The following is a 57,671-nucleotide window of genomic DNA, read 5'->3' on the forward strand; positions in this document are numbered from 1 at the left end:
CCCAAGCGTCACATGGACGTGCTTGAGCGTGTTTCGGAAGTCCCACCCACGGCCCGGTTCCCACTCCCAACTATCAGGCCTGACCGTTCCCAGCCCCCAGAAACAGCTGGTAAGCTTCGTTATCGGTCATGTCCTCGTAACGGAAGCCGACTTTGTCCAGCATTTCCTCGAAGGCCGCCAGATCCTCATCGTCCACCTGGGCACCCAGCAGTACACGACTGTAGGCCGCGCCGTGGTTGCGGTAGTGGAACAGCGAGATGTTCCAGCGCGTGCCCAGTGACATCAGGAACTTCAGCAGCGCGCCCGGGCGCTCCGGGAACTCGAACTGGTAGACCTTCTCATTGGTCACCGACGGTGCGTGCCCGCCGACCATGTGGCGAATGTGCTGCTTGGCGAATTCGCTGTCGGTCAGGTCCACTACGGAATAGCCCGACTCCCTCAGGTCCTGCACCAGTTCATCGCGGCCGAGGCCGCCGGCCTGGATCTGGATACCCACGAAAATGGTGGCCTTCTTGCTGTCAGCGTAGCGGTAGTTGAACTCCGTGATGCTGCGCTTGTGCAGGGCTTTAATGAAGGTCTTGAAGGCACCCGGCTTCTCGGGAATGGTGACCGCCAGGATCGCTTCACGCTTTTCGCCGATTTCCGTGCGCTCGGAGACATAGCGCAAGCGGTCGAAGTTCATATTGGCGCCACTCAGGGTGGCCGCCAGATTTTCCCCTTCGATCTTCTCGCGCTCGATGTACTTCTTAACGCCAGCCACGCCGAGGGCGCCAGCCGGTTCGGCGATAGAGCGGGTGTCTTCGAAGATATCCTTGATGGCCGCACAGATCTCGTCGGTGGAGACGGTGATCACCTCGTCGACGTAATCCTTGCAGATTTCCCACGGATGCTCGCCGATCTGTTTGACCGCGACCCCGTCGGCAAAGATGCCCACTTCATCCAGCACCACCCGTTCACCGGCCTTCAAGGCCGCCTGCAGGCAGTTGGAATCCTCCGGCTCCACACCGATCACCTTGATCTCCGGGCGCAGGTACTTGATGTACGCCGCCATACCGGCAATCAGGCCACCGCCGCCGACGCAGATAAAGACCGCATGCAGGGGTTTGGTGAACTGCCACATCAGCTCCATGGCCACCGTGCCCTGGCCGGCAATGACGTCCGGATCGTCAAAGGGAGGGATATAGGTGTAACCATGCTTTTTGATCAGTTCCTGGGCATGGGCGGCGGCTTCGTCAAAGGCATCGCCCTTGAGCACGACCTTTGCGCCATGGTCCCGCACCGAGCGTACCTTGATGTCCGGGGTGGTCTGGGGCATGACAATGACCGCCTTGATGCCCAGATTCTTCGCCGCCAGCGCCACACCCTGGGCGTGGTTGCCGGCGGAGGCACAGATCACCCCTTTTGCTTTCTGCTCCTCCGAGAGCTGGGCAATCCGGTTATACGCGCCGCGAATCTTGAAGGAAAACACCGGCTGGAGATCTTCACGCTTGAGATAAATATGATTATTCAAACGCTTGGAGAGACTGCGTGCCTCCGTCAGCGGTGTCTCGATGGCCACATCGTACACCCGGGCATCGAGGATTTTCTTGATATAGCGTTGCGGCATGGGTCCGTCCGGAAGTTAAGGAGATTCGTGGGAAAAACGCACAGTGTAGAAACTTTGGCCGCCCTCCGTCTATAAGCGGTGACGCCAGAAAGGCTATAATAGCGCCAAACCTGTTCACTTCCCCAACCGGAGTTCCCCCATGAACCAGGACGAACTGAAAAAAGCCGTTGCCAAGGCTGCACTGGATTACATTGCGCCCCGCCTGGAGCGCAACAGCATTATTGGCGTGGGCACAGGCAGCACCGCCAACTTCTTTATCGACCTGCTGGCGGACATCCGCAATGAATTCGACGGTGCCGTGGCCAGCTCCGACGCCACCGCTGAGCGGCTGAAAAGCCACGGTATTCCCGTGTATGACCTGAACAGCGTCGGTGAACTGGAGTTCTATGTGGACGGCGCCGACGAGACCAACGAGCGCCTTGAACTGATCAAGGGTGGCGGTGGCGCGCTGACCCGGGAAAAGATCGTTGCAGCGGTCGCCAAAACCTTCATCTGCATTGCCGATGAGTCCAAACAGGTCGGCATTCTCGGGGATTTCCCCCTGCCGGTGGAAGTCATCCCCATGGCCCGCAGCCATGTCGGCCGCGAAATTGTCCGGCTCGGCGGTGATCCCGTCTACCGGGACGGTTTCACCACCGATAACGGCAACATCATCCTGGATATCCATCACATGGACATTTCCCGCCCTATCCAGGTAGAGGAAAAGCTCAACCAGATTGTCGGTGTCGTCACCAACGGGCTGTTTGCCCGCCGCCCGGCGGATCTGCTGTTGCTGGGCACCAGCGAAGGCGTGAAAAGTATTCCCCGCCAGGGCGCCTGAAACCGCCGCACCGGGGCTTTCTGGCATTTCAGGCCAGCCAGCCCCGACCCTGACCAAGCGCTTGCTTGGTCTCTGCAATTGAGCGACACTGCCTCCCATGGTTTCCGATCACTGGGAGATTTGCCGTGTCCGATTACTTTAACGATATCCACGAACAGGCCCGCCTGAGCGCCCGCAATTTTGTTGCCACCCACGTCCTTCCCCACATTGACGACTGGGAAGAAGCTGGTGAATTTCCCCGCGATCTCTACAGGAAGGCCGGCGACGCCGGGTTGCTCGGCATTGGATTTCCCGAAGCTCTCGGGGGCACCGGAGAGGGCGATGTATTCCTGAAAGTTGCCGTCTCCGAGGAGCTGATGCGCTCCACCTCTGGCGGCCTGGTAGCCAGCCTCGGCTCGCTGGACATTGGCCTGCCACCAGTCGCCAGGTGGGCGAAGCCCGAGGTGCGCGAGCAGATTGTGCCGCCGGTACTGCGCGGCGAAAAAATTGCCGCCCTCGCCGTCACCGAGCCCGGCGGTGGCTCCGACGTCGCCAACCTCAAGACCCGAGCCGTCCGTGATGGTGACCATTACGTCGTCAATGGCAGCAAGACCTTCATCACCAGCGGCATGCGCGCGGATCACTACACCGTTGCCGTTCGCACCGGGGGCGAAGGCCATGGCGGCATCAGCCTGCTACTGATCGACCGCGATATGCCGGGCTTCTCTACCGGCAAGAAGCTCCGGAAAATGGGCTGGTGGGCCAGCGACACAGCAGAACTGTTCTTCGAGGATTGCCGGGTTCCCGCCAACCGCTTGATCGGCGCCGAGAATGCCGGTTTTATCGCAATCATGAGCAACTTCCTGGCCGAACGCCTGATGCTGTCCATCATGGCTTACACCACGGCCGAGATTGCTCTGGAAGCGTCGATGGCCTACGCCAGACAGCGCCAGGCCTTTGGCCGCGCCATTGGCGGCTTCCAGGTAACCCGCCACAAGCTGGTGGACATGGCCACCCAGGTGGATATCGCCAAGGAGTACACCTACCGTTGTGCCGCCCTGATGCAGGCTGGCAAGAATCCCGTCAAACAGGTCGCCATGGCGAAAAACTTTGCAGTGGAGGTGTGTGAAAAAGTCACCCGGGAAGCCGTCCAGATTCATGGCGGCATGGGTTATATGCGGGAGTCGGTGGTTGAGCGTCTGTACCGGGATGCCAAGATCCTGTCCATTGGTGGCGGTACCGACGAGATCATGAAGGAACTGATCGCCAAGCAGATGCAACTCTGAAGAGAGACCAACGTTTAGTTTCGATCCACAACAGAGTCCCGTATAATTGCGCCCACTTTTTAAGCGCAGTTAAACGTACCTCAGGAAGGATTGCTCATGAACTTTGACAACATCCCGGCAGGCAAGAACCCGCCAGAAGACATCTACGTCGCCATTGAAATCCCGTCAAACAGCTCGCCGGTCAAATACGAGCTGGACAAGGACATGGGCGCGCTGCTGGTTGACCGGTTCATGGCCACCCCCATGTTTTACCCGGCCAACTATGGCTTCATTCCCCACACCCTGGCCGACGACGGCGACCCCATTGATGTACTGGTTGTCACCCCGTACCCGGTGCAGGCAGGTTCTGTTATCCGCTGCCGTCCGGTTGGCGTATTGAACATGGAAGACGAGGCCGGCGGTGATGCCAAGCTGGTTGCGGTTCCCCACGACAAACTGACCACCTCCTACAAGAACGTGCAGGACGTCGAAGACCTGCCCCAGTTGCTGCGGGACCAGATCCAGCACTTCTTCGAGAACTACAAAACCCTGGAGCCGGGCAAGTGGGTCAAGGTGCAGGGCTGGGGCAATGCCGAGGAAGCCAGGAAGGCCATCGTCGAGTCGGTGAATGCCTACAAGGGCTGAGCACCACACTCCCATAAAAAAACCGGGCCATGACAGCCCGGTTTTTTTATGTCCGGATCACCGACGACTGCCGGTGATTCTGGCATCAGCCACGGGACAGCAAATCGCGCATATCACTGATCGCCGCACTTGCCCGGGACAGGTAGGCCGCCATGGTCAGCGAATGGTTCGCCAATACGCCAAAGCCACTGCCATTCAGGATCACCGGGCTCCACATGGCGCCCTGGGCGCCTTCCAGCTCGATGATGATCTGCTTCACGCTGGCCATGGCATTCTTGTCGGTCAACACTTTGCGGAAGTCGACCTCGACAGCCTTGAAGATGTGCAGCAGGGCCCAGGAGCTGCCGCGAGCTTCATAGAACACGTCGTCTATCTGGGTCCAGGAGGTCTTGACCTCTTCCCCCGTGGCCTCCTCCGCCAGTGGATCATCGGGATTGATGGTGGCAACCGCTTCGGACACGGATGCCTTGCCCACACTCTCACCCAGGGTACGGGAAAGGCTGCCGAGGCGGGTTTCGAGATCCGCCAGCCAGTTATTCAGGTTGTCCGCGCGGGCAAAAAACTGCGCTGACGGCTGATCCGGACGCGACAGCCTGTCCAGGTAGCGATACAACGCCTCGATCCCGCGACGATATTCCGCTTCCGTGGACGGTATGGCCCAGCTGCCGCTGTCAAAGTGAAACTGGGGTTCCGCCACGATCAGGTCGGGGTCTTCCGCCGACTGACTCTGGGAACGGCTGATGTCCTTGCGCATTGCCCGGGACAGGTCGCGTAACTGCACCAGCACGCCATACTCCCAACTGGGCATATTGTCCATCCACAGCCCGGGCGGGAAAATGTCATTGGAAATGTAGCCGCCAGGCTTGTCCAGCAGCGTTTCGGCGACTCGGATCATGGTCACGGTGGTGGCAAACCCTGCAACCGGTTCCCGGTCCATTTCAGACGCAACGGTACGGGTATGCTCCCGCACCGAGTAGGTGTCCGGCTCACTGCTCCAGAACATGCCCAGTATCACCGCTACCAGCAGATACACACCCAGTACAATGAGGATGAATTTACCAATCACGCCACTGCCACCGGCGTAATCCTGCACATCGTCCTTACGATCCCTGAAATATTGTCTGATCCTGCCTGGCATCGGTTAATTAACCCCCGGTCATTTATCGTTATCTGCCTCAAACGGTCGGCCCAAATGGTATCCCATCGCACCGTCCACTCCCAACTTGTGCAACACCTCGTATTCTGCGGCGGTTTCCACCCCGGTCGCGAACACCTTGACCCCCCGACTATGGGCAATGGCCACCACGGACTCCAGGTAGAACCGGTTTTCTTCATGGCTGTCGATACCATGGATAAAGCTGTTATCAATACGAAGCCCCTGAAACCTCAGATTTCTGAGGTAACTGAAAGGCACACCGCCGACCCCGAAGCGATCTACCAGCACCGCCACATTGAGCCGGTTCAGCGCCCGCACCAGCAAGCCGACCGCCGTCCGGTGATGGTGCACGGTTTGTTCTGAAATACCAACCCAGAGCCGTTGCCGCCGGTCCCCGGCAGCCTCCAGTTGTTCCAGCAGATCCTCCCGGAAAGACTCACTGGCCACCGAGGACGTGCCCAATGTCAGCGCCAGACAGTCCTGTGGCTTCCGCCCGAGCATGGCCAGAGCCTCGCGGACCACCAGCCGGTCGATGTCCTCAATCATGCCGAAGCGTTCCGCTATGGGCACAAATACGCCTGCCTTGAGCTCTTCCCCGCCACTGCGGATTCGCGAGAACACCTGATGGTAGACCAGTTGGCCATCACCGTTAAAAACCATCGGCTGCAACCAGAGCGACAGTTGCTTCTGATCAATCGCCGTACGGATAATGGCGCGCCAGGTTTCCAGGGTATGGTGGCCTTCGCGCTCGGGGTCCGCCGCCTGACAATCGGTCTGGGGACTGGTCTGGGCCTGCCTCAGCGCCTCATCTGCGGCTGCCATCAGCGCTTTCGCGTTACGATCCTCCTGGGCCTGGGCAACGCCGGCATGAACCATCACATCCACCGGAGCCGCCAGGTCGGCGTACACGCCATCCATCTCTTCAATCAGTTGATGACACCAGACAATGCCGTCGGCCTGGGTAATGCCCGGCAGAAATATCGCAAACTCGGCGCCGCTACGGCGTCCGGCAAACGCGCCAGTATGGGACCTGACAAACCGGTTGATGACATCGGCAATCCTCAACAGCAACCGGTCGGCCTCGCCACGACCGTAGGTCTGGTTGTACAGCGCAAAACTAGCCAGCTGGATAAGGAACAGTACGCCCGGAGCCGCCCGCTCTTCCGACTCCACCTCCACCTTCAGACGCTGATCGAACGCACTGCGACTGGCCAGTCCGGTCACGGTATCCTCATTACTGACCCGCCGCAGGTGCTGGATCAGCTTCGCCTGACCCTCGAACAGTGACCCCAGGTCGTCCGCCATCTGGTTCATTGCCCGGGTCACCTGGTTCAGGTCGCGGGTGGAATTGATGTCAACACGCTTGCGAAAATCCCGCTGGCCCAGTGCTTCCGCCTGTTTCTCCAGGGCCTTGAGTGGTTTGAGTATTCTTCGAACTATCCAGAACAACAGAAACAGGCCAACACCACCGACCACCATCGTGCCGCCAATCATGCCGATGGTCACATGCCACAGATCGCGGTATGCACGGCCGGGATGACTCACGACTTCCACATGCCCCAGGCGGGACCACCCCCGAACCACTTCCGCCCTTCCCACGGGCAACGGCAAATCCGCCAGGGCCACAAACCAGGACGGCACACCAGCGCCTGACAGCGTTGCCTGCCGCCCCGCCACCCAGTCGCCCTCGTGGTCCATGTACACCACCGACAGGTAGCGGCCGCTGTCGAACACCGAATCAATCAATGATGCCGCGGCCACCGGGTCACGGCCATCAATGGCGTTCGAGAGCGACAACCCCACTGCGGTTGCGCCGTCGCGGGCATGGCCTTCGAGCTGGTCCGATACATAATCCCTGAAACGATCAACACTGAAGGCCAGACTGGCAAGCAGGATCAGCAACAACAGGCTGCCGGTATAGAGCAACACCAGGGAGCGAAGGGAAATCAGCCCCCTCTGGTGACTCGGCAAAGTTAGAGACTGCATCCGTGCCATCACTGGCTGCCTCCGGAGCCTTTCCGGCCCTGAAAAATGTGGCCCTGCCGGGGGTGCTGATGTGACCTGCCCCGCAGAGTTGACAAACATTTACAATGCATGACCTACGCCGACAACATTAAACACTATAGACTCTGAACAGGACCAGTGTCCCGGAGACGGACCCCCGATAACGAGAAAAAGACAGGCCGGAGTACAATGAACGACGAAAGCCAGAAAGAGAAACTCAGACAGCACTTTGCCCGCCGTGTGACGACACAGGCCAGGGTTGTGCTCGACACCTGGCAGAAAATTCATGGCACAAACCAGCAATCCGCGCCGTTTCGCGACGATTTCGCCATCGCCACGGACAAGCTGGTTCGCTATGCCCAGCGTTTTGAAATGACCGGCCATGCCGATGCCGGCAACAAGGTACTGGCACTCCTTGCGGACTGGCCCGCTGGCGAGAACCTCCCGGAAGCTCTGGAGCGACAACTGCAGGATGCCATCGAATTGCTGTCCCGCAACACGCTCCGCCGGACCGACCAGAACACTCCGGACGCTCCCCAGCAATTCCGCCGGACCCCGGTATACATTGCCCTTGCCAATGACGAAATAGCCAGTCGCCTGATCCGCCAGCTGGAATTTTTCGGCTTTCGCGCTTCGGCCTTCAGCAGCGCCGACCAATTGATTGAAGCCTGCGCCCTGCACAAACCCGAAACCATCCTCATGGACGTCAACTTCGGCCATGAAACCAACGCCGGGATAGCCACCATTGAGCGTCTGCAGGACCGGCACGACACCCCCATTCCCATCATCTTCATGAGTCATGAGGATGGCACGATTGAAACCCGCCTGCGGGCGTCCCGTTGCGGGGGTGAGGAATTCTTCTACCCGGCCGTTGATCCGGGCCAGCTGATCGAGAAGATCGAAAGCTACACCCATGGCAACACGGTGGAGCCCTACCGGGTGCTGGTGCTGGATGATTCCCGCGCTCAGGCCAAGTTCATGGAAACCGTCCTGAAAAAGGCGGGAATGATCGCCCACATCATTACCGATCCGATGCAGATCATTCACGCCCTGGAAGAATTCTCTCCAGAAATCATCATTCTCGACATGTACATGCCTGGATGCACCGGCATGGAAATCGCCCGGGTGATCCGCCAGCAGGACAAACTGCACAGCGTCCCCATTATCTACCTGTCGGCCGAGGAGGATGTCTCCAAGCAGCTGCATGCCATGAGTCTGGGGGGCGACGACTTCCTCACCAAGCCCATTGATCCCAAGCATCTGATCGCCACCATCCACAACCGGGGCCGGCGCGCCCGCTCATTGCTGGCACTGATGATTCGCGACAGCCTGACCGGTCTCTACAACCACACCCACACCCTGCACCTGCTGGACCAGGAGATCGTGCGGGCAAAACAGAAGGACCAGCCTCTGTGCTTTGCCATGCTCGACATTGACTACTTCAAGAAGGTGAACGATACCTTTGGCCACCCCATCGGTGATCGTGTTCTACGGAGCCTGTCCATGTTCCTGAAACAGCGGCTGCGAAAAACCGATCACATCGGCCGCTATGGGGGTGAGGAGTTCGCGATCATCCTGCCCGATACCCGTGAAAGCGACGCCCGCAACGTCCTGAACGAGATCCGCGAACGCTTCTCCGAACTGGTCCAGCCCGCAGGCGGCCAGGAGTTCAATGTCACCTTCAGCTGCGGCATCGCTGCCTGGAAGGGCGAAACCTCCCAGGCACTGTGTGAGCGCGCTGACCGGGCGCTGTATCGATCCAAGGAGCTTGGCAGGAACTGCGTGACGGCGGCAACGGACTGACGCCTGGTCAGTCCCGCTCCAGCGTCAGGTACACCGCCGTCTGATTCAGCGGCTCAACAGCATCTCACCGGACCCCACCACTTCAGTCGTATACCGAACCTGTTAGACGATGGTCTAAAAGGACTGCCAAACCGTTGGAAATGAAACAAACGTCTTATGGACGTCTGGCCGGCACCCTCCGACAATGATTCGCAATGTGAGACTTCCCGCTATCACATCCGGAACGTCGAAATGTATTGATCCGAAAGCCATGAGAACGCACCATGATTGGAAAATGACGCCATTTTCGGCGATCCTGTGGAAAATAATGGAAACAAGGCACGTATCATCATGTCGACTATACTCGTACTCCATGGCCCTAACCTGAATATGCTGGGTACTCGGGAACCGGAGCTATATGGCCGTGAAACCCTGTCGGATATTGACGACCGGCTTCACGAACAGGCAGCAGAACAGGGTCATCACCTGCTCCACCTGCAGTCCAACGCGGAGTACGAACTGATTGAACGAATCCATGATGCACGCAATGAAGGTGTCGATTTCATCATTATTAACCCGGCGGCGTTTACCCACACCAGTGTGGCCCTGAGGGACGCCTTGCTGGCATCGGGAATTCCCTTCATCGAGGTGCATCTTTCCAATGTGCATGCGCGGGAAGCGTTCCGCCATCACTCCTATTTTTCCGATATCGCCGAAGGCGTTATCTGCGGGCTGGGCAGCCAGGGGTACGACCTCGCGCTTCAGGCGGCCCTGCAGCGAATTCACTGACAGACCACAGACAATACGGGACCTAACTGACTATGGACATTCGTAAGATCAAGAAGCTGATTGAGCTCCTGGAGGAATCCGACGTCGAGGAGCTGGAGATTCACGAAGGTGATGACTCCGTTCGCATCTCCCGTCGCGGTGAGCATGCTGCCACCACACAGTACATGACCCACTACCCGGCGCCAGCACCTGCACCGCAGCCGGCTCCGGCAGCGGAAAACCCAGCGCCTGCCGCCAGCGAGAGCGCGGCTCCGGCAGCGCCGTCCGGTCATGCTGTCAAGTCGCCCATGGTTGGCACCTTCTACCGCTCACCGTCACCGACGGCCAAGGCTTTCGTGGAAGTGGGCCAGCAGGTCAAAGCCGGTGAAGTGGTCTGCATCGTAGAGGCCATGAAGATGATGAACCAGATCGAATCAGACAAGAGCGGCACCGTCACTGAAATCCTGGTGGAGAATGGTCAGCCGGTAGAGTTCGACCAGCCTCTGGTCGTCATTTCCTGAACTCGGTGATTGCATATCATGGCTATGTTAGAAAAAGTTCTGATCGCAAACCGGGGAGAGATCGCGCTCCGCATCCTGCGCGCCTGTAAAGAGTTGGGCATCAAGACCGTCGCCATCCACTCACAGGTCGACCGTGACCTGATGCACGTGCGCCTTGCGGATGAATCCGTATGTATCGGCCCGAACAGCGCAGCGGACAGCTATCTGAACATCCCCACTATCATCAGTGCGGCGGAAGTGACGGATTCCGTGGGCATTCATCCCGGCTATGGTTTTCTTGCCGAGAATGCTGATTTCGCCGAGCAGGTGGAAAAAAGCGGCTTCCGCTTCATCGGCCCGAGAGCGGAAACCATTCGCCTCATGGGTAACAAGGTTTCAGCCATCAATGCCATGATCCGGGCGGGCGTTCCCACCGTTCCCGGCTCCGATGGTCCGCTGACTGACGACGATGAGCGAACCTTGCGCATTGCCCGTGAGATCGGCTACCCGGTAATGATCAAGGCGGCATCCGGTGGCGGTGGCCGTGGCATGCAGGTGGTTCATTCGGAAGCGGCACTGCTCAAGGGCGTCCAGATTACCCAGAGCGAAGCCCGCAATGCCTTTGGCGACCCGACGGTCTACCTGGAAAAATTCCTGGAGCATCCACGGCATGTCGAAGTTCAGGTGCTGGCTGACATGCACGGCAACTGCATCCACCTGGGTGACCGCGACTGCTCGATGCAACGCCGCAACCAGAAGGTGATTGAAGAGGCGCCGGCTCCGAACATCAATCCGGAAGCCCGCGAGCGCACCCTCAAGGCCTGCGTCGACGCCTGTAAGGAAATCGGCTATGTGGGTGCCGGTACGTTCGAGTTCCTGTACCAGGACGGCGAGTTCTATTTCATCGAGATGAACACGCGGGTACAGGTGGAGCATCCAGTGTCCGAAATGGTCACCGGCGTGGACATTGTGCGCGAACAGCTCCGCGTGGCAAGTGGCTTGCCCCTGCAATATACCCAGGACGATATCCGCATTTCCGGCCACGCCCTGGAATGCCGGATCAACGCCGAAGATCCCAAGACGTTCGTACCCAGCCCGGGCAAGGTCAAACACTTCCATGCCCCTGGCGGTAACGGTATCCGGGTCGACTCGCATCTGTACAGCGGCTATACGGTACCCCCGTACTACGACTCCCTGGTGGCCAAGCTGATCACCTGGGGCGATGACCGCGAGATCGCGCGCCGGCGCATGAAGAACGCTCTGGACGAACTGGTTGTCGAAGGCATCAAGACCAATCAACCCCTGCATCGAAAACTGGTACGCGATGGTGGCTTTAAACAGGTAGACTTCACCATCCATTACCTGGAAAAACTGATGCGGGATTGAAGCAAATATGCCCTGGATACAACTACAGATCCCGGCTGATCCGGACAACGCGGATCAGCTGGAAGATCTGCTCATGGAGATGGGTGCTGAAGCCGTCTCCATGGAAGATGCGGCCGACCAACCGCTATACGAGCCCGACCCCGGCACCACCCCACTTTGGCACCAGACCAGCGTCACCGGCCTATTCGATTCCGAACGGGACATCGACCAGCTGTGCGCCGCTGTCAGCGATGCCTGGCACCAACAGACCCAACAATCCCTGCCGGAGATTGCGGTAACGCTGGTGGAAGACAAGGACTGGGAACGGGCGTGGATGGATGACTTCCAGCCTTTGCAGTTCGGCGAACGGCTGTGGATTGTCCCCAGCTGGCATGACGCCCCCGATCCCGACGCCGCCAACCTGATGCTTGACCCCGGTCTGGCCTTTGGTACCGGCACCCACCCCACCACCGCGCTGTGCCTGCAGTGGCTGGACGGCCAGGACGTGCAGGGCAAACAGGTGATCGATTACGGTTGCGGCTCCGGCATTCTCGGCCTGGCAGCGTTGCTGCTGGGCGCCGATCACGTCATCGGGGTGGACACCGACCCACAGGCGCTGGAAGCCAGCCGCGACAACGCCCAGCGCAACGGCGTCGAAAACAGCCATCTGGACCTGTATCTGCCCGAGCATGAACCCGATACCAAAGCGGATATCATGCTGGCCAACATCCTGGCCCAGCCCCTGATCGGGCTTGCCCCGCATCTGGCCGCCCTGGTCAAGCCCGGCGGCGACCTGGTGCTGTCCGGCATTCTGTCCAACCAGGCCCGCGAGGTCATGGCGGCGTATGAACCCTGGTTTGTGATGGATGAACCGGAACAACAGGAAGAGTGGATACGGCTCACAGGACGACGCATCGACAGGTGACGAATCCACTGCGAACAACTAAACTCCGTGACTCGTAGCGAAGTCGCTTACAGGAACGAAGCATGACCCAAAGCAGCCTGCAGACACGATGCCCCAATTGCGATACCCGGTTCCGGGTAACGGATGAGCAACTCAGTATTGCCAAAGGCAAAGTGCGCTGCGGGAACTGCATGGAAGTCTTCAATGCCGTGGATCACCAGGTCGGACCCTCAGCTTCCGCCGGGTCGTCACACCCCTCCCCTGCACAACCTCCCTCTCCGTCCCCTGAATCGGATGAACCCGCCAGCGGTTTCTCGGCTGACGATGATTTCGTATTCGCCGACAACCCCGAGGAAGATGCAGCCGAGGGTCGGTATGCGGGCTCCCGGATGACCTTTTCCGAGGAGGAGCTGAGTGACAGCTTCCGGTCTATTGACGAAGAATCCGGATCGGAATTCGACGACCGGGACGAAGACGACAGCAAGGACATTGATGAAAGCTGGGCCGAGGCAATGCTGGCTGATGACGACATTGGCAACGACCACAGCGGCCTGTCAGCCACCCGTGAATCCACACCTCCGAATGAGCCTGAGCCCGAGCCACGCCCGGCCATCGAACCATCGGTCAAGCCGGAAGCGGTGATCCCGCCCCGGGACGACGAGGGAACGTCCGACAAGGTTTCGGCCGCCACGGACAGCCCGTTAGGGCTTGAGCCTACCGATGATCATGTTCAACCGGCGCCTCGCAATCTGCCCGAGGAAGACGAGACGGCTCGTGACGAGCCCATGACCGCTTACCTGCCCTACAGCGACCTGCGGCGGGAACCGGTATCGGTGCGCGGCGGCTCGGGAGGGCGAGTGCGAACCGTAATCTGGAGCCTGGTTGTACTGGCACTGATTGGCGTACTGGTTGCCCAGGTCACCTGGTTCCAGTTTGACCGGCTGTCATCCATTCCGGAATTACGGCCGTTTTACGAGCAAGGCTGCGAACTGGCCGGTTGCGAACTCAAGCCGCTGATCGATGTGGACTCCATCCAGAGCCGCAAACTGGTGGTGCGGACCGATCCGGACAACCGCAGCCAGTTGCTGGTGGAGGCGGTGATCATCAACCGGGCAACGTTTGCCCAGCCTTTCCCCGCGATCGCCCTGACCTTCTCCAACCTGAACGGTGATGTAGTTGCCCAGAGCGTCTTCACCCCCGACGAATACATTGCCGGCGAAGGCCGTGAGTTATCAGCCATGCCAACGGACACACCGGTGCGTATCGCTATCAGCATCCGTGACCCGGGCCGGGACGCGGTGAACTACAACATCGCCTTTCAGGCATACAGCCCGTAAGCGAGTCTTTACTTGCCAAAGACAGCCGAACGCCACCGAACAGACTAAAAGTCAACCAGAAAGAACGAAAAATAATCAATTTTTTCACTGCTTTGCCCCTTCAATCGCTGGCGTCCCGGCGGTATCATTACCGCCCTTCGGATCAGGATCGGTTACTTATTGAGCAACCGTTCTACTCCGAGCCTTGCTAAATCCGCTGTGACACGGACTCAGATCATGCTGCCAACGGCAAAAATCGGGCCGTACACGTTGCCCAACCCGCTGATTGTCGCACCCATGGCAGGTGTGACGGATCGCCCGTTCCGCCTGCTGTGCCGGAACATGGGAGCCGGGCTGGCCGTATCGGAAATGGTCATAGCGGACAGCAAGCTCTGGCACACGCGTAAATCCAGGACCCGCATGGACCATGCGGGCGAACCGGAACCAAGATCGGTCCAGATTGCCGGCGGCGATCCCGAGATGTTGGCCCACGCCGCGAAACTGAATGCCGAGTACGGCGCCCAGATCATCGATATCAACATGGGTTGCCCGGCCAAGAAAGTCTGTAACAAGGCCGCCGGTTCCGCGCTGATGAAGGACGAAAGTCTGGTCAGGGAGATACTGGAGGCCGTCGTTGCCGCAGTGGATATCCCGGTCACCCTGAAAATGAGGACCGGCTGGGACCGGGAACACCGCAACGCGCCTTTGATCGCACGCATGGCAGAAGATGCAGGCATTCAGGCGCTGGCGGTTCACGGCCGCACCCGGAAGGATGCCTACAAGGGCGACGCCGAGTACGACACCATTGCGGACGTAAAATCCCGCGTCAGCATACCGGTGTTTGCCAACGGTGATGTCACCTCCCCGGAGAAGGCGAAACAGGTACTCCAGCACACCGGCGCCGACGGTCTGTTGATTGGCCGGGCAGCTCAGGGCCGGCCCTGGATCTTCCGGGAAATCCTGCATTTCCTGGAGACCGGAAAACACCTGCAGGCCCCTCCGCTGGCTGAGGTGGAACAGATCCTGACGCAGCACCTGGATGCCCTGCACCAGTTTTACGGTGAGTTCATGGGCGTGCGCATTGCCAGAAAACACGTGGGCTGGTATCTGCAGTCCCACGACGAGAGTAAACAGTTCCGCAAACGCTTCAACGCCCTGGACGAGGCGGGGGAGCAAAGAGACAGTATTCAACAGTACTTTGCAGGCTTACGAAATGGAGAGGTATTCGCAGCATGACCGCTGAGACTTTGGCAAACGACAACCTGAGCACATCGGCCAACGATGACATTCATCAGTTGCAGACGGTGAACAGCAGCGGCAACAGCGTCACCCTGCGTGACAGCGTCGAAGTTGCCCTGAAGAACTACTTCGCCCAGCTGGACGGAGCACCGGTCACGGAAGTGTACCAACTGGTGCTGTCCGAAGTGGAGGCGCCCCTGTTGGAGCAGGTGATGAAATACACCCGCAACAACCAGACCAAGGCGTCTACCATGCTTGGCCTGAACCGCGGCACCCTGCGCAAGAAGCTGAAGCAATACGGTCTGCTATAATCCAGACACCCGATTGAAACGAGGGCCTCCCGGACACCATTCGCGAGGCCCTCATTCGTTCATCTCCAGCAAAGAATGTGACCGACCCATGGCAAACAAGGCTAACACCCCCGTCCGTCGTGCGCTGATCAGCGTCAGTGACAAATCCGGCATCGTCGATTTCGGCCGTGCCCTGACCGAGCGCGGTATCGAACTGCTCTCCACCGGAGGCACGTTTCGCCTTCTGAAGGAAAACAACATCCCGGTCACTGAGGTGTCCGATTACACCGGCTTCCCGGAAATGATGGACGGCCGGGTGAAAACCCTGCATCCGAAAATCCATGGCGGCATCCTGGGCCGGCGCGGCACCGATGACAGCGTGATGGGAGAGCACAACATCAACCCCATCGACATGGTGGTGGTTAACCTCTACCCCTTCGAAGACACTGTCGCCAACCCCGACTGCGACCTGCCCACCGCCATCGAGAACATCGACATCGGTGGTCCGACCATGGTGCGCGCCGCCGCCAAGAACCACAACGATGTCGCCATCGTGGTGAATGCCTCCGATTACAGCCGGGTGCTGGAGGAACTGGAAGAGAACGACGGCCAGTTGACCTACAACACGCGTTTTGATCTGGCGGTCAAAGCCTTCGAGCACACCGCCGGCTACGACGGCGCCATCGCCAACTATCTGGGCGGCCGCACCCCGGACAACGACAGTGCCGATTTCCCCCGCACCTTCAACGCGCAGTTCGTCAAGGTCCAGGATATGCGTTATGGGGAAAACCCCCACCAGCGCGCCGCCTTCTACGCCGAGCGCAACCCGAGGGAAGCCTGCGTCGCCACCGCCAAACAGCTGCAGGGCAAGGAACTGTCTTACAACAACGTGGCGGATACCGATGCCGCGCTTGAGTGCGTGAAACCCTTCGCTGACCCGGCCTGCGTTATCGTCAAACACGCCAACCCCTGTGGCGTGGCCATTGGCGCCGACATTCGCCAGGCCTATGACCTGGCGTTTGCCACCGATCCGACATCCGCATTTGGCGGCATTATCGCGTTCAACCGTGAACTGGATGCGGATACCGCCAGGGCCATCATTGACCGCCAGTTCGTGGAAGTCATCATTGCCCCGACCATTGCCGCAGAGGCGGTGGAACTGGTCGCTGCGAAGAAAAACGTGCGCCTTCTGGCCTGTGGTGAAATTACTGGTGAACGCGCCAGATCGCTGGACTACAAGCGCGTTACCGGAGGCCTGCTGGTGCAGGACCGTGACCTGGGCATGGTGGCCATGGAAGACGTCAAGGTGGTCACCGAGCGCCAGCCGTCCGAGCAGGAACTGAATGACCTGTTGTTCGCCTGGGAGGTGGCCAAGTACGTGAAATCCAACGCCATCGTTTACGCCAAGGCCGGACGCACCATCGGCGTCGGCGCCGGCCAGATGAGCCGGGTTTACAGCGCGAAAATTGCCGGCATCAAGGCCGCTGATGAAAACCTGGAAGTGAAGGGTTCGGTTATGGCTTCCGATGCCTTCTTCCCGTTCCGGGATGGCATCGACGCCGCCGCACAAGCTGGCATCACCGCCGTGATCCAACCGGGTGGTTCCATGCGCGACCAGGAAGTGATCGACGCCGCCAACGAACACGGCATTGCCATGGTGTTCACCGGCATGCGTCATTTCCGGCATTGATGAGAAACCGAGTCGTGTCGGATTACGCCTTTGGCTAATCCGACCTACATTGAGCCTCAGATTTGAACCGTCGGTCGGATTAGCCGCAGGCGTAATCCGACAAACAGGAAGCAGCTATGAATATTCTCGTTATAGGCTCCGGCGGCCGGGAACACGCCCTGGCCTGGAAAGCCGCCCAGTCTCCGGATGCTGACCGGGTCTTCGTGGCCCCCGGCAACGCCGGCACCGCCCGTGAAGCGGGGCTGGAAAACATCAACATCGACGTCATGGACCTGGACGGGCTGGCGGATTTTGCTGCCGCCAATAACGTCGGCCTGACCATCGTCGGTCCCGAGGCGCCACTGGTTGCCGGTATCGTCGACAGGTTTGACGAGCGCGGCCTGCGGGTTTTTGGCCCCAGCGCAGGCGCCGCGCAACTGGAAGGCTCCAAGGCCTTTTCCAAAGATTTCCTGGCCCGCCAGAACATCCCCACCGCCGCATACGCCAATTTTACCGAGGTGGATGATGCCCTCGCCTATGTGCGCAAACAGGGCGCGCCCATCGTAGTCAAGGCCGATGGCCTGGCCGCAGGCAAGGGCGTGATCGTGGCGATGACACTGGAAGAGGCCGAGGACGCCATCCGCGATATGTTGGCCGGTAACGCCTTTGGTGACGCCGGCAGCCGGGTGGTCATCGAGGAATTCCTCGATGGCGAGGAAGCCAGTTTTATCGTCATGGTGGACGGCGAACACGTCCTGCCCATGGCCACCTCCCAGGATCACAAGCGGGTCGGCGACGGCGACACCGGTCCCAATACGGGCGGCATGGGAGCCTACTCACCAGCCCCGGTGGTGACAGCCGATATCCACCAGCGCATCATGGATGAGGTGATCTACCCGACCGTGCGTGGCATGGCGGCCGAAGGCTATCCGTACAAGGGCTTCCTGTACGCCGGCCTGATGATCGACAGTGCCGGCGCCCCCAAGGTCATTGAATTCAACTGCCGCTTCGGCGACCCGGAAACCCAGCCGATCATGTTGCGCATGAAGTCCGATCTGGTGGAACTGTGTGGCGCCGCCATTGACGGCAAACTGGACCAGTGCGATTCCAGATGGGATGACCGGGCTTCAGTAGGCATAGTGCTGGCCGCCGGCGGCTATCCGGGCAGCTACAACAAGGGAGACGCCATTTCCGGGCTACCCGAGTCTGAAACCGCAGGAGAAAAAGTGTTCCATGCGGGCACCCGACTCAATGGCGAGCAGGTTGTTACCAATGGTGGTCGCGTACTGTGCGCCACTGCGCTCGGCCAGACCGTTACCGAAGCCCAGCAGCGAGCCTATGAGGTAGCTGCAAGGATCCAGTGGGACGGTGTGTTCTACCGCAAGGACATCGCCTATCGGGCAATTGCGCGGGAGAACTCGGGGAATACCTGACTCCAGAATCGCATCAAGAAAGCCCGGTAACACCGGGCTTTCTTGTCTGGCGACCACTGTACTCAGGCCCGAATCAGGAAACCAGGATGCGCTCAAGCGCCGCACGAATCCTTTCCGGGATAGCAACAGCGCATTCCTGTTCACGATCAACGAACACATGGACAACCTGACCACACGCAACCGGCTCCAAATCGCCTTTCTTGAACAGGCCCAGCTCGTATGTCACTGAGCTGTTTCCAATCTTGACTACCCTCAGCCCGGCGTCCAGTACGTCCGGATACGCCACCGGTTTTCTGAACTGACAGCTGGAGCTGACGACGTATCCAACCACCGGCGAATTATGTATATCCAGTCCGCCAACCTCAATCAGGTACTGGTTGATGGTCGTGTCAAAGTAGGAGTAGTAGGTCACGTTGTTCACGTGACCATAGACATCGTTATCCATCCACCGGGTGGTGATTGGGTACAGGACGTCAAACTGGTTTCGTTCCACCGATCTCTCCGCTTGCCATTGTTGAATACTCTCTCCCGTATAAGCTGCGGTTGCGTCAGTTGTTCAGAACCTAATCAAACAACACGACCTGACGAACAGCCTTACCGGCAGCAAGCCTCTCAAACCCTTCATTGATGTCATCCAGCGTCAGGGTATCGCTGAGCAACTTGTCCACCGGCAGCTTGCCCTGACGGAACAGGGTGACATAACGGGCAACGTCGCGAACCGGCACACAGCTACCGACATAACTCCCCTTGAGAGTGCGCTCCTCTGCCACCAGACTGACTTGCTGGATAGCCACTTTCTTTTCCGGGTGGGCCAGACCACCGGTAACCGTGGTTCCACCACGACGAGTGATCTGGTAGGCAAATTCCAGGGCTTTTTCGGAGCCGGCCATTTCAATGGCACAGTCAACGCCTCCATTGGTTAGTGCCTTGATCCGGTCGGCGCAATCTTCTTCCCGTGAGTTAAAGGCATGGGTTGCCCCCAGCTCGCTGGCCAGCGCCAGCTTGCTGTCATCCAGATCAATGGCAATCACCTCACCGGCGCCAGCTACCAGCGCTCCCAGCACGCTGTTCAGGCCCACACCACCAAGTCCGATCACCGCGACGCTCTGGCCCGCCCTGATGCCTGCAGAGTTGATCGCTGCACCCACGCCCGTCAACACGGCGCAACCAAACAATGCGGCATGGTGCAGTGGCAAGTCCGGATCAATCTTGACCAGTGAATCCCGGGAAACAACAGCGTGGTCCGCAAAGGCGGAAACCCCCAGGTGATGGTTAACCGGCGTGCCATCGGCCCGGTGTAACCGGTGCTCACCACAAACCAGAGTGCCGGCGTTGTTGGTTTTTGCCGCCGGCTCACACAAGGCCGGGCGCCCCTCCGCACAAGGCGCACAGTGCCCACAGCTGGGCACGAACACAGCAACCACATGATCACCCACTTTCAGGTCACGGACGCCATTGCCAACCGACTTTACGATGCCAGCGGCTTCGTGGCCAAGAGCCATGGGCACAGGACGCGGACGATTTCCATCGATAACGGAAAGGTCGGAATGGCACAGACCAGCGGCCTTGACCTGAACCAGCACTTCGTTGTCACCGGGTGGATCCAGTTCCAGCTCCTCAATCACCAGAGGCCTGCTGTCCTGGTATGGGCGTTCCACCCCGATGGCTTGCAAAACGGCTGCGCGAATTTTCATGGCGTGTTTCCTCAATCGGTTATTGTTCTGTGGTCAGGCTAACGACTCAGACGGATCCTTTCGACCGGCAGATACGGATCCGCGTTCAATACGCCAGGTCATATCCACCAGATCAGAGGAATGGCTGTCATCGGATTCCGCGATCAGTACCGTCAGGCCTTCGGCCCGCAGGTCGGCAATGACCTCAGACAAACGCCTGGCCAATACCGGTGCGACCCCTTCGAATGGCTCATCCAGCAGGATCAGTTCCCGGCCCGGGATTAGCGCACGCCCCAGCGCCACCAGCTTCTGCTGGCCGCCTGACAACTGCAGCGCCTTGCGTTCACCGAAGTCGGCAATTTCGGGCATCAGCGAATACACCCATTTCAGTCGCTCTTCACCATCCTTGATGTGGTTTGTCCACGCCGGCATGAGCATGTTCTCGGACACCGTCAGCTCTGGTATCAGCCGCCGGTCCTCCGGCATGTAACTGATGCGAAGACTGGCCCGTCGATGCGCCGGCAGTTTGCTGATGTCCTGTCCCTTAAAGGCAATGGATCCCCGGGTAGCGGGTAACAGACCCATAATGGCCCGGATCAGCGTGGTCTTGCCGGCGCCATTGTGGCCAATCAGACCGGCCATCTGACCTTCCGGAATATTCAGGTTTATGTCCCGGAGGATATTTATGCCCTCAATGGAGACGTCGAGATTGGCAATTTCGAGACTCATATCAGTCATCTCCCTCGGCTTTGGGCGCCTTCTGTTTGCCGGTCACAAGTTCCTGAACCTTCTCATCCGCCAGCACTTCGTCTACCGGACCATCCTTGATAACAATACCGCTGGCAAAGGCCAACACCCGTGTCACGTAGCGCTGGACAATTTCCATGTCGTGCTCGACAAACAGTACCGTCAACCCCCTCTGACGAACCGCCTCCATCACTGTATCCATCAAGGCGTATTTTTCTTCCATGCTGACACCGCTGGTAGGCTCATCCAACAGTAACATTCTCGGGCTCCCCAGCATGGCAATAGCAATGTCCAGCAGCTTGCGCGCCCCCTGGGGCATGGCGGTGACCATCTCATCACGGTACTGGGAAATGTTCATCTGGGCCAGAATCTCTGCTGCGGTTTCCAGCCGCTTCGACGTGCGCACTGGCCGAATCATCTGGAACTGTTGATTTTCAGCGGCCGCCAGAGCGATGGCGAGGTTGTCGATAACCGGGAGTTCCAGAAACAGCTGTGGAATCTGGAATGATCGGGTCAATCCCTTTCTCATCAATTTGCGTGGGCCCAGGCCCTTGATGGCTTTACCGCCGAAATCAATGGTGCCGCTGGACGGAGGCAGGTAACCGGTCACCATGTTGATGAAGGTGGTCTTCCCGGCGCCGTTGGCACCGATGACCCCGACAATCTCACCTTCGGTGATGGTCACATTGATGTCTTCAGCGGCTGTCACCGCGCCAAAATAACGGGACAGCCCGGTGGTTTTCAGAATCTCGGTCATGAGGCCACCCCTTTCTTACGGGAAAACAGGCTCCAGATCCCTTTTGGCAGGAACAGGATGATCATCAACAGCACGATACCCAGGATGATTTGCCAGGCATTGGGCGCCAGTTCAATGGCATAGGTTCGTACCAGCGTGAAAATCAACGCGGCGATAAAGGGGGCCGCCACGTGTCCTGTACCGCCGAGGATGGCGATGAACACAAACTCACCCGAGATGGTCCAGTAGGCCATGGTCGGGTCCACATGGCCGGCAGCCAGCGCAGTCATTGAACCACCAATGGAACCGACCGCAGCCGCAATCACATAGTTGATATAGAGCACCTGCTTACGCGATACCCCCATGTACTCCACACGCACCTCATTTTCCCGGATAGCCTCACAGGCCAGGCCGAGACTGGAGCGGAAATAACGATTGAGAAACAGGGCAATCCCCAGCGCCAACCCGAGCGCCAGCAGCAATGCGGTCCTGGAACTGCTCTCACCTGAGCCCGGCGTATAGCCGAGAATAGTCCAGTCCACGACACCAAAACCGTCTGTGCTTCCCAGCCCATGGCTTTTCACCAGAAGCCCGTACAGAATCATCGAAAACGCCAGGGATAACATGGCGAAGAATATTTCCCGATAGCGCGTGACAAGCAGTCCCAGAATCATGGCTACGGCAACCGTCACCACTATGCCCAGAACAATCAACAGCAAGGCATCCGTTATGCCCAGATAACGGCCGCCCAGGCCCACAGCATAGCCGCCAAGGCAATAGAACAGCCCCTGACCAAACGACACCAGCCCCGCCCGCATCAACATGACCACGCCCATCACCACCAATGCGGTGGAAATAGCCAGGGTCGTTGTAAAAACAAGCCAGTTCGGGACCACCAGTGACGCCAGCGCAATAGCCACGGCGACACCGATCAGGGAAATTTCACTTTTTTCCACGATCATCAGATTTTCCTCGCAATCACCTGGCCAAACAGGCCATGGGGTCGGAAGATCAACACCCCCGCCATCACGGCGTAAATGATGAACAGTTCCAGTTCGGGCATGGTGTGGATGGACGTCGCCCGCGCCAGACCGACGATGACAGCGCCCACTGCCGCGCCAGTGATGCTACCCAGGCCGCCGGTCACCACGACGGCAAAGGCCAGTACAATGACCTCAATCCCGAGGCCCGGTACCACGGAGATAATGGGAGCCGTAATACCACCGGCGATGGCGCCCAGGGTTGCCCCGATCATGAAGGTGATGGTGAACATGCGGCGCACGTTAACGCCCATGGCTTCGGATACTTCCCGGTCGTGGATGATGGAACGCAGGATCTTGCCGATCTTTGTGCGCTCAAGCCAGAACCACAAGCCCACGCCAATCACTACCGAGACCGCCAGCACCAGCAGGTCATAACGCGATACGGTCAGTACATCAATGTTGATTCGGCCCAAGGCGGCGTATGGCTGGTACGCAAAGTAGGGGGTCGTGCCCCAGATCAGCTTCATGACGTCTTCGAGAATCAACAGTACGGCAAACGTAATGAGCAGCATCAGGATCTCATCGCGACCATACATGAGCCTCAGTATGCCTCGCTCAATGGCCAGCCCGGTCAGGGCGCCAATCAATATCGCAGAGGCTGCGATAATGGCAAAAGCCATGGCCAGATTGTCTCCACCCCCGGCGTAATACCAACCCAGCGCCGAAGCGGCGGCATAGGCACCGAGGGCATAAAGGCTGCCATGGGCCATGTTCAGAATCCGCATGACGCCGTAGATGACCGTTAAACCCGCCGCCACCAGAAACAACCAGGACGCGTAGATGAAACCGTCAATCAATATTGCCCAGACCGTTAACATCAGTGTGTACTCCTGTTATCGGACCACCGGCAGCCTTGCGGCTGCCAGTGGTTGATCAATGGATCAGTTACAGTCGACTCCGGGGAAGCCTTCCTTGATCCATTGCTGGGCGTTGTATCCGTCCGGAGCAGACACACACTCGCCCGGGTAGGACCGGACGTTGCGCAGTTCAGCCTCGCCATCCTCGAAATGGTATTCACCGTAGGACATCGGCTGCAGGGCCTGATGGCCACCCGCCAGGGCCATGCGCACAGTGCCGCTTACGGATTCGAACTCGGCACCTTTGAGTGCTTCGGCCAGTTGCTCAGAACTGGGGACACCCTCGGCGTCTGAGTTATCGGCGGCGAACTTCAGGGCCAGGACAGCTTGAGCGGCCTTGGAGGCAGGGTAGCTCGGAGGTGTACCATGCTCGGCTACATAAGCTTTGGTAAACCATTCGCTCAGGTCATTTTCCGGCATGAAACCACCAAAGGGACCGCGCCCACCCAGAATCGTGCCATTGGGGGCCTGGCCGTCAAAGCGATGCAGACCGGATTCACCGGTGGTAAGAATCGCCGTCGCTTGCTCCAGCAGACCGCGGGCGTTCGCCTGAGCAGTGAAGGACTCCATGTCTCCGCCCCACATTGACGAGTGGACAATGTCCGGGCGCTGGGTCTGGAGTGCTGAAATCTCAGTGCTGTAGCTGCCCTGGAAGAGCTGCGGCGTCTGGTTAGTGATGATCTCCGCCTCTGGCATCAACTGCTCCATGGCCAGGGTAAAGTCCTGCCAGGAATCCTGCCCCCAGGCGTAGTTCTGCTGAATACCGGCAATGCGAACGGCGTCTGGCCGGGTTTCGGCCAGATACCGCGCCGCCCCCACGTTATCCGCTACCGCATCGAGGCCGGTACGGAACATGTACTGGGGATTGTCGATCTCCTGGAACAGACGGGAGGTACCGCAGTCGAAAGCGATGGTGAACATCTTCATTTCTTCCGCCACCGGGCCAATTGCCAGGCAGTCGCCGGAGGAGATATAACCGATCACTGCATTGACGTCCTGGCGCTGAACCAGATTCCGGTACTCTTCAACCTGCTTGGTAGGACCACCCGCTTCATCGACGACGACGGATTCGAGCGTCAGGCCATTAACGCCTTTGGTGTTATAAGGTGCTGGCAGACTGCCTTCGTTGATAGCCTTGATGACGATCTCCGCCCCCTGGGCAGCAGGCACGCCAAATGGCCCCGAGGCACCACCAGAGAGGAAGGTCACGAACCCCAATTTGAAGGAGTCCTCGGCACTGGCGGTTGCTGCCATACCCATCACACCGACCGAAGCCATGGCCACAGACGTTGCGGTGCCCAGAAGCGTTTTTTGCCAGATGCGACGTTGATTGGAATTTTTCATTTTGTTCTCCTTGATTGTTGTTTTCTGTCGTACTTCAGGTTGTGCTTTTGTTTTGCCTTCTTTGGTTTGGGCAGCTACCGATCAGGATCAGCCGCCGGATTCACCGCGTCGCTTTTTAACCAAAGCGGCGGACGGTTTCAGGGATTCAGCACCGTAAACAACCCAGTTGCCCAGCATGACCCGGGCAGGAGGGTATTGATCGTTGGCCACCGGCGTCCCGATGGCCTGGGCCTGAACAATCTGGTGGGTATCCGGATCAATGTAAGAGACGTAACCCTCCGGATCCTTGGGCAAGGGAATCTCGAGCCCTTCCAGCGCTTCAATCATGGCGTCGGTATCGGTGACATCACCGGCGATGCGAATCGCGCGGGCGATGGTTAACATGCCAGCGTAAGCCCCCTGGGCGGAATAACTCGGATAACGCCCGGACAGTTCATGAAAGCGGGTTACAAACCGGCGGTTTCGTTCGGTGGGAGGCCAGTTAACATGATGACGGGCAGAGAGAATAAGGCCTTCCGGTGGATCGTTCTTCAGGCTTACCAGGGTTTCGTAATCACCACCGGCATCGAAGTTCGCCACCCGCATACGGCTGAACAACTGGGTCGTGCGCGCCTGCTCCAGGAAGGCGACAAAATCGCCTCCCCAGAGGGAGACCACCAGCACATCCGGTGGGGATTCCAGCAATGACTGGATATAAAGCGAGTAGTCGGGCTCGTAGAGCTTGGGCCAGTATGTTCCGGTTTCCTCAAATGGAACGTCGTTCTGTTCCAGGGCTTGCTGGAGGTCACGCCAGGCAACCCGGCCATATTCATAATCCGGGCCCAGAAACGCCAGTTTCCGCCAACCGGTTTTTTCCCGCAGTTCTTTCAGGTAGCGGGCACCGGCTGCGTGTGAATACCAGGTGTCACTCGACACCCGGAAATAGTAGCGATGACCTTCTTCAATGGAGGCGCGAGAAGACGCATGATCAGTCCCCACCATAATGATCCGGCGCTGCCTGGCCAGTCGGCTGACCGCCATACCCACGCCAGAGCTGACGATGCCGCAAAGAATGTCGGCGTTGTCCTGTGCAATGAAATCTTCAGCCATACGCACGGCGAAAGACGCTTTGGAGCGGGAGTCGTCCACAATTACCCGAAGGCGGGGTGCATCGGGGTCGGAAGAAAGTTCCTCGAGGGCAAGTTGGATGGCCACAATGCTGTCCCGGCCGAAGCTGGCAGAACGACCAGTCATCGGATACATACAGGCGACGGTAGCGTCGGCACGGCTATCATCGACCCCCAACTCTACCCTGCCCACCAGCGGGGTCGATGGCTGGGCCGACACATCGGCAAGGGCCTCTCCACTGGCCAGCAGCGCAATCACCACCAACCAGAGTCGCCATGGCCAGGGCCGGCGCGCTGTGGCCAGTGCGGTCTGATACGGGCGGGTTTTTGGTCCCGGCAAATCAGCCTCCTGAGCCGGCCGTGTCCGGCCCATGGTTTTGGATTATTGTTGTAAACCAGTCGTCAGGGTATTCAGCAAAAGTAGGGCCAATGCACTGAAACGAGGCAGGAACCTGGCCTGAGAGGCTGTACCACTCTCATTACGCAGGTAATAACAAGGAAATTTGAGCGGATTTCGCTCATTCATGGTGACCAGGATGAGCGGAATCCGCTCATCAACCTAACCCCAATCGCTGCAAACGGCGTTTGAATGCATGCCGGGACAGTCCCAAATGTTCAGCGGCTTTCCCTTTGCGTCCGCCGGTTTTCTCAAGGGCATCCAATAACAACTGGCGCTCGGTCTGCTGTAAGTGCTGGTCGAAGGAGGAATCGGTGGTCTTCCGACCGGTAGATGCGCTGGAGCTGGAGGCAGGAAACTCACCGGGTAACTGATGGGGCCGAATCAGCTGGCCCGGATAGAGAATCGTAAGCCGTTCTACCAGATTGCGCAGCTCCCGTACGTTGCCTGGCCAGTTGTATGCGGTCAGGCAGTCCAGCGTGTCCGGAAGGATAGTGATGGGCCGGCAGCCCTCTTCCCTGGCCTGGGATTCGATGAACATGTCCAGCAACTTACGCACATCGCCCCCCCTGTCCCGTAATGGCGGAATGGTCAGCTCAATGACATTCAGCCGGAAATAAAGGTCCTCCCGAAAATGCCCGTTGCGGACTTCCGCTTCCAGCGACCGATTAGTCGCGGCAATAACCCGGACATCCGCGGTAGCACTGGCGCCACCACCCACCGGGCGATAGTCGCCGTTTTCCAGGAAATGCAGGAACTTGGCCTGCAGGGCAAGAGGCAGTTCACCAATCTCATCCAGAAACAACGTACCATCGTGCGCCAGGGCTACCAGACCGGGACGTTTCTGGTGGGCGCCCGTGTAGGCCCCTTTTTCGGCACCAAAGAGTTCCGCCTCAATCAACTGCTCCGGCAAGGCCGCGCAGTTGATCTCCACGAAGGCTCTGGAAGAGCGGTTACTCTGTTCGTGAATAGCCCGGGCCACCAGGGCCTTGCCAGTCCCTGACTCACCCAACAACAGAATCCTGCCAGCACTGCTCGCCGATATCCGCTGCACTTTCTGCCAGAGTTGCTGCATGGCGTCGCTGTCGCCCATAAGACCGGAAGATGAGGCCGCCCTGCTGCGATGGTAGGCCAGTTCATCCCGCATCCGGGTTCGTTCAGTCACCGAATCGATCAGGTGAAGCAGTTCATCCAGGGCAAAAGGCTTGGTCAGATAATCCGTAGCGCCGGCTTTCACCGCCTGTACAGCCGCACGCGTATCACCGTGGGCCGAAATCATCACCACCGGCAGATCCGGATACAGACGGGCTGTTTCGTTCAGGACATCCATGCCGCTCATACCTGGCAGCCGCAGGTCCAGCAGCATCAAATCCGGCAAATCCTGCTCAAGGATCGCCAGGGCATCTTCACCTGTATGGGCACAGTTGGTACTGCAATCGGCTTCTTGAAGCGCAAAGGTCAAAGACCGCACGAAACTCTTTTCATCATCAACAATCAGGATGTTCAGGCGCATAGTGGTTTTCAGGAACTCTCTTTTTATTGGTCTGCTGTCAGGGTACCACTCTTGCCGGCGGGCAAGGTGACCAATACCGTTGTGCCCTGCCCGGGCAGACTGCGAAGCTGCATCTCGCCGCCGTTAAGCTCAACAAGTTGACGGGTAATACTCAGGCCAAGCCCCGTGCCATCGGACCGAGTGGTAAAAAATGGCTCGGTCACGCGGTTGAGGGTTTCCTCGGACATGCCACAACCGTTATCGGTGATCTCCACCGCCAGGCAATCACCGGTGCGATAGGCCCGGAGATGCACCATCCCTCCCGGATTGCAGGCCTGAATAGCATTGGCCACAAGATTAACGAGGCATTGAATGATCTGGTCCGGACTGGCATGGATCGTCAAACTGGAATCCCCGGTGGCACTGACCGTCACCTGACGACTGTCAGCCAGCCCGGAGGTCAGCACCGTGGCATGGCGGAAAATTCTGCGGATATCCACCTGCTGTGGCTCGCCCGGTACCGGGCGGCCATAGTCCAGCAGATCCCCGACCACACGATTAAGGCGATCAATTTCATCCTCGACTGAAACCAGCAACTCCCTGCGTTCTTTGTCTGGCTCGCGCTTCTCCAACGCCTGGACCGTCAACTTGATTGTGGCCAACGGGTTACGTACCTCATGGGCTACGCCCGTGGCAAACTCCCCGAGCACGGCCATTTTCTCTGCCTGTACGGTACGCGCGATCATTTCCTGTAGACGGTCTGCCATCGCGTTGAAAGCGTGCGCCAATACGTCAATCTCGTCCTTGTCGTTTCTGGGCGCCTGCAAGCGAAAGTGCAGGTCACCAGAGGCAAAGGCTTCCGCCCCCTCCGTTAAACGGGCCACCCGTCGGCGCAGGCTTCTGGCAAGGGCCCAGAACAGAATAACCGTTCCCAGGGCCAACACGCCGGCGAGGGCGTAGAGTCCCAGTTGGGCGTTACGCAACGGACTCAGAATCTCACCGGCGGAAACCACATAATCAATCCGCCACCCCGGCAACACTTCCGGGCCGGTACGAAGGCCTTCCGGCACCGTTGTCTGAAGGTTACCCGTAGCGTCCAGGAGCTCGCCGTTGGGCGTTCGCAGGAATGGTCGCAACACGCCGGCCAGGTTTTCTGTACGCATCAGTTCTGTCAACGATGCCAGCCGCACATGCAGGGCAATCGCACCCTGTACGGCCTGTTCTGCCCCCGCCCTCAGCGGCTGGCGTATCAGCAACCAGGCCGGACCACCGTTACCCGGCAGCCACGGGCCAATAATCTCACTGGTATCATAGTGTATGACCGGTAACCCGGCGATAGACCAGGCTTCACGATTCCAGTAGGGGCTTCCGGAAGCTGCCTGGCCCGGAATCACTTCCGTCAGGTTATTTCTGCTGTCGAAAAACAGGATGCCATAGAGATCCGGTGAGTCGGCCTCGACCCGCACCAGTTCTTTGACACCGTCGGGAACCGCATCATTGTATGTCAGGTACAAAGGCATGGAAGGGTGGGTAGACAGGGTTTCCAACTGATAGATCCGGTTCTCGATAAAACTGGTTAACCGGTTTGCGTTTCCGGCAACCTGGGCCTCAAGACGCTCTCCGGCAAGCCGCTCGTTGACCGAATCCGATACCGCGGTATAGAGCGCACTGAGCACCGCGACAGAACCAACCATCAAGGTCAGGGAGATAAAGGAATAACGGCCAACCAGACTTAACCTGGGCTTCATGACAACCTCATGATTCTTGTTTTTGGCAGACGATAAACAGAGTAAGTGTTTTGGGAGATTTCACAAACACTGGCATCGGTCCCCCGATCGCCCTGAACTCAACCGCATCGCCATCCCCCCGGACATGACAGTGACAGTTGAAGCCCGGTCCTTGACCGGGCTTTTTTTTAAGTTACTGTAACCCTTGCCTGATACGGACAGCCCCCCAACGGAAACGGAGCCGGATTTCCAATGACATCGACACCCCGATTGCCAGTGCTGCTTCTGCTTGCCCTTGCCACGCTGCTTTGGGGTTGCTCACGCCAGGACATCTACGACACCGCCATTGGCTGGGAGCGCTCATCCGCGGGGCTTGAACCAGACCGGGTAGCGGTTGGGGAAATGGACATTGCCTATCTCCGGAACAAAGAGTCAGCCAATGGCGATAGCGTCGTTCTCATTCACGGATTCGGCGCCAACAAGGACAACTGGACCCGCCTGGCCGCGAAGCTGACCGATGACTTCAACGTCTACGCCATCGACCTTCCCGGTCACGGTGACAGCAGCAAGGATCTGGATCTCGGCTACCGCTTCGAAGACCAGGTTCAACACGTGTCCCGTATTCTCGAGACACTCGATATCGACCAGGCCCACATGATGGGCAACTCCATGGGGGGCGCCATCACCGCCCTCTATGCCGCGACCTTTCCCGAGCAGGTTCGTTCTGCTGTCCTGTTCGATCCCGCAGGCATCTTTGAATATGACAGTGAACTGGTGGACCTGGTAACGGAGGGCGACAACCCGCTGATCCCACGAAAGCCCGGGGATTTTGATCGTCTGATGGACTTCGCGCTGGAGAAGAAACCCTTCGCGCCCTGGCCGATCCTGGATGTGATGGAAGAAAAGGCCATTGCCAACCGGGAAGTCAACGAGGTTATTTTTGCCGCCATTCGCGACACCGGCTACGAACCGGACTTCCGTAACGCTATTACACAGATCCGCGCTCCGGTACTGGTGGTGTGGGGGAAGGAGGACCGTGTGATAAATTATCGCAACGCCGATGTGTTTGTGGAGCGCATTCCAAATGCCCGAAAGGTACTATTGGAAGGCGTGGGGCACGCGCCCATGATAGAGGTACCGGAAGAATCTGCCAGACTGTTTCGGGAGTTCATTCAATCCAGCCACTGATCCGATAGACCACCACCATGCCAGAAGCAATCTGGATTTCATTCGCCTTTGGCCTCGGGCTGTTGGTAAAAACCGCCGGCCTGCCACCCCTGGTCGGTTACCTGGCGGCCGGATTTGTCCTGAGCGGCCTGGCCGAAACCATCGACATCACCGTTGAGGCCACCAACGCCCTTGAGCACATCGCTCATCTTGGCGTTCTGCTGTTGCTGTTTACCGTGGGCCTGAAACTCAAGCTACGCTCGATCATCAGCCCGGAAGTCATCGGCGGCAGCCTGTTCCATTTCTCCATCACCTGTGCGGTATTTACCCCGGGACTGTACCTGCTGATGGACCTGTCCTGGCAGACAGCGCTGTTACTGGCCGTCGCGCTGTCGTTTTCCAGCACCGTACTCGCTGCCAAGGTGCTGGAAAGCAAGCGGGAGCTGCGTGCTTTTCACGGTCGCGTGGCCATCGGCATCCTGATCATGCAGGATCTGATTGCCCTGGTGGTGATGAGTCTGGCTGCGGGACAAGCGCCATCCCACTGGGCACTCATTGTCTTTGGCTTGCCACTGCTGCGCCCACTGCTGTTCCGGCTCCTTGATGCCAGTGGCCATGACGAACTGCTGGTTCTGCTCGGGCTGCTGCTGGCCCTGGTGCTCGGCGGGTTTGGCTTCGAAGCGGTCGGGCTGAGCTCGGAACTGGGAGCCCTGGTGTTTGGCGCCATGCTGGCCAACCATCCACGATCCCAGGAATTGGCCAAATCCCTCTGGAGCGTCAAGGAAGTCTTCCTGGTTGGTTTCTTCCTGCAGATCGGCATTAGCGGACTGCCCGACGGCGATGCCCTGATCTTCGCACTGGTTGCTTCGGTGGTGTTGCCACTGAAAGGCATACTGTTCTTCTTTTTGCTGCTCGCCTTCCGACTTCGGGCCCGCAGCGGTTTTCTCAGTGCTCTGTCACTCACCAACTACAGTGAGTTCGGCCTGATTGTCGCGAGCGTTGCCTTGCCGGACTGGCTGGTGCCACTGGCACTGACTGTAGCGATATCCTTCATTGTGTCCGCGCCGGTCAATCGTTTTGCCCATACCCTTTACGAGCGTTTCAGCGCACGGCTCACCCCCTACGAAGGCCAACGCCACCACCCCGATGAACAGCCGATTTCACTGGGAAGCACCAGGATGCTGATCATGGGAATGGGCCGGACCGGTACAGCCGCCTATGATCACCTGGCCCAGTCTGAACCCCGCGTTATGGGGCTGGACTCGGATCCGGCCAAGGTCGCCAAACACCAGAAGGCGGAACGCAACGTGGTCTTCGCGGACGCGGAGGATATGTCCTTCTGGCACGGCCTTCATATGCCATCGGTTGAAGCAGTCATCCTCAGCATGGGTGACATTGAGGGTAAACTCATCGCCGCCCGGAATCTTCGGAAGAAAGGCTTTTTGGGTTACATCGTGGCTCACACCATGTACGAGGATGAAGCACGACAGATTCGGGAAGCCGGGGCGAATGAGGCCTATCTCACCATGAGCGAAACCGGTGTCGCGCTGGCCAGCCAGTTAAAGAGTCGGCAAAGTGCGGTACCTGGACACACTGCGGGAGCAGAAACCTGATGTTCGAACCGGCCGTGTCCGGAGAAAGCCGGATGACCCAGATGACCTCCCTGCACGAGGAACGCCTGGACCATGTGTTCCGGGTACTCAAGGCAACCGGGGCGACCCGCGTGTTGGATCTCGGGTGCGGATCGGGTTCATTGTTGTACCGCCTGCTCGCAGATGCTCAGTTCAGCTCGATTACCGGGCTGGAGCATTCCGGCCTTTCCCTGCAGCAGGCCCGCGTCAATCTGGCGGCCTACCTGTCTGAAGGCGCTCCCCGGGTTCGATTGATTCGTGGCTCCTACGCCGAGAGCAACCCCGCGTTGTCAGGCTACGATGCCGCCGCGATGGTGGAGACTATTGAACACGTCTATCCCGGACAACTCTCGAAGGTGGAACTCGCGGTGTTTGGCGAATACCGGCCGGGCTGCCTGTTCATGACCACCCCCAATCGCGAGTACAATCCGCTGTTCGATCTGGCCGCCGATGAATTCCGCGAGGAGGACCACAAGTTCGAGTGGGACCGTACCAAATTCCGTCGCTGGGCTCGTGGCGTGGCGGAACGTAACGGGTATCAGGTGGAATTCGGCGGTATCGGTGAATACGATCCCGAAGTGGGCCACCCCACCCAAACCGCGTTTTTTACCCGGCTGGACTGATTCAGCGAATTCTGCGCCAGGCCGTCAGTTCAGCAATGGTGTGCTGGAATTTTCGCCGGGTTTCACGGATGACAAACGTCACATCCATGGGGGACTGAATCAGCTCGAAATGATCGGACAGTATGTCCCGCATGCCATCCAGCACACTCCTGGGCTGACCATTCAGTTCGAAACCGCCAATCCAGTTGTTGCGGGGCGTAAACTCCTCCATCAGGGTGTAGGGAGAGCTGATGACCAGTGTGCCTCCCATCGCCAGGCGTTCGTGGATACCGGCAAGAAACGCCCCGGGGGCCTGTAGCCGGTCGATCAGATTACCGGCAAAAATCAGGTCATAATTCTGATGCTCCGCCCCTAACTGGCAGGCGTCACCCGTGGCAAACGACACCCGCGTGGCGGCCCTGGACAGCCCCAGATCTTCCAGGTTTATGGTCACCCGCTCACCCAGTTCTCCTTCGTCCCGGCGAAAGTAATCGATTTCACCGTGCTGCTTGAGATGATGGGCCGCATCCACAAACCGCTTTGAGAGATCGATTCCCACGACTTCATCAAACACCCGGCCCAGTTCAAAAGCCGTACGGCCAACGGCACAGCCCAGATCCAGTGCCTTGCGCTTGTCCCGCCCGGCCATCATCTCCAGACAGATGCCGGCGCACCGTGCGGGGTAATTACTCACCCCAAAATAGTGATCCCCGAAGTGGAATCCCAAATACTGGCTGAGCAGTTCATCGGTTTCGTACACGTTCATGGCTGGTCCTCAGCAGTGTTCCGGTCACGCACAACTGCGGAACCCGGTGTATACGTCGCTTCTCATGGGCAGGTATGCCTGTCGATAGGTGCCCCTGATCAGCGAGGCCGAGGTGGCACAGCTTCCGCCACGTGTCACCTTGTGGTCACCGAACTGCAGGGTCGACATGAACGGGTACATATCGATCCGGAAGCCATCGTAGGGAAAGAACTGGCTACTGGTCCATTCCCAGGCGGTACCGATCATCTGACGGCAACCAAACGGGCTCTCACCTTCAGGGTAATCCCAGACCGGATTTTGTGCCATAGTGCGGCCACTCATATCGGCACGTTCCGGACTCACCGGGTCGTTACCCCAGGGGAATCGCCGGAAGGGCTCGCCTGGCCGGTTCCCCAGCGCTGCCACTTCCCACTCGTATTCAGTGGGCAGTCTCCGACCCGCCCAGCGGCACCAGGCTTCCGCTTCCCAATAAGTCACATGGGTGACCGGAGCATCCAGATTCAGTGGCTGCCAGCGATCAAACAACCGCTCCTGCCACTGTTCATCGTGCCAGCGCCAGTACAATGGATGCCGGGGCAAGCGCATCAGCGGCTCTTCACTACCGTGGACCAGCGCAACGTCGATCTCGGTCTGCAGCCATTTGCAGCCGCCAAGCGACCAGAGTTCCGGACGCCGGTAGCCGCCATCCTCCACAAACATCAGAAAATCCCGGTTGGACACCGGCACACGGGAGATCGCAAATGACGCCAGCTCCACCTCGAATCGGGGCTTCTCATTGTCAAAAGCGAAATCATCCGTGGCATAACTCGCGGACTCCCCGGGCATGCCGATCACCCATCGCCCTTCCGGAATGGTGACATCCCCGGCCACCTGGTCGCCGGGCGCCGCGCGTTCCGGATTGTAGTCGGGCGAGGCCGGGTAACCCACCGTCTGCCGACACCAGATCAGCGACTCGATATGCATGTTCTGGTGGAATATGGCGTAGCGATAAAGATACAGATCTTCGTCTGTCAGCGGCTTGTGACGGATACGCTCCGCAACGCGGTCGTAGATGGTGTCGAAATACGCCAGGGTGTCCGCGCGCCCCGGGAACAGTTCCTGGCACCAGCGATCACGGTGATCCACATGAAAGGAATCCCACAGATCATCCATCGCGGGATTATAGCTTGGGGTGCCATCCAGCCAGTTGAGCACAAACACTTCGTAAAAAAAGCTGGCGTGCCCCATCTCCCACAACGGGGGATTGACCCCGGGATGATAGGGCACATCCAGCCTGTCGTCCGGCAGGGAGGTTATCAGCGCCCGGGTGCGCTGCCGGGCCTGCTCCAGTTCTGCCAACAGTGTTGCCTTGTCCACGCTATCGTTCTCCAAACACATGGGTCTGACAAGTACGATAACAAACTGTCTGCAGGATGAGTGCTCAGGCAGCGGATTTTTTGCAGTTTTCCGGCCCGCTCCCTGGCTCCATGCTGGAACGGGTGCGGGCGCCTCTCTCTGACCAGCCCGTTTTTTGGTTATATACCCTATTCAGGGGATTTCGACTGTACCTGCACTTGCCATAGTTCCCATGCGGAACAATATAAAAAGTGGAAGGGTTTCCCCGATGATGTCCTTAAAAAAACTGTCCTTGGCCTCGGCAATTGCAGCCAGTGTTGCGCTGACCGGCTGCAGCAATTCATCTTCCAGCGGCTCCGACGACGGTGCAGGCACGGAAGTAGGCGGTACCGTTAGCGCCCCCGGAGGCCAGGTTGCAAGCTTCCGGGAACCGACCCTATTCGAAATTGCGTCCGGTTTCCTGGTGTCGCCCGCGGCCGCTGCAATCAGCGGTCTGCAACCAGTTGAAGGCGCAGACGTCGAGCTGATCCGGGTGGACGACGACGGCACCCAGATCGGCGAGGTCCTGGCCACGGGCCGGACCTCGGTTGACGGAAGTTACACCCTGACACTGCCGGAAGGCGTCAACCTGGCGGGCAACCTGGTGGCGCGCATCACCGGCCCGAACGACGCACAGATGCGCTCGCAAGTGGTGGAACAGGCGGTGGATATCGACCCCGCTTCGGAATTCATTCTGCAGAAGTTTGTCGACAGCGACGCCTCTCTGGAGTCTCTCGAAGTCAACGATGTGGTGAGAATCCGGAACCGCGTCGAAGAGTTCGATCTGACCGCCTCACCAGACTTCCGGCTTGCCGACATGCTGGCAGAGCTCGACAAGGTTGTCGGGGAAGATCTTGAGGCACAGATTGCCCTGGCCACCACCGAAGCGGGGGATGCCAGCACCATTGCGGGCAATTACCGCACCTCTGCCATGGTGTTTGGCCTGCACGATTCCGACAATAACAGTGGCGGTACCTGGGACGTTGGTGTGTTTGGCGGAGACTTTGAGTTCACCGCTGGTGATGGCGGCAACGTCACCTTTAACCGCTCTTCAGAAGAAGGAACCGACTCGCTGCTGACCGGACCTGAGCTGGCGAACACTTTTCTCGAGGTACGCAGCGAGATTGACAACGAGCAAGACCAGTTCCCGGGCACCTTCTCCAGTGACAGTATCCTCAGTGTTGAGGGTGACTTCAGTGAGGAGGTGGGCGATACCGAGGGCTTCCGCTCACCCGCCTTCACCTACCGGCTTCAGAAAGCTCTGGACCACAAGCTCTTTGTGTTGTCGCCCAGCGAAACCGTGATTCGTTACGGTCTGACGGCCGAGGGTGACCTGGACCCGCAGAACAAGCTCGGCGATGAACTCTTCCAGTCCCTGGAGATATTCGCCGCCACCCCGGAGGGGGATAGCGACATTCTTCTCGCCGGAGATTTTGGCCGGGTCTACCTGGGCAGCCAGCAGACCGAAGGTGGCGATATTCTGCTGGAATCCGAACAGAATGTGGTGACCTTCAGTAACGACGGAACTGCAGGTGCCACTGCAGGCGCGGCACAGGAACTGCGGCTGGATCCGGGCGGAGCCGCCACCTACGTCGAGCCGGCGCCGGGCAGTGACGAGACCGGCCTGCCCTATACCATTCGCGGCGACGGTGACATCGAAAGCATAGGCGGCCCAGCCGACGGTTTTATCAACGACTCTCTCGACTTCATCTCGCTGCTCGCAGCGCAGGACGTCGAGAGCAATCCAATGACCTGGGAACTGGGCAGAACCCTGATGGTCCGGCTGCCGGACACCCAGCCCTCCATCGCCGATAAACGTTATCGCCTGCTGAGCGTGTACGCGCGCGTGGACCTGGGTGGCGATAGTCTTGAGGCCATCCGCCTCGGCGGACTGCGGTTCAACTCGTTCCTGAACATGACCTCCGAAACAGAAGCCGACTTTGAGGGCGGTGTGGTACGGGTGGAACGCGCCAGCTTCACCGACCAGGTGAGCCGTGACTCCTTTGCCGACCCCCATGACGATGTAACCGTCAGCGTGGATGCCAATGGCGCCGCCACCATCAGCTTCAACTACGACGAAGGCGCTTCCCAACTGGATGGGTTCTTCAACGAAGACGCCAGTATCGGCATCTTCACCAACCGCTACATTGCGGGAGGCGAATCCGACCGCCTGGGTATGGCCATTCTGTTGGAAGTAGACCGGTAAACCGGTCTACTTGACGTAAGGAGCTACATGTCGAAGCAATGGGCACCATCGACGGTTCTGTCGACTGGCATCGCCGTCGGTCTGGCCCTGTTCCTGCTTGCTCTTTACTTTGCCACTGGCGTGCCCCGCCTGGGCATCACCACCGTGCCTGGCCAGGAAGGCGCGCGCATTGTCGACGTTGACCCGGAAGGCCCCCTCGCCAGAATCCTGAAACCCGGTGACGAGCTCATCGCCGTTCGTAGTGAAACACGGGAAATGGCCCTGGAACCGTTTGATGCCATTGCCGAACCGGACGATGCCGCCACCTACGGCCCCTACAACCGATTCTTTGAACGCCAGGATCACCTCTGGACAACGCTGCAGTCAGACCGCGTCAGTTTTGGCTTCAAAGCCGCGGAAAGCATTCCAGGCTCGGACACGCAGGCGCTGGTTCAGCAAACTGACTGGGTGACCGTTAACCTGACAACTGACGTCAGCCCGACAGACCTGTCACCCGAGTTCTGGTACCAGGTGATTTGTGGCTTGCTGATCTTCTGGATGGGGGTCGCAGCCTGGGCGTTCGTCCAGAACGAGCGCGGGCCATTTTTTTACGCCCTCGCCGGCTTCGGCATTGCCGTGGCGATTATTGCCAGCGCGGTGTACACCACCCGGGAACTGAGCCTGCCGGCAGACCTTCTGCTGGCCCTGTCCCGTAGCAACCAGTTCGGAGCCATGCTGTTCGCCGGCGCTGGCACCACTCTGTTGTGGCATTACCCGACATCCCTGTCCCATTTCCGCTTCGAATGGCTGATGCTTCCCCTGGTGGCGCTGATCCTGGCGGCAAACTGGGGGCAATGGATCGACAGCCTCGACATTACCGCCCGCTATACCCTGCTCGCCTGGGCGCTGACGGATGTCATTCTCGCGGTTGTCCAGTGGCGGCGAACCCGGCGGGAGCCAGTGGCGCGGGCGCGCCTGAAATGGTTTGTCTACTCCTGGTTCGGCGGCATCATCAGCTACCTGTCGCTGGTGGTTGTACCCCAGGTGATCGGCTACCCCTCCCTGATCCATCAGAAATACGCCTGGATCCTGTTCGTCTTCTCCTACCTCGGCATTGCCCTCGGTATCGTCCGGTACCGGCTGTTTGACCTCGACCGCTGGATCCTGGTGGCCTGGTTCTGGTTCCTGTGCGGCATCCTCGTTATTGTGATCGATGGCCTTCTGGTGCTCTGGCTCGACCTGCAATACTCCATGAGTCTGGTGGTGAGCCTGGCCCTGGTGGGCTGGGTGTATTTCCCGTTGCGGCAGATGTTGCTTCGCCGCTTCCTTCCCTCTTCCGCCAGAGAGGACCAGTGGGAGCAACTGCCCACCATGATCAGCGATGCCTTTGAAGTTGGCGGCAGCATCGACAGGCAATGGCAGAAGGCCTTGCACAGGTCGTTCAGCCCGCTGCAGACCCGTCGCCTGGAACACGGCTGTACCACACCGGCTGTGCTGGACAATGGCCTGAAGCTGCGAACACCTCTGCTGGGCGAATCCGCCTGCCTGGAAATGAGTTACGCCAACCAGGGACACCGGCTGTTTGACCATCAGGATACGCAGTTTGCCGCCCGGGCGATGGAGCTCTTTCGCTTTGCCCGCCAGTACCGGGACTCCTTCGAGGACGGCATCAAGACCGAGCGTGAACGGGTAGCCCGGGATCTGCACGACGACGTCGGGGCGAGATTGCTGTCCATCATATACCGGGCCAACGACACCGAACTCAGCGGCCTGGCACGGGAATGCCTGCGGGAACTGCGCGGTGTTATTCAGGGGCTCCAGAAACAGATCGTGCCTCTGGACCAGAGTTTTTCCCGCTGGCACATCGAAGCTGGTGAACGCTGCCAGTTGTTCGGAATTGATCTGGATATGACCCTCGCCCCCGACGCCGCCATTATAACCCTGACACCCCGGGTGGAACGGAACCTGATGAGCATTATCCGGGAGTTCCTGAGCAACACCATTCGCCACGCCCGGGCGACGGATGTCCGGTTGCACATCCGCTATCAGGACAGCTGCCTGATCCTCGACGCCAGCGACAACGGCATCGGCTGGGGCACTGAACTGACCGCAAATGCCAGCGGCATCGGCCTTCACAGCATTCGCGAGCGATGCGAAGAACTGTATGGCGACATGCGCTATTACTGTCCGCTGAACAGTGGCGCCGGCATGATCTGCACATTGCCGGCGCCCGGAGCTCCACAATCATGAAACAGGTGTTGATCCTTGAAGACCTTAAAGACGCCCAGCGGTGGCTCACCGGGGCTGTTCTGGCCTCTTTCCCGGAGGCACAGGTGCATTGTTGCGATACCCTGGGTTCGGCCCTGGCCTGGCTGGACGGTAAGCAACCCGAGCTGTGCCTGGTCGACCTGCGCCTGCCGGACGGCTCCGGCGTCGACTTCATTCGCCACTGCAAGTCCGTCGCCCCGTCCGCCCATCAGGTGGTCACCACCATTTACGACGATGACATTCATCTGTTTCCCGCCATACAGGCGGGCGCCAACGGATACCTGCTCAAGGACGAGCCGCGCCAGGTGATTGCCGATGCGCTGAAAAAGCTGGCCACCGGAACGCCGCCGTTGTCGCCCCAGATCACTCAGCGCATGATGAATTACTTTCAGCAGGTGCGATCAACGCCCCTGGGGCAGGAGGGGCGACAGGAGACCGCCGGAGTACTCAGCTCCCGGGAGCGGCAAGTGTTGGAGATGATCGCCCGGGGATTCAAGACCGCCGAAGTGGCCGACATTCTGGACGTCAGCTATCACACCGCCGCGCGGCACATCAAGAACATCTATGCCAAGCTTGGCATCAGCAGCCGCGCCGAGGCCGTGCAGGAGGCTATCCGCCTGGGGCTTTATGATCCTCATGCCTGAGCTACCCCCAGACCAACATGATCATCGGCACAGCCACGACCGTGACCAGGATCGACAAGGGCAACCCCAGGCGCCAGTAGTCCCCGAACCGGTATCCCCCCGGTTCCATCACCAGGGCATTGGACTGGTGCCCGATGGGTGTCAGAAAAGCGCATGACGCTCCCACTGCAACACCCATCAGCACTGCGTCAGAAGGCATGCCCAGCTCCGCGGACAGGCTGAGGGCAATAGGAGCCACCAGTATTGCGGCAGCGGCGTTATTGACCACATTCGACAACAGCATGGTACCCACCAATACCACCGTAAGCACAATGGCCGGTGCCAGCCCGTCGCTCAGTGCCAGCATCTGTGCCGCAATCAGTTCGGCGCCGCCGGTGGTTTCCAGGGCCTGACCAACGGGAATCATGGCAGCAAGCAGCACAATGACGGACCAGTCGATAGCCTTGTAGGCATCCGGGGCACTGAGCAGGCCCGCCAACACCATCGATACGGCGCAAGCCACCAGTGCCACTGGTGGCGCCAGCCAGCCGGCCACAATGGTGACAATGGCAGCCATGAACAGACCACCGGCCAACATCGCATTGCGCTCCCGCCCCAGCCTGAGGCCACGTTCAGCAAGGGGCAGACAACCGAGTCGTTGCAATGTGCCACCCAGGGAATCCTCGTGTCCCTGTACCAACAGGATATCCCCCGCCTGAATGCGCACATCCCCAAGCCGGCGCTTCAACCGGTGCCCCTGACGCGCCATGGCAACGATATTAAGGCCATGGTATTCCCTCAGGTTCAGACGATTGGCGGTCTGTCCCACCAGGCTGGACTCAGGGGTTACCACCACTTCCGAAAGCCGGACCTCACCAGAGGCCAGCTCCTTCCGGGGCCGCGTTTCGTCCCCTTCCTCCCGGGCTTCATCACCGTCGTCTTCACTGGTACTGGCAAGCGCCAGCCCCGTGTGATCCAGAAAATTCTGAAGGCTCTCCGTGTCGGCTTCCACCAGCAGGACATCCCCTTCTCTCAAAACCTTGTAGGTGGATGGCGCCAGCGACCGGCTGTCTTCCCGGATCAGTGCCAGCACGACCACGTCGTTCTCACTGTCAGCGTCGGTTAACAGATTGTGGAGCGTGGCCCCTGCGTAGGACGATTCCTCGGGCACCTGCAGTTCGGTGACATAATCACCGACACTGAACAGCTTGCCTCCATCATCGCTGTCTTGCCGCTGAGGCGTCAGGCGCCAGCCTGCCAGGGTAATGAAAGCAATGCCGGCAAGCGTGATCACACCGCCGACGGGGGCGAAATCAAACAAACCAAAGGAGCCGGTTTCGCGGTAGCTGGCTATGATGATATTGGGCGGCGTCCCGATCAGCGTCATGGTGCCTCCCAGCAGGGAGCCAAAGGCCAGGGGCATCAGCAGCAGGGAGGGCGATCGGCCCGCTTCCCGCGACATCCATACCGCCACCGGCATCAGTAAAGCCAGGGCGCCGACGTTGTTGATAAAGCCGGAACAGAGTGCAACCACCGCGGTCAACATCAGCACCTGCAAGGTTGGACGATGCCCCACCCGCCCCAGCAAACGGGCAATGCTATCGACCACGCCACCATTCACCAGGCCCTGACTGATCACCAGGACTGCGGCAACGGTAATCACCGCCGGGTGGCCGAAGCCGGAGAACAGTTCATCGCTGGGTATCAATCCCGCCACTGCAATCGCCAGCAAGGCGAGCATTGATACCACATCAAAGCGCAGCCTGTTCCAGATAAACAGCCCCAGCGTGGCCGCCAGAACCCCAAAAACAATGCCCTGCTCCGTACTCACCCGGTTCTCCCATGTCGGCAAAATTTACAGATTCTTGCGTATACGTAGATCAGCTCGATACAACCCACTGAAAACAGGCTCGCTGCCTTAACTGGCACATTACATGTATATCGTCCCGGGAAGGGCCCCCATCCCGAGGAGATTCACCATGCAGGACAAACGACCGCTTGTCTGGTTGTCGGCGGCTAGCATCGACAAACAACCCGACTCGGCACTCTTACCACAATGGAGCATACACCGTTTTGACCTGACAGAACCGCCCCCTTTCGGCCTGGCCAGCGCCGGCAGCGCCAAGGTAGGCGTGCTGGACCTGAGCATCTACCCCGAACAGGGAACGCCTTACCTGGATCAGTGGACGGAAGCCTTCCAGCTTCCCTACTGGGTTGGCGTATTGCCGTCCGCCCCCCATCAGAACACGCCGCTGGGAACGCTCATTTCCCGACACTGCACGGATTACCACACACTACCACTGGACCCGGAACGCCTGAATACGGTGTTGGGCCACCTGTGGGGCATGGCCCAGCTGCAACATCAGGGCGATTCCGAGCACCACGATAGCTATCAGGACGTGGCACTGGAAGGCGCATCCCAAGCCATCCGCCAGGCACGGGCCATGTTGCGGCGGTTTGCCAAAACCCATGAACCCGTGCTGATTGTGGGGGAAAACGGCACCGGCAAAGATGCCGCCGCACGCTTCATCCATGCCCACTCGTCCCGGAGCACCCAGCCACTGGTGACGGTCAATTGTGCTGCGTTACCGGTGTCCCTGACCCAGAGCGAGTTGTTCGGTTATGAGAAAGGTGCATTCACCCATGCCGTGAACAGTCGCCGGGGTCGACTCGAATCCGCAGACGGAGGCACCCTGCTGCTGTCCGGCATTGATGAGCTGGTTCCCGAGCAGCAGTCCGCCATCCTGCGTTTCCTGCAGGAAGGTCAGATTGAACGTATCGGAGCCAACCAACCCAAAAAAGTGGACGTCAGGGTCATTGCCACCAGCGCGCGGCCGCTGAGAAAGCTGGTGGAGACGGAGGAATTTCGCAGCGATGTGTACTACCGCCTGGGCAGCCTGGAGGTCCGGCTGCCTCCGTTACGGGACCGCCCCGAGGACATCCCGATCGTTGCCAACAGGATATTGGCCAATACCCACACGGCTTTCGGCGTGCGCAAACTCAGCAATCAGGCCATGCAAAGCCTCGCCCAGCACGACTGGCCGGGCAATCTGCGCGAACTGCAGAACCGGTTGCGTCAGGCCATGTTGCTGAGCGAGTCGGCCATGATCGAACCGGCGGACCTGGGCCTGCCAGAGCTTGCACTGGCCATCCCCGGCCAGTCTGGCCTCAGCCTTGAGGCATTCCGTGCCAGGGCCGATCGACAGGCACTGTCCTGCAGCCTGGCCCTGTCACACCAGAACGTGTCCGCAGCGGCGCGCATTCTCAATATTTCCCGGGTGTCTTTCTACCGGTTAATGGACAAACACGGTCCCCACAGCCACGCACGCGGCCACAAGCCATTAAGGAACCACCCATAAAAAGGAACAGTAAGAATGGGGTACAGGCACCTACACTCCTTGATGGTGGCGACGTTACTTTTGCCCACAGGTGCCATGGCCGCACCAGATTACGATGACTATGGCGGGCCACAAGCCGCGGAGACCGAATCATCCGGCGATACCGCGACAGACATTGCCTCCATCACCTCGGATCGGGGGATCGTCACCCGTCCTGGCCGCCTGACCATTGAGCCGGCTTTTTCCCACGCCCACAGCAACTCGACGGTCGTGGCGGTGGAAGGGTACACCGTGATACCGGCGCTGCTGGTCGGACTGATTAATATCTCGGAAATACAACGGGATATTTTTGTCGGTGCCCTTTCCCTGAAGTATGGATTTACCAGCAAGTTCGAAGCCGCGCTACGAGTGCCTTATCTGAGCATCAATGAGGACCTGCGGGAACGGCAGGCATTCCAGGGAACGCCCGTGGATACCGTGAAGGAATCATCCGGGGAAGGTTTGGGAGACGTAGAGCTCTCGCTCCGCTATCAACTGAACGACGGCCTGGATGGCATGCCATACATTATCAGTGTTTTGCGGATAAAATCACCGACGGGAGACGGTCCCTACGACGTGGATCAGCGCGTGGTCGAGGACAGCCAGGGCAACCCCATCGGCGTCGAACTCAGGGAACGCCCCACCGGTTCCGGCTTCTGGGCTTTTGAACCCGGCTTTTCCTTTATTTATCCGACCGACCCCGCGGTGCTGTTCGGCAATCTCAGCTACGTCTGGACGCTCGAGGAGGACCAGGGGCTTGAGAACGGCGGCACGGTGGACCCCGGCGATGTGGTGCGTTTCGGTTTTGGCATGGGGTTCGCGTTCAACGAGAAGACGTCGTTCAGCCTGGGCTATGACCACTCAGTCATCCGCAAGACGACCATCGAGCACGACAACAACCTGTTTGATGCACGCTTTGACCGGATCCAGGTGGGCTCCCTCTCCTTCGGGCTGTCACAGCGCCTGTCCACCAGCACCAGCCTGAACCTGACCGTCAGCGTTGGGGTGACCGAAAGCGCACCCAACAGTGAGATCACGCTGAAACTGCCAATCAGTCTCTAACAGGCAGTCAGCGACCGAGGAACTGCAACAGGTGGTCGTTAAGCTGGGCGGGAAGCTGAACGCCTCTGCCGATATTGTTCAGCTCGATATTCAGTTGCTGAACATTCTGGATCACCGTGCTGTCGAGATTGTTCTGGATCATCGTCATCCAGCCCGAGGAATCACTGAGATTGCCCGATACCCTTGGCCCGGCCTGCTGGTTTGGCCCAACCACCTGCAACACGGTTTCGAGCTGGTGTTCCACGACACCACCGTGGACTGACTGGTTCAGGTTGGGGATATTCAGGCGGTTCACCACCATGGTGTCACCGTTCACGGATACGATTTGCTCCAGGCCGATGGCGATCTCCAGGTTATCCAGCACAAACCCACCCCTGAGCTCGGCCAGTTCCGGATTGGCCAGGGGCGTCACCGGCAACGCGAGCTCCGCAACAACCGGTCGGCACAACGCCGAACCCGCCAGGGAAGCCACCAACAATAGCGTGTGTAATCTCATGTCACCACTCCCTCGATGAAGGCCAGTAAGGCAGTGTATGCCCCAGTGACGGGCCACCCTGCCCTTTCTCCAGGGGCGCCCGGGCTACCTGGGGCCAGTTGCCGTCTCCCAGGAATGCGCTTCGACCCTGCTGAAGATGGCTGCGGATAATAAACGCCGTTCCATCCCAGTAACGTTCGAACTGTCGGTATGAGTACACCTTGAGGCCACGGGCGGGGTCACCCACCAGCACCTCGCTTTCACTGATCCCCTTGATCACCACAAAGTGCCGGAACCCATCCAGGTTCAGCAGCACGATCATGGGCAGACGCACCTTTTCCCTGAGTCCTGACAGCGGCAGCCGGAAACCATCGGCCTGGTAGCCTTCGGCCTCCAGGAACCGCTTCATGTCCAGCATGGAGAAACCTTCACGACGGACCTTTTCCGCGTCCGCCAGACTCAGCATGGACAGGAACACGTCCTGTTCGGACACCTCGTGGTCATAGTGATAGGACAACAGCGAAGCAAGGGCTGCAGAACCGCAGCTGAAGTCGTATTGCTGGCGCATAACGCTGTCAAAGCGTTTCTCCTGAAAACTGGTCACACTGACCCGCACATCGCCTCCGATGCCCGGCACCGTCACCGAGCCGGCGAAAACAGTGGACCACAGCAGTCCGGCACCCGCACACAATGCAGTAAAGGCGCGTACAGCCATGATCCACCTCCTTTGCCACTAATGGTTGATCAGTATGTTGATCTGGGTGCTGTCCTGAATCACCACCTGGTTACCGGTGTTCTGGATCACCGTGGCGATGCCGCTCATGTTATCGAACGCGTGGTCAGAGATTGTGTTGTCCCCCGTGACCACGTTGCCCGACAGCATGTTGTCGGAAACGCTGGCATTCTGCTGGTTGTCGTTGATCTGCCACTGCAGCGGAATGCCCTGGCGCCCACTGGCGTCCGACAACTGATCCGCGGAGAGTGGCTCGGCCGTCAACCATTCCTCGGCCTGAACCTGAACTCCCCACCCCAGCGTCAGCGTCAGCAGGGCCGCGCCCAATTTCCATCTGATGACATTACCCATGTCCGTTCTCCCGGGTAACGGGGCCGCACCCGACATGGGCGCGGCCGGTTACCATCAGTTGCCACCGGTACTCAGGTTGGACATCACGCTGACGTTGGCCTGGGTCACGCTATTGGCACCAGCATTCTGGGAAAACGCCCCAACACCGGTGAAGTTTGCGGAACCACCGGAAATCTCGTTATGGCTGGTCGCAGAGGCCATGCCGCCGTGATCACCATCGAGATTGTACGTGGCCGAAACGCCGGAGACTGAACCATCCAGGTCCGCTTCGTTCAGGAACACATGCAAATCCAGGTCGGTGGTACTGTTATCGGAATTGTCCGAATTGTCATTACCGCTGTCTGCAATATTGAACGAATCGTTGATGCTGTTATCGGAGTTGTCGTTACCGCTGTCGGCGACATTGGTGCTGTTGTCGGAGCTGTCGTTGCCGCTGTCAGCAACATTGGTGCTGTTATCGGAGCTGTCGTTGCCGCTGTCCGCGACATTGGTGCTGTTATCCGAGTTGTCATTGGCACTGTCAGCAACGTTGGTACTGTTGTCTGAATTATCCGTGGAGTTGTCGTTTCCACTGTCCGCAACATCCAGATGGGTGGAGTTGTCCGAGCTGTCGTTAGCACTATCGGACACGTTGGCGGCTGTACTTCCATCATCGGCGTTGGCGTTCGGGCTGCCATCCCCGCCCTGGTCAGCCACGGCGGTTCCATACAGTCCAAGTCCCATAGCAACAGCAATCGCTAGCAAGCTTTTTCTGGTTTTCATGACGTACCTTCCTTTTCCATGGTTTCAGCTACGAAGGGATCCGCCCCACCTTTCTGACTACCGTCAAGCCATGGTTCAGACCCGCCTGGTGACTACAGCGATTAACGTGCCAGCTTTGCCCGGGTTACGGCAGGTTATTGTCAGAAAAGGAGTTTTTCAGGAAAAGGAGAGGTCACAGCAATGAATAGCCAATTGAGATCGTTTCGTATCTGAAACACCTTTTTGGGGAGGAACCCTGGCTTCCCAGAGCTTGCCTATAAAATTCAGACACCTGGAGGGAGATGTTAGTGTTTAAAAACAAAACCCCGCACCAGGGCGGGGTTTTGGCATTCAGCCGGGAGCTTTCACCCCCGACCGGAAGACAACGCAACCGTTCGATTAACCGAACTGGTTCATGGTGTTGTCTTTACCACCAGCTTTCAGAGCCGCATCACCTGCGAAGAACTCTTTGTGGTCGTCACCGATGTTGGAACCAGCCATGTCCTGGTGCTTAACGGTGGCGATACCCTGACGGATTTCCTTACGCTGTACGCCTGCAACGTAGGCCAGCATGCCTTCGTCACCGAAGTAGCCCTTGGCCAGGTTGTCGGTGGACAGGGCCGCAGTGTGGTAAGTCGGCAGCGTGATCAGGTGGTGGAAGATACCGGCTTCGCGTGAACCGTCACGCTGGAAGTTACGGCACCACTCGTCAGCCAGCTGACCCAGCTCGGTGTTGTCGTACTCTTCGCTCATCAGCTTGGCACGCTCGTAGGCAGATACGTCCTTGCCTTCTTCCTGCCATGCGTCGAATACCTGCTGACGGAAGTTCAGGGTCCAGTTGAAGGACGGGCTGTTGTTGTAAACCAGCTTGGCGTCGGGCACCACTTCCTTGATGCGGTTAACCATGGCAGCGATCTGGCCAACGTGCGGCTTCTCGGTTTCGATCCACAGCAGGTCGGCGCCGTTCTGCAGGCTGGTGATGCAGTCCAGAACAACACGGTCTTCACCAGTGCCCGGCTTGAACTGGAACAGACCAGAAGCCAGACGCTTCGGACGAACCAACTGGCCGTTCTGCTTGATCACAACGTCGCCGTTGTTGATGTCTTCAGCCTTCTCGATAACTTCACCGTCGATAAAGCTGTTGTACTGGTCACCCAGATCGCCCGGCTCGTTGGTCACGGCGATCTTCTGGGTCAGGCCTGCGCCCAGGGAGTCAGTACGGGCAACGATGACACCGTCGTCAACACCCAGTTCCAGGAACGCCAGACGAACGGCGTTGATCTTGGACAGGAAGTCGGCGTGAGGAACGGTAACCTTACCGTCCTGGTGACCACACTGCTTCTCGTCGGAAACCTGGTTCTCGATCTGGATACAGCAAGCACCCGCTTCGATCATCTGCTTGGCCAGCAGGTAGGTCGCTTCGGCGTTACCGAAACCAGCGTCGATGTCGGCAATGATCGGCACAACGTGAGTTTCGTGGTTGTCGATCTGCTTGATCAGTTCGTCAGCCTTGGCGTTGTCACCGGCATTCTCGGCTTCTTCCAGGGCACGGAACAGGTGGTTCAGTTCCCAGGCATCGGCCTGACGCAGGAAGGTGTAAAGCTCTTCGATCAGACCGGAAACGGCAGTCTTCTCATGCATGGACTGGTCGGGCAGCGGGCCAAACTCAGAGCGCAGGGCCGCAACCATCCAGCCAGACAGGTACAGGTAACGACGCTTGGTGGTACCGAAGTGCTTCTTGATGGACAGCATCTTCTGCTGACCAATGAAGCCGTGCCAGCAGCCCAGAGACTGGGTGTACTGAGCGGTGTCGTTGTCGTAGTTCGCCATGTCTTCGCGCATGATCTTGGCGGTGTACTTGGCGATATCCAGACCAGTCTTGAATTTGTTCTGGGCGCGCATGCGAGCAGCGTGCTTCGGATTGATCGCGTTCCAGGTCGGGTTTTGCTTCAGGATAGAAGCAATGGCGTCAACGTCTTTTGCGTATGGCATGATCTCAGTCCTGTCGTTTAAGGTTTGAGGTGCTCTTCATCAGAAGCAGAAAACTACTCCGGTGAGCCAGCAACCCGATCAAAAATCGTTCAGGTTGCTGACGATGGAAGTTACTTTAGTATCTTTGAATTTATAATTGAAATTTATATTATCTATTCTCATCATTTTTTCCGTGAATGCCAAAGCTGAATTGGCGTCATCGCCAAACGTCTGCAATCAGGTGTTGGCAAGAACCACCAGGCAATCCTCCGGCTGCAACTCCAGATAGGTTCTGCGGGGCGGATTCAGCATCAGGTGGCGACCCCGGTCATCCGCCTTGTGCCGGAACACACCCAGTGCCAGCTCACCCCGGGCTGACAGGATCTTTTCCAGTAACTGGAAATCAACGCTCGCCGGTAATGGATAGTCCTGCGGATCACGGAACTGAATTTCGGCGCCACCGCAGGTAAACAGCTCATCAAGCACTACCCGCAGCTCCCGACGCAGGGCCACCTGTGCCAGCACATGACTGAGAATCATCGGGCTGATCAGCATTTCGCTCTGGTGACCATACAGCAGGTGGCGGTTGTCGGGGTCGCTCAGTTCCATGATCAGCTGAGGTCTGTGGTTGGCCTCGGAAAGGATGTCTTCCAGTTGCAGATACCCCACCATGGCCCGAGCATCGGCCTCCTCACCTGACGCCAGTCGGTCACTGCTCAGCAGGATCACGGCGTCGTAGTCGGTGGGGCGCACTTTGCGTAATTCATCCTCAACCATGTAGTCCGCCTCGATATGGCGGCAGGTTACGTCGTGGTAATCCGGAACGTACCTGGCGATGTCCCGCTCCCTTTCGGCAGCCGGCACCACGGATACAATATCAACATTGAACGCCTGCCCGGCATAACTGCCAAACTCGGCAATCAGGCTGGGCACCCGGCGATTCCAGCCCAGCACCAGGATCGTCCGCGGACGGTCCGCGGCTTTGCGAAGATACCGACCGGCTTCTCCGCGGGTGACAACTGGCAGGGGTTCCAGCTTGAGATTGGCCTCGGTTTCCGAGTAATCCCGGGCCAGCATGATAACGCGGTCAGCCATTTCCACAGACGTATCCGAGGGTGCCATCAACCGCACGTCCCAGCCGCTACCCCTGGGTTTCAGAATCCCCAGCACGATGGCGTGGGGGCGTTGGGCGGCCAGCTGGCCCAGGGTCATGCCTGCAACGGTTTCGCCACCGCGTACATAAATTTCATTGCCTTCACCGGCCGTCAGCAACTCGTTATAGACCTCGGACAAGCCGGGGTGGAGAATATTCTGAACCATTAACCGGCTGATGGTGGCGTCACCACCCACGACCTCGACGGCGCCGGGGTAGGCACGTTCGATGACCGGAAGCTTCCGTATATCCTGAATCTCTGCCACCACGAATGGCAGGGGTGCGTTCAGGTGCCGGGCCTGGGCGGCGATCGACAGCAAGGCTTTCACCGTTTCGACATCAGAGGTCACCAGCGTACCGGCCTCATGGGCGGCACTGGGCACGATAACCGCTGACGCGTCCAGGCAGGCGACCCGATGCAATGCGTCTGGCTGAATCGCCAGGCCGGAACGCAGGATAACCTGGCGAGCCTTGCGCCTGATGCCTGGCTCGTTCCGCAGCTCATGGACCTGTCCCGCCGAGGCGTGTTCCGACAGCACAACCAGATTGAGGGTCTGGGTATCGTGCTTTTCCAGAAACCGGCGCATACGCCCCGACGATCCCAGCAGTTCCGACAGCAGCGGCAGAGTCTGGCTGCTCCAGCCCAGCACCACGATGTGATTTTTCAGGGTAACCGGCGTCAGCCCACGCTCCAGATCGGCCATCTTGGCGATTAACCAGCGGGTCAGGATCGCCACCAGGGTGCCCATGAAGACCACGTAACCGCTGATGGTCAGCAGTGTTGATACGAACCGCTGCCAGGTGCCGACATCGTCGCCCAGATACCCGGGATCGGTCAGACGCAGGAACGCCCACCAGATCGCTGCACCGATATCATTGAATGCTCCGTCCTGGGGGGCCACCAGCAGGCCGCCAACCAGAGAGATCAGGCCGATGAAGACACCCACCACGACTAACTGAAAGCCAGCGCCCTTTACCAGTTGACGTTCTACAATGAATTTAATCCTGTCGATAATACGAAATGGCAGCATGCGGCTCCCTTTTGCCCCTGAACACAAAATACCCGTAGCATAGCGTAATAACACGGATAAAGGCCCTGACAACCATGACCCGGTATCCAATAGCTCTTGGCATCACCCTGACGCTTTCGGTTGTCCCGGGCCCCGGTCCCCAAGCCAGCAGCAACAATCACCTTCCCCAGCCCTGGCGTCAGGACGCCGTCGTCCAGGGGCGGGATGAAACCTACAACACGGAACGCTTTCTCCACGAACTGACCTTCGATCATCACCAGGCAGTTCCCGGCCCCACCGATAACGGCATCCGGGGAACCGGAGGCAGTGTCAGCAGTCGCCGGCTATACTTTGATTTCCGCTTCCGCAACGACTTTGCTTTCAATAACAACCGGCAAGGCTTCCTGCTTGATATCCAGCGCAGCGAAGACCTTGATGGCGCCTATCAGCGACAGTTGGTGGGCTTCCGCCATAACCTGACCGACACGACAGAACTCTGGCTTCAGGGCGACGTTTTCTCCGACAAGTCCGAGTCCGACATCTATTTCAGCATCCGCCAACACATGCCCGGGAACGGCTGGCTCCAAGGCAGCTGGATCCTGCCCGATGCCTATTTCAACAACAAGACCGATACCCGGGATGAATTCGTGCGCAAACCCCAGAGCTTTTTCCTGCAATGGCACCAGGCGACCGATCCGGCGACCCCATCCCTCGGTACCACAGCCTCCTTCACGGTATCACCGGAATCCGAATTCCTGAGCCGTAGCGAGGATCTGCAAGTGGAGAACGAGTCCCTCAAGGCCGCCCTGACGCACCGCTTCCGGCATGATAACTGGCACTGGCAGCTGGAAATCAGCGGCGAACGGACCCGCCGGGACTACCGGCTGTTCGAAGGGGAAGGGGCAACGTCCCCGGACTTTTCCCGCGACCACTTCAAGCTGGATGCCCGCGTTACCGACACTGGGCGGCGATATCAGCCCCGTCTCGGCCTGTCTTACCTTGCCCTGGATGAGGAGGGTTTCTTTGGTCGGGAACTCAATGATGCGGGAACCATCCGGCGCCGGGAGCCCACGGTCTATGGCGGCCTGTCGTTTCCGCTGTCATCCCGGACTACAATGACCCCGGGGCTTTACCTGAGCGTTCCTGATATCCGCCAGACCTTTTCCGAACACCGGAACCGTCGCCATCACGGCTTTACCGGCAAGCTGATGCTGCCTTTTGAAACGGTGATTTCCAAACAGGATCACGCCGTACTGACCCTGAACCCAACGTTTTATCTGCACAAACTCGGCTTTGGCGGCGGCAACCTGCAATTGCACTGGCCGATGTAAGCCTGCCCGCAGGCAGCCCTGCACTGACGAAGGGCTGGCAGTGACCGTCGTTTCATGATCCTATAGGTTGCTATGAAGAGGGTTCATCACGTACTTCCAGTCGCACTCTCCGCATGCCTGACTCTCGCAGGTTGCACCGCCCTGCCCGACCATCGGGCGCAGGTGCTGCCGCCGCAAACGCAATACGATGCCATCATCACGGACAATGATGGGACCCTGCTTTCCATCAACCAACTGGCCAGCCAATTGCGTTCCGCTGATGTGATCGTTATCGGCGAGTACCATGGTCATCACGGTGCCCACCTGCTGCAATCGTTGCTCCAGTCCGCGCTATACCAGCAGCGGCCGCAACAGGTGCTGACCATGGAGCAGTTCGCCCTGGATGACCAGAACGAACTGGATCTTTACCTGGCGGGAAAATCCGGTGAGTCTGAATTGATTGCCGATGCAGACGCCTGGTCCAATTACACAGCCTCCTATCGCCCCCTGGTAGAATTTTCCAAGGCCCGGAGCATTCCGGTGATCGCCGCCAACGCCCCCGCAGACACCGTCCGCTGTATCGGTCGCTCCGGTGCAGACTACCTCGATTCCCTGGCACCGGCGGCACGCAGCCGACTCCCCGAAGCGCCGTTCGTGGACACCCCGGCCTACCGGGAAAAATTCTTCGACACACTGGGGGCAGGCCATGGCAGCTCCGCCCCGAACGCACGGCTGGAAAACAGTTACAAGGCCCAGCTACTGCGGGATAACACCATGGCGGACCATGTCAGCAAAGCGCTGCGTGACTACCCTGACCACCAGGTCATTCACCTGACAGGCACCTTCCACGCTGAACATCGCCTGGGCATGGTCGCCGTGCTTGAGAAGAAACACCCAGACCTCTCGGTAGCCGTTGTCAGCCCGGCATTCTGGCACTCCGGGGATAAACTGGACAGTTTGATCCAAACCCATCAGGGCAAGGGGGATTTTCTCTATTTCCTGCAACCCCTGCCGCGGGAATACACTGACAACGAACGCCACCGTAATGCCATCATGGATCAATTCCGCCAGGCCGCCGACATCTCCTGTGACTGACATGATTGAACACTGCAGTACTGGCCGATTGCCCCCGCCTACGTACGATCCAGAATCGCCTGACACACTCGCCGATCACCCTCGCTGAACAGCACAAATCGCACCTTGCGCACCCGGGGGCACTCCGGGGCAGACTCACGAAGCGCGCGCACGGCAACGACAAGCGCGTCTTCAAGCGGATAACCGAACGCCCCGGCGGAGATGGCGGGAAACGCCACGGACTCGAGCCCGGTCTGCTCGGCCAGCGTCAGTGCGTTACGGTAGCAATCCGCCAGCAATCGGTCTGATGGTTCGTCGACACCGTAAACCGGCCCGAGACAATGAATAATATGGGTATTCGGCATGTCATGGGCGGCAGTAATCACCGCTTCACCGGGCTTTATCGGCGCCTTGGCACGACACTCTTCCGCCAGCCCCGGCCCGGCGGCGGCGTGAATGGCGCCGGCAACGCCACCGCCAGGCATAAGCCGGGCATTGGCGGCATTAACCACCGCGTTCATGTCAGGCTGATGGGCAATATCGCCCTGAATACATTCAATGGAGAAATCCGTCATCGCTGTTCTCCTTTCTGTCATGTGGGCATTTTCCCGGGGATTACTGGGTCTGCACCATTTCGTCCGTTACCTGATAGTCACCGGATAACCAACGGACGATTTCCTCAGCACCGGCGTGGGAATACCCCCGGTACTTTTGCAAAAGAGACTGCGTTTTTTCTTCGCTGAGCCGATGGAGGCCTGCATCCTGCAGGACCAGCAGGTCCGCCATCACCTCCTCGGCGAGATCCATACCCAATACTTCCCGGGCGGCATGGCGTAAAGCCTGCCCATACTGGTAATCCGGCCCCTGGCGGTAGCTTTCCGCCAGGGTAATGGCGGGAATTCCGGTGAGGGTGGGCTGCAGTGCGGGGTTGATGGCATGACCTGCCAGATAGGCAGCATTCGCTGCGGGCCGGCCAGTGAAGCCCCGAAGGTGCAGGTGCCGCGACATACGATCGCCGTCATTGACCGGGTAGTTATCCCACAACAAGGGCTTACGACCGAGAGCCTTGCCGATCCGCTTGAGGTGCCCCGTTGACACCTCCCGCGAACAGACCTCTTCCCCGGTCCAGAACACCCGGATCGCGGGGTCCAGCCTTTCCCCCAGGGTGTTCAGATAATCGCTGGGGCGCTCTCCGAACACCCGGTCCAGTACCGGGTCATCGGAATAGTAGCTGGGGCAGATCGTCAACAGTTCCGCATGGGTCCGGTCACGGATCCAGTGCACGATGTCTACCTGCCGGGATGCCAGATCCGGGGTATCACTGCGCATGTCATCAAACAGGATGGCCAGTTCCTGGACTCCGATTTCATCCAGGAACGCCAGTTTCGTTGTCAGGGCCTGCCGCGCCGCATCATTGAAGTCGTTGAACACTTCAAACGGGCTCAGGCCAACCCCGAACCGTACCCCGTGCCTGCGGCAAAAATGGGCAAAATCCGCCAGCGCGACTGCCGTGTCCTGAGGATGAGGCTCATCCCAGCGCCGGCGCAGAAAGGCATCGGCCTTGGGTGCATACAGGTAAAACCGGTAACCGTGAGGCTCCAGCGCCATCACCAGTTCCTTCCGCTCCTCCCAGCTCCACAGGGGGCCGTAAAAACCTTCGATGATTCCAAGTTCCGTACTCATGGTTCCCTCCCGATACAAGCAGGTTAATGCATCTTAAGCCAGTGGCAAGGCAACGGTATATCTGACTAGTACTGCGAAGCCCCAAAGCAGGCTACTATAGCCTGAACCTCCACGGAATCGTGACAATGGCGGAATCCTCACAACGGCTGGCTGCGCTTGATGCACTCCGGGGCATCGCTGCCCTCGGCGTGGTGCTGTTTCACTACCTGCCCTATTACGACCAGTTGTACGGCCATACGTTCAGCCCACCTTCCGTGCTGGATGTCGGCCGCTACGGCGTCCATCTGTTCTTCATCCTCAGCGGCTTTGTGATCTTCATGACCCTGGAACGAACCCGCACCGCTGGCTGGTTCGGACTGGCACGGGCCTTCCGGCTAATGCCGGCGTTATGGGCCGGCATCGCCATCACCTTCCTGCTGGTTCACGCCCTGGGGCCGGAGGACCGTGCGGTCAGCTTCGGCAGTGCTTTGTTGAACGTCACCCTGCTGCACGAGTACCTGGAATATCCGCATGTTGACGGCGCCTACTGGAGCCTGGTGATCGAAGCCACCTTCTACTGCTGGATCGCACTGCTGTTCTATGGGCTGAAGGCATGGGAACGCATTCGTATCGCACTCTGGATCTGGGTGGCTATCAGCTACGCCGGCGTCATCTGGTGGAAAGCCATCCCCGATGCCCTGGATTTCCTGGTCAAGGATCTGCTGTTCGTGAAGTACGCACCGTTGTTTGTCAGTGGCATGCTGATCTACCGCTGGCATCAGCACGGCAGGCCCGCCGCGCCGGATCTTCTGCTGCTAGGCCTGTCAATCGGCCATGCCGTGGTGGCGTACAAGGCACCGTTCAATATCTTCGTGCTTGGCTGTTACGGGGTCTTCGCGCTCGCCGTGGCGGGCTACCTCAATGCCCTGGCCAACCGTCCCATGCTCTGGCTCGGCAGCCTGTCCTATGCCCTGTACCTGGTTCATCAGAACATTGGCTATGGCGTCATCGCCTGGGGGTACAATGCGGGTCTGCCCGGCTGGGCCGGTGTCTGCCTCGCGCTATCCCTGGCGCTCACACTGGCCGCCGCCATCCACTACACCATCGAGAAACCTGCCCTGGCGTGGTTCCGGGAGATGCGCGGACGGCCCCTGAAACATTTACATTCGTTACTCTAGCTCCCCTACGACCTATGTCGTAGGGCGAGGGTATTTCCGTTCCGTTTCCTAACGATTACTGCTACTTTGAACTAGAGTTAAGAGTTGTTCATCCCAAACGGATAACGCTCCGGCAACAACCTAAAAAGACAATAACCAAACCAGAGGATAGAAGAGCAATGAAGATCCGTTCTGTTCTTTCCGCAACTGTGCTGGCAGTCGCAACTACCCTTGCCTCCGCACAGGCGCTCGCCCAAGATACCTTTACACTCCGTCTCGCCGAAACCTGGGGACCGAACTTCCCGATTTTCGGTGACACCACCAAGCGCTTCGCCGAAACCGTTGAACAAATGTCCGACGGCCGGCTGAAGGTCCGCATTGATTCCGCCAACAAGCATAAAGCCCCTTTCGGCGTCTTTGACATGGTCAAGGCCGGTCAGTACGACATGGGCCACTCAGCGTCCTACTACTGGAAGGGTAAGGTACCCGAGACACTGTTTTTCACCAGTATGCCCTTCGGCATGAATGCCATGGAGCAGTATGCCTGGTTCTACCATGGTGGCGGCATGGAGCTGATGCAGGAAGTGTATGAGCCCCACAACATGCTGTCTTTCCCCGGCGGTAACACCGGCGTACAGATGGGCGGCTGGTTCCGCAAGGAAATCAAATCCCTGGACGATCTTCAGGGCCTGAAAATGCGTATCCCCGGCTTCGCGGGCGAAGTGTTTGCGGAAGTGGGCGTTAACCCGACCAACATCGCACCGGGTGAACTCTATACCGCCCTTGAGCGCAACACCATTGATGCGGTCGAGTGGGTAGGTCCAGCGCTGGATCTGCGTCTTGGCTTCCAGCAGATTGCTGACTACTACTACACCGGTTGGCACGAACCCGCGACCGAACTGCAGTTCCTGGTAAACAAGCGTGTGTGGGAGAAACTGCCGGCGGATCTGCAGGAAATCATGCGTGTGGCCATGCGCACCGCGTCCTACGACATGTTGGTGCACTCCCAGCATGAAAATGCCAAAGCCTGGGCAAACATCAAGGAAGAATATCCGAACGTGCAGATCAAGCAGTTCCCGAATGACATTTTCCAGGCTATGTACGATGCCAACAAGA

At 58.8% G+C, this 57,671-nt stretch carries 49 protein-coding genes (1 of these 49 running past the window's edge); 25 read left to right on the forward strand and 24 right to left on the reverse strand.

Going from position 1 to position 57,671, the window contains the following annotated elements; translation table 11 throughout:
- Positions 1–73: 73 nt before the first annotated feature.
- Entirely contained in the window at positions 74–1,606 is a 1,533-nt protein-coding gene (gene ilvA, locus ACJO5Y_RS18275) for a threonine ammonia-lyase, biosynthetic (protein WP_406989221.1), read from the reverse strand.
- A gap of 139 nt (positions 1,607–1,745) precedes the next feature.
- Here ilvA and rpiA point away from each other — a divergent pair, with 139 nt between their 5' ends.
- From rpiA to ppa, 3 genes are all read left to right on the forward strand, one after another.
- Positions 1,746–2,426, forward strand: a complete 681-nt coding sequence (rpiA, locus tag ACJO5Y_RS18280) for a ribose-5-phosphate isomerase RpiA (protein WP_406989222.1) — start codon at positions 1,746–1,748, stop codon at positions 2,424–2,426.
- Between the two features lie 125 nt (positions 2,427–2,551).
- Positions 2,552–3,691 carry an acyl-CoA dehydrogenase family protein gene (locus ACJO5Y_RS18285; RefSeq protein ID WP_406989223.1) on the forward strand — a complete coding sequence of 380 codons (1,140 nt, stop codon included), beginning with the start codon at positions 2,552–2,554 and terminating at the stop codon, positions 3,689–3,691.
- Positions 3,692–3,787: 96 nt separating this feature from the next.
- On the forward strand, positions 3,788–4,315 hold the full coding sequence (gene ppa / locus ACJO5Y_RS18290) for an inorganic diphosphatase (RefSeq protein WP_406989225.1): 528 nt from the start codon (positions 3,788–3,790) through the stop codon (positions 4,313–4,315).
- Between the two features lie 85 nt (positions 4,316–4,400).
- On the opposite strand, the gene ACJO5Y_RS18295 is transcribed toward ppa, so the two are convergent.
- Both ACJO5Y_RS18295 and ACJO5Y_RS18300 read right to left on the reverse strand, forming a co-directional pair.
- Positions 4,401–5,453 carry a DUF2333 family protein gene (locus ACJO5Y_RS18295; protein WP_406989226.1) on the reverse strand — a complete coding sequence of 351 codons (1,053 nt, stop codon included), beginning with the start codon at positions 5,451–5,453 and terminating at the stop codon, positions 4,401–4,403.
- 18 nt (positions 5,454–5,471) lie between these two features.
- Positions 5,472–7,466, reverse strand: coding sequence for a bifunctional diguanylate cyclase/phosphodiesterase (locus tag ACJO5Y_RS18300; RefSeq protein WP_406989228.1), 1,995 nt, complete (start codon positions 7,464–7,466; stop codon positions 5,472–5,474).
- A 198-nt stretch (positions 7,467–7,664) separates the two neighbouring features.
- Here ACJO5Y_RS18300 and ACJO5Y_RS18305 point away from each other — a divergent pair, with 198 nt between their 5' ends.
- From ACJO5Y_RS18305 to purD, 10 genes are all read left to right on the forward strand, one after another.
- Positions 7,665–9,278, forward strand: coding sequence for a diguanylate cyclase (locus ACJO5Y_RS18305; RefSeq protein ID WP_406989229.1), 1,614 nt, complete (start codon positions 7,665–7,667; stop codon positions 9,276–9,278).
- A 330-nt stretch (positions 9,279–9,608) separates the two neighbouring features.
- Complete coding sequence (gene aroQ / locus ACJO5Y_RS18310; RefSeq protein ID WP_406989231.1) at positions 9,609–10,046, forward strand: type II 3-dehydroquinate dehydratase; 438 nt, start codon at positions 9,609–9,611, stop codon at positions 10,044–10,046.
- A gap of 32 nt (positions 10,047–10,078) precedes the next feature.
- The gene (accB, locus tag ACJO5Y_RS18315) at positions 10,079–10,546 is read left to right on the forward strand and encodes an acetyl-CoA carboxylase biotin carboxyl carrier protein (protein WP_406989233.1); all 468 of its coding nucleotides are present in this window, start codon (positions 10,079–10,081) and stop codon (positions 10,544–10,546) included.
- 18 nt (positions 10,547–10,564) lie between these two features.
- Positions 10,565–11,911, forward strand: a complete 1,347-nt coding sequence (gene accC, locus ACJO5Y_RS18320) for an acetyl-CoA carboxylase biotin carboxylase subunit (protein WP_406989235.1) — start codon at positions 10,565–10,567, stop codon at positions 11,909–11,911.
- Positions 11,912–11,918: 7 nt separating this feature from the next.
- Positions 11,919–12,815 carry a 50S ribosomal protein L11 methyltransferase gene (prmA, locus tag ACJO5Y_RS18325; RefSeq protein WP_406989237.1) on the forward strand — a complete coding sequence of 299 codons (897 nt, stop codon included), beginning with the start codon at positions 11,919–11,921 and terminating at the stop codon, positions 12,813–12,815.
- Positions 12,816–12,877: 62 nt separating this feature from the next.
- Entirely contained in the window at positions 12,878–14,131 is a 1,254-nt protein-coding gene (locus ACJO5Y_RS18330; protein ID WP_406989238.1) for a DUF3426 domain-containing protein, read from the forward strand.
- Between the two features lie 216 nt (positions 14,132–14,347).
- Positions 14,348–15,346 carry a tRNA dihydrouridine synthase DusB gene (gene dusB, locus ACJO5Y_RS18335; protein ID WP_406989240.1) on the forward strand — a complete coding sequence of 333 codons (999 nt, stop codon included), beginning with the start codon at positions 14,348–14,350 and terminating at the stop codon, positions 15,344–15,346.
- On the forward strand, positions 15,343–15,660 hold the full coding sequence (gene fis / locus ACJO5Y_RS18340) for a DNA-binding transcriptional regulator Fis (RefSeq protein ID WP_297790569.1): 318 nt from the start codon (positions 15,343–15,345) through the stop codon (positions 15,658–15,660). Before dusB ends, fis begins: the two co-directional genes overlap by 4 nt.
- Positions 15,661–15,748: 88 nt before the next feature.
- The gene (gene purH, locus ACJO5Y_RS18345; RefSeq protein ID WP_406989242.1) at positions 15,749–17,329 is read left to right on the forward strand and encodes a bifunctional phosphoribosylaminoimidazolecarboxamide formyltransferase/IMP cyclohydrolase; all 1,581 of its coding nucleotides are present in this window, start codon (positions 15,749–15,751) and stop codon (positions 17,327–17,329) included.
- Between the two features lie 116 nt (positions 17,330–17,445).
- Positions 17,446–18,741 carry a phosphoribosylamine--glycine ligase gene (gene purD / locus ACJO5Y_RS18350; protein WP_406989243.1) on the forward strand — a complete coding sequence of 432 codons (1,296 nt, stop codon included), beginning with the start codon at positions 17,446–17,448 and terminating at the stop codon, positions 18,739–18,741.
- 73 nt (positions 18,742–18,814) lie between these two features.
- Here purD and ACJO5Y_RS18355 read toward each other — a convergent pair whose 3' ends face one another.
- From ACJO5Y_RS18355 to ACJO5Y_RS18400, 10 genes are all read right to left on the reverse strand, one after another.
- On the reverse strand, positions 18,815–19,234 hold the full coding sequence (locus tag ACJO5Y_RS18355; protein ID WP_406989245.1) for an acyl-CoA thioesterase: 420 nt from the start codon (positions 19,232–19,234) through the stop codon (positions 18,815–18,817).
- 70 nt (positions 19,235–19,304) lie between these two features.
- Positions 19,305–20,435 (reverse strand): zinc-dependent alcohol dehydrogenase family protein, encoded by a 1,131-nt coding sequence (locus ACJO5Y_RS18360; RefSeq protein WP_406989247.1) that lies wholly within the window; start codon positions 20,433–20,435, stop codon positions 19,305–19,307.
- Between the two features lie 33 nt (positions 20,436–20,468).
- Positions 20,469–21,143 carry an ABC transporter ATP-binding protein gene (locus ACJO5Y_RS18365; RefSeq protein ID WP_406989249.1) on the reverse strand — a complete coding sequence of 225 codons (675 nt, stop codon included), beginning with the start codon at positions 21,141–21,143 and terminating at the stop codon, positions 20,469–20,471.
- 1 nt (position 21,144) lies between these two features.
- Positions 21,145–21,918, reverse strand: a complete 774-nt coding sequence (locus ACJO5Y_RS18370; protein WP_406989250.1) for an ABC transporter ATP-binding protein — start codon at positions 21,916–21,918, stop codon at positions 21,145–21,147.
- Complete coding sequence (locus tag ACJO5Y_RS18375) at positions 21,915–22,859, reverse strand: branched-chain amino acid ABC transporter permease (protein WP_406989252.1); 945 nt, start codon at positions 22,857–22,859, stop codon at positions 21,915–21,917. Before ACJO5Y_RS18375 ends, ACJO5Y_RS18370 begins: the two co-directional genes overlap by 4 nt.
- Complete coding sequence (locus ACJO5Y_RS18380; RefSeq protein ID WP_406989254.1) at positions 22,859–23,758, reverse strand: branched-chain amino acid ABC transporter permease; 900 nt, start codon at positions 23,756–23,758, stop codon at positions 22,859–22,861. The genes ACJO5Y_RS18375 and ACJO5Y_RS18380 overlap by 1 nt, the downstream gene beginning before the upstream one ends.
- Positions 23,759–23,821: 63 nt before the next feature.
- The gene (locus ACJO5Y_RS18385) at positions 23,822–25,141 is read right to left on the reverse strand and encodes an ABC transporter substrate-binding protein (RefSeq protein WP_406989256.1); all 1,320 of its coding nucleotides are present in this window, start codon (positions 25,139–25,141) and stop codon (positions 23,822–23,824) included.
- An 87-nt stretch (positions 25,142–25,228) separates the two neighbouring features.
- Positions 25,229–26,587 carry an ABC transporter substrate-binding protein gene (locus ACJO5Y_RS18390; protein ID WP_406989258.1) on the reverse strand — a complete coding sequence of 453 codons (1,359 nt, stop codon included), beginning with the start codon at positions 26,585–26,587 and terminating at the stop codon, positions 25,229–25,231.
- 214 nt (positions 26,588–26,801) lie between these two features.
- On the reverse strand, positions 26,802–28,157 hold the full coding sequence (locus tag ACJO5Y_RS18395; protein ID WP_406989260.1) for a sigma-54-dependent transcriptional regulator: 1,356 nt from the start codon (positions 28,155–28,157) through the stop codon (positions 26,802–26,804).
- Positions 28,158–28,180: 23 nt separating this feature from the next.
- Positions 28,181–29,884 (reverse strand): sensor histidine kinase, encoded by a 1,704-nt coding sequence (locus tag ACJO5Y_RS18400; RefSeq protein ID WP_406989262.1) that lies wholly within the window; start codon positions 29,882–29,884, stop codon positions 28,181–28,183.
- Positions 29,885–30,115: 231 nt separating this feature from the next.
- On the opposite strand from ACJO5Y_RS18400, the gene ACJO5Y_RS18405 reads away from it, so the two are divergent.
- From ACJO5Y_RS18405 to ACJO5Y_RS18415, 3 genes are read left to right on the forward strand one after another with little or no spacing between them, the layout of a single operon-like run.
- Entirely contained in the window at positions 30,116–31,051 is a 936-nt protein-coding gene (locus ACJO5Y_RS18405; RefSeq protein WP_406989264.1) for an alpha/beta fold hydrolase, read from the forward strand.
- Positions 31,052–31,068: 17 nt separating this feature from the next.
- Entirely contained in the window at positions 31,069–32,643 is a 1,575-nt protein-coding gene (locus ACJO5Y_RS18410) for a cation:proton antiporter domain-containing protein (protein WP_406989265.1), read from the forward strand.
- Positions 32,643–33,284, forward strand: a complete 642-nt coding sequence (locus tag ACJO5Y_RS18415; RefSeq protein ID WP_406989266.1) for a methyltransferase — start codon at positions 32,643–32,645, stop codon at positions 33,282–33,284. Before ACJO5Y_RS18410 ends, ACJO5Y_RS18415 begins: the two co-directional genes overlap by 1 nt.
- Before the next feature lies 1 nt (position 33,285).
- Here ACJO5Y_RS18415 and ACJO5Y_RS18420 read toward each other — a convergent pair whose 3' ends face one another.
- The gene (locus ACJO5Y_RS18420) at positions 33,286–34,029 is read right to left on the reverse strand and encodes a putative 4-mercaptohistidine N1-methyltransferase (RefSeq protein ID WP_406989268.1); all 744 of its coding nucleotides are present in this window, start codon (positions 34,027–34,029) and stop codon (positions 33,286–33,288) included.
- 24 nt (positions 34,030–34,053) lie between these two features.
- Positions 34,054–35,385: a selenoneine synthase SenA gene (gene senA / locus ACJO5Y_RS18425; protein ID WP_406989270.1), complete on the reverse strand. Its 1,332-nt coding sequence runs from the start codon at positions 35,383–35,385 to the stop codon at positions 34,054–34,056.
- 247 nt (positions 35,386–35,632) lie between these two features.
- Here senA and ACJO5Y_RS18430 point away from each other — a divergent pair, with 247 nt between their 5' ends.
- The 3 genes from ACJO5Y_RS18430 to ACJO5Y_RS18440 are packed head-to-tail and all read left to right on the forward strand — an operon-like array spanning position 35,633 to position 40,500.
- On the forward strand, positions 35,633–37,609 hold the full coding sequence (locus tag ACJO5Y_RS18430) for a hypothetical protein (RefSeq protein ID WP_406989272.1): 1,977 nt from the start codon (positions 35,633–35,635) through the stop codon (positions 37,607–37,609).
- Between the two features lie 27 nt (positions 37,610–37,636).
- Positions 37,637–39,838 carry an ATP-binding protein gene (locus ACJO5Y_RS18435; protein ID WP_406989274.1) on the forward strand — a complete coding sequence of 734 codons (2,202 nt, stop codon included), beginning with the start codon at positions 37,637–37,639 and terminating at the stop codon, positions 39,836–39,838.
- Complete coding sequence (locus ACJO5Y_RS18440) at positions 39,835–40,500, forward strand: LuxR C-terminal-related transcriptional regulator (RefSeq protein WP_406989276.1); 666 nt, start codon at positions 39,835–39,837, stop codon at positions 40,498–40,500. The genes ACJO5Y_RS18435 and ACJO5Y_RS18440 overlap by 4 nt, the downstream gene beginning before the upstream one ends.
- 1 nt (position 40,501) lies before the next feature.
- On the opposite strand, the gene ACJO5Y_RS18445 is transcribed toward ACJO5Y_RS18440, so the two are convergent.
- Positions 40,502–42,310 (reverse strand): SLC13 family permease, encoded by a 1,809-nt coding sequence (locus ACJO5Y_RS18445; protein WP_406989278.1) that lies wholly within the window; start codon positions 42,308–42,310, stop codon positions 40,502–40,504.
- A 148-nt stretch (positions 42,311–42,458) separates the two neighbouring features.
- Between ACJO5Y_RS18445 and ACJO5Y_RS18450 the strand changes: the two genes are divergently transcribed.
- On the forward strand, positions 42,459–43,838 hold the full coding sequence (locus tag ACJO5Y_RS18450) for a sigma-54 dependent transcriptional regulator (protein WP_406989280.1): 1,380 nt from the start codon (positions 42,459–42,461) through the stop codon (positions 43,836–43,838).
- 75 nt (positions 43,839–43,913) lie between these two features.
- A complete protein-coding gene (locus ACJO5Y_RS18455) occupies positions 43,914–44,918 on the forward strand; it encodes a transporter (RefSeq protein WP_406989281.1) in 1,005 nt (334 codons plus the stop codon).
- 7 nt (positions 44,919–44,925) lie between these two features.
- On the opposite strand, the gene ACJO5Y_RS18460 is transcribed toward ACJO5Y_RS18455, so the two are convergent.
- The 6 genes from ACJO5Y_RS18460 to ACJO5Y_RS18485 form a co-directional block, all read right to left on the reverse strand.
- Positions 44,926–45,414, reverse strand: coding sequence for a hypothetical protein (locus tag ACJO5Y_RS18460; protein WP_406989283.1), 489 nt, complete (start codon positions 45,412–45,414; stop codon positions 44,926–44,928).
- A 1-nt stretch (position 45,415) separates the two neighbouring features.
- The gene (locus tag ACJO5Y_RS18465; protein WP_406989285.1) at positions 45,416–46,108 is read right to left on the reverse strand and encodes a C39 family peptidase; all 693 of its coding nucleotides are present in this window, start codon (positions 46,106–46,108) and stop codon (positions 45,416–45,418) included.
- An 18-nt stretch (positions 46,109–46,126) separates the two neighbouring features.
- Complete coding sequence (locus tag ACJO5Y_RS18470) at positions 46,127–46,477, reverse strand: hypothetical protein (RefSeq protein ID WP_406989287.1); 351 nt, start codon at positions 46,475–46,477, stop codon at positions 46,127–46,129.
- A 54-nt stretch (positions 46,478–46,531) separates the two neighbouring features.
- A complete protein-coding gene (locus tag ACJO5Y_RS18475) occupies positions 46,532–47,239 on the reverse strand; it encodes a dentin sialophosphoprotein (RefSeq protein WP_406989288.1) in 708 nt (235 codons plus the stop codon).
- A 378-nt stretch (positions 47,240–47,617) separates the two neighbouring features.
- Positions 47,618–49,210 carry an isocitrate lyase gene (locus ACJO5Y_RS18480; protein WP_406989290.1) on the reverse strand — a complete coding sequence of 531 codons (1,593 nt, stop codon included), beginning with the start codon at positions 49,208–49,210 and terminating at the stop codon, positions 47,618–47,620.
- Between the two features lie 216 nt (positions 49,211–49,426).
- Positions 49,427–51,373, reverse strand: coding sequence for a CASTOR/POLLUX-related putative ion channel (locus tag ACJO5Y_RS18485; protein ID WP_406989292.1), 1,947 nt, complete (start codon positions 51,371–51,373; stop codon positions 49,427–49,429).
- A 74-nt stretch (positions 51,374–51,447) separates the two neighbouring features.
- Here ACJO5Y_RS18485 and ACJO5Y_RS18490 point away from each other — a divergent pair, with 74 nt between their 5' ends.
- A complete protein-coding gene (locus ACJO5Y_RS18490; protein ID WP_406989294.1) occupies positions 51,448–52,683 on the forward strand; it encodes a hypothetical protein in 1,236 nt (411 codons plus the stop codon).
- 72 nt (positions 52,684–52,755) lie between these two features.
- Complete coding sequence (locus ACJO5Y_RS18495; RefSeq protein ID WP_406989295.1) at positions 52,756–53,757, forward strand: ChaN family lipoprotein; 1,002 nt, start codon at positions 52,756–52,758, stop codon at positions 53,755–53,757.
- Between the two features lie 38 nt (positions 53,758–53,795).
- Here ACJO5Y_RS18495 and ACJO5Y_RS18500 read toward each other — a convergent pair whose 3' ends face one another.
- Positions 53,796–54,311, reverse strand: coding sequence for a macro domain-containing protein (locus ACJO5Y_RS18500; protein WP_406989297.1), 516 nt, complete (start codon positions 54,309–54,311; stop codon positions 53,796–53,798).
- A 40-nt stretch (positions 54,312–54,351) separates the two neighbouring features.
- Entirely contained in the window at positions 54,352–55,419 is a 1,068-nt protein-coding gene (locus tag ACJO5Y_RS18505) for a beta-N-acetylglucosaminidase domain-containing protein (RefSeq protein WP_406989299.1), read from the reverse strand.
- Positions 55,420–55,544: 125 nt separating this feature from the next.
- Here ACJO5Y_RS18505 and ACJO5Y_RS18510 point away from each other — a divergent pair, with 125 nt between their 5' ends.
- Both ACJO5Y_RS18510 and ACJO5Y_RS18515 read left to right on the forward strand, forming a co-directional pair.
- The gene (locus tag ACJO5Y_RS18510; protein WP_406989300.1) at positions 55,545–56,576 is read left to right on the forward strand and encodes an acyltransferase family protein; all 1,032 of its coding nucleotides are present in this window, start codon (positions 55,545–55,547) and stop codon (positions 56,574–56,576) included.
- 158 nt (positions 56,577–56,734) lie between these two features.
- On the forward strand, positions 56,735–57,671 hold the 5' portion of the coding sequence (locus ACJO5Y_RS18515) for a TRAP transporter substrate-binding protein (protein WP_406989302.1). 140 nt of this gene lie beyond the right edge of the window; 937 of the gene's 1,077 nt are visible here — the first part of the coding sequence; the start codon lies at positions 56,735–56,737; its stop codon lies off the right edge, out of view.

Origin of the sequence: Marinobacter alkalisoli, from assembly GCF_045449855.1 — a bacterium.
Classification (GTDB): Bacteria; Pseudomonadota; Gammaproteobacteria; order Pseudomonadales; family Oleiphilaceae; genus Marinobacter.

What these genes read in the sequence shown, in the direction of transcription:
- ilvA (WP_406989221.1), bottom strand. Translation starts at nt 1,606, where the DNA reads ATGCCGCAACGCTATATCAAGAAAATCCTCGATGCCCGGGTGTACGAT.
- rpiA (WP_406989222.1), top strand. Translation starts at nt 1,746, where the DNA reads ATGAACCAGGACGAACTGAAAAAAGCCGTTGCCAAGGCTGCACTGGAT.
- ppa (WP_406989225.1), top strand. Translation starts at nt 3,788, where the DNA reads ATGAACTTTGACAACATCCCGGCAGGCAAGAACCCGCCAGAAGACATC.
- ACJO5Y_RS18295 (WP_406989226.1), bottom strand. Translation starts at nt 5,453, where the DNA reads ATGCCAGGCAGGATCAGACAATATTTCAGGGATCGTAAGGACGATGTG.
- ACJO5Y_RS18300 (WP_406989228.1), bottom strand. Translation starts at nt 7,466, where the DNA reads ATGGCACGGATGCAGTCTCTAACTTTGCCGAGTCACCAGAGGGGGCTG.
- ACJO5Y_RS18305 (WP_406989229.1), top strand. Translation starts at nt 7,665, where the DNA reads ATGAACGACGAAAGCCAGAAAGAGAAACTCAGACAGCACTTTGCCCGC.
- aroQ (WP_406989231.1), top strand. Translation starts at nt 9,609, where the DNA reads ATGTCGACTATACTCGTACTCCATGGCCCTAACCTGAATATGCTGGGT.
- accB (WP_406989233.1), top strand. Translation starts at nt 10,079, where the DNA reads ATGGACATTCGTAAGATCAAGAAGCTGATTGAGCTCCTGGAGGAATCC.
- accC (WP_406989235.1), top strand. Translation starts at nt 10,565, where the DNA reads ATGGCTATGTTAGAAAAAGTTCTGATCGCAAACCGGGGAGAGATCGCG.
- prmA (WP_406989237.1), top strand. Translation starts at nt 11,919, where the DNA reads ATGCCCTGGATACAACTACAGATCCCGGCTGATCCGGACAACGCGGAT.
- ACJO5Y_RS18330 (WP_406989238.1), top strand. Translation starts at nt 12,878, where the DNA reads ATGACCCAAAGCAGCCTGCAGACACGATGCCCCAATTGCGATACCCGG.
- dusB (WP_406989240.1), top strand. Translation starts at nt 14,348, where the DNA reads ATGCTGCCAACGGCAAAAATCGGGCCGTACACGTTGCCCAACCCGCTG.
- fis (WP_297790569.1), top strand. Translation starts at nt 15,343, where the DNA reads ATGACCGCTGAGACTTTGGCAAACGACAACCTGAGCACATCGGCCAAC.
- purH (WP_406989242.1), top strand. Translation starts at nt 15,749, where the DNA reads ATGGCAAACAAGGCTAACACCCCCGTCCGTCGTGCGCTGATCAGCGTC.
- purD (WP_406989243.1), top strand. Translation starts at nt 17,446, where the DNA reads ATGAATATTCTCGTTATAGGCTCCGGCGGCCGGGAACACGCCCTGGCC.
- ACJO5Y_RS18360 (WP_406989247.1), bottom strand. Translation starts at nt 20,435, where the DNA reads ATGAAAATTCGCGCAGCCGTTTTGCAAGCCATCGGGGTGGAACGCCCA.
- ACJO5Y_RS18365 (WP_406989249.1), bottom strand. Translation starts at nt 21,143, where the DNA reads ATGAGTCTCGAAATTGCCAATCTCGACGTCTCCATTGAGGGCATAAAT.
- ACJO5Y_RS18370 (WP_406989250.1), bottom strand. Translation starts at nt 21,918, where the DNA reads ATGACCGAGATTCTGAAAACCACCGGGCTGTCCCGTTATTTTGGCGCG.
- ACJO5Y_RS18375 (WP_406989252.1), bottom strand. Translation starts at nt 22,859, where the DNA reads ATGATCGTGGAAAAAAGTGAAATTTCCCTGATCGGTGTCGCCGTGGCT.
- ACJO5Y_RS18380 (WP_406989254.1), bottom strand. Translation starts at nt 23,758, where the DNA reads ATGTTAACGGTCTGGGCAATATTGATTGACGGTTTCATCTACGCGTCC.
- ACJO5Y_RS18385 (WP_406989256.1), bottom strand. Translation starts at nt 25,141, where the DNA reads ATGAAAAATTCCAATCAACGTCGCATCTGGCAAAAAACGCTTCTGGGC.
- ACJO5Y_RS18395 (WP_406989260.1), bottom strand. Translation starts at nt 28,157, where the DNA reads ATGCGCCTGAACATCCTGATTGTTGATGATGAAAAGAGTTTCGTGCGG.
- ACJO5Y_RS18400 (WP_406989262.1), bottom strand. Translation starts at nt 29,884, where the DNA reads ATGAAGCCCAGGTTAAGTCTGGTTGGCCGTTATTCCTTTATCTCCCTG.
- ACJO5Y_RS18405 (WP_406989264.1), top strand. Translation starts at nt 30,116, where the DNA reads ATGACATCGACACCCCGATTGCCAGTGCTGCTTCTGCTTGCCCTTGCC.
- ACJO5Y_RS18410 (WP_406989265.1), top strand. Translation starts at nt 31,069, where the DNA reads ATGCCAGAAGCAATCTGGATTTCATTCGCCTTTGGCCTCGGGCTGTTG.
- ACJO5Y_RS18415 (WP_406989266.1), top strand. Translation starts at nt 32,643, where the DNA reads ATGTTCGAACCGGCCGTGTCCGGAGAAAGCCGGATGACCCAGATGACC.
- ACJO5Y_RS18420 (WP_406989268.1), bottom strand. Translation starts at nt 34,029, where the DNA reads ATGAACGTGTACGAAACCGATGAACTGCTCAGCCAGTATTTGGGATTC.
- ACJO5Y_RS18430 (WP_406989272.1), top strand. Translation starts at nt 35,633, where the DNA reads ATGATGTCCTTAAAAAAACTGTCCTTGGCCTCGGCAATTGCAGCCAGT.
- ACJO5Y_RS18435 (WP_406989274.1), top strand. Translation starts at nt 37,637, where the DNA reads ATGTCGAAGCAATGGGCACCATCGACGGTTCTGTCGACTGGCATCGCC.
- ACJO5Y_RS18440 (WP_406989276.1), top strand. Translation starts at nt 39,835, where the DNA reads ATGAAACAGGTGTTGATCCTTGAAGACCTTAAAGACGCCCAGCGGTGG.
- ACJO5Y_RS18450 (WP_406989280.1), top strand. Translation starts at nt 42,459, where the DNA reads ATGCAGGACAAACGACCGCTTGTCTGGTTGTCGGCGGCTAGCATCGAC.
- ACJO5Y_RS18455 (WP_406989281.1), top strand. Translation starts at nt 43,914, where the DNA reads ATGGCCGCACCAGATTACGATGACTATGGCGGGCCACAAGCCGCGGAG.
- ACJO5Y_RS18460 (WP_406989283.1), bottom strand. Translation starts at nt 45,414, where the DNA reads ATGAGATTACACACGCTATTGTTGGTGGCTTCCCTGGCGGGTTCGGCG.
- ACJO5Y_RS18465 (WP_406989285.1), bottom strand. Translation starts at nt 46,108, where the DNA reads ATGGCTGTACGCGCCTTTACTGCATTGTGTGCGGGTGCCGGACTGCTG.
- ACJO5Y_RS18470 (WP_406989287.1), bottom strand. Translation starts at nt 46,477, where the DNA reads ATGGGTAATGTCATCAGATGGAAATTGGGCGCGGCCCTGCTGACGCTG.
- ACJO5Y_RS18475 (WP_406989288.1), bottom strand. Translation starts at nt 47,239, where the DNA reads ATGAAAACCAGAAAAAGCTTGCTAGCGATTGCTGTTGCTATGGGACTT.
- ACJO5Y_RS18480 (WP_406989290.1), bottom strand. Translation starts at nt 49,210, where the DNA reads ATGCCATACGCAAAAGACGTTGACGCCATTGCTTCTATCCTGAAGCAA.
- ACJO5Y_RS18485 (WP_406989292.1), bottom strand. Translation starts at nt 51,373, where the DNA reads ATGCTGCCATTTCGTATTATCGACAGGATTAAATTCATTGTAGAACGT.
- ACJO5Y_RS18490 (WP_406989294.1), top strand. Translation starts at nt 51,448, where the DNA reads ATGACCCGGTATCCAATAGCTCTTGGCATCACCCTGACGCTTTCGGTT.
- ACJO5Y_RS18495 (WP_406989295.1), top strand. Translation starts at nt 52,756, where the DNA reads ATGAAGAGGGTTCATCACGTACTTCCAGTCGCACTCTCCGCATGCCTG.
- ACJO5Y_RS18500 (WP_406989297.1), bottom strand. Translation starts at nt 54,311, where the DNA reads ATGACGGATTTCTCCATTGAATGTATTCAGGGCGATATTGCCCATCAG.
- ACJO5Y_RS18505 (WP_406989299.1), bottom strand. Translation starts at nt 55,419, where the DNA reads ATGAGTACGGAACTTGGAATCATCGAAGGTTTTTACGGCCCCCTGTGG.
- ACJO5Y_RS18510 (WP_406989300.1), top strand. Translation starts at nt 55,545, where the DNA reads ATGGCGGAATCCTCACAACGGCTGGCTGCGCTTGATGCACTCCGGGGC.